A 45,002-nucleotide genomic window follows, 5' to 3' on the forward strand; every position below is an offset into this window, starting at 1 on the left:
GGCTTCCGTTCCCTGCATGAGGGCCTGATGGGCGGCGAGTTCGCCCGGAGTCCCGGGTGACCCGTGCACCTCGATATAATCCGGGCTTGCGACAAGCTTTCCATGGATCGGCCCGACACGCTTCGCGATCAGGTTGGAGTCCTGAAGGTAGGCGCCCCGGATCGCGCAATCGAAACCCTCTGCGATGAGATCGACGAAGCGATCGCTATAGGAAGCATGGATGTGAAGCTTCGGGTGCAGACGCGCCATTTCCGCAAGCACGGGGGCGAAGTGGGTCGCTCCGAACGTAAGCGGCATGGCAACCCTCAGGCTGCCGCGCAGCTCACCGGTGGGGAGGATCGTTTCCCGGGCCGTATCGATCTCGGCGCTGGCTCTGGCCGCGTGATCTCTGAACGTGATTCCTGCTTCTGTGAGCGCGGCTCCGCGGGTCGTTCGTGCAAGAAGCTGGACGCCAAGCTCCGCTTCAACCCGAAAGAGCCGCCGGCTGACAATCGACTTGGAGACGCCGAGCCGGCGCGCCGCCGCCGATACGCCCCCGGCATCGGCCACTGCGACGAATGTCTGTAGATCTTCGATATCCAATTCAGCGTTCCTCATTTCGCGACACAGCTTACCGAACTACGGCACTACCGCATCGGGATGGGGAACGGCAAATTGCGGCCGGCAAGCGTCGCCCGCTGGCGCATGTCTCACGCAAACCCAATGTCGCACAAAGCGGCAGCAAAGGACGCAATAATGACCTTTCGCAACGGCCTTGATTCGCTTCTTCGGCCCGAAGACTCGGTCCTCGTTCTGATCGATCATCAGCCTTACCAGCTCGCGAACCTGAACAGCCACGACCCGCATATGGTGGTCAACAATTCGACGGCTCTGGCGAAGGCCGCCAAGGCGTTCGGCGTGCCCACCATCCTGACCAGTGTGATCGCTGACCGGGGCGGCGTCATCTTCCCCCAGATCACCGATGTCTTCCCCGGTCAGGAAGTGATCGACCGGACGTTCATCAATACCTGGGAGGACCAGAAGGTTGTGGATGCGGTGAAGGCGACGGGCCGCAAGCAGCTGATCATCGCGGGCCTGTGGACCGAGATTTGCGTGGCAATGCCGACGATCCAGGCGCTCGGCGAAGGCTGGGATGTGACGGTTGTCACCGATGCGTCCGGCGGCACTTCGGTCGAGGCACACGAGGTCGCCATCCAGCGCATGATCGCGGCCGGCGCGAACATGATGACCTGGCTGGCGGTGGCTTCGGAATGGCAGCGCGACTGGGCTCGCACAGAGCATGCCGCCGAGCTTTCGGAGGTGCTTGTGCAGCATGCCGCTGGCAGCGGCATTGCCTTTCTCTGGGAGCAGCAACTGCTCAAAACGCCCGTGCCGAGCAAAGGCTGATCCGGGCCGGGATGGCGAGTTTCGATACAAATCCAGAGCGATCCGTATGTAGAGCCTCGCCAACCTCACCTCAGAGGAAAGCCTTGTGATGTCAGCGATGAATATTATCGCCGCAGCCGGAGGTCTCTTCGGCACCTTAAAGAAAGGCCCCCTTGCTGATGCGTCTAATCGTTCCCCCAAGAGTGATGACGCAGTGAGAGAACCATGAAAGCAGCCATCTATGATCACCCCGGCCCGCCGGCTGTCCTTCACTACGCGGATGTGCCCGATCCGGTTTGCCCAAACGATGGCGTCCTGATCCGTGTCGAGGCTGCCGCCATCGAGGGCGGCGACCTGATCAATCGCGCGTCCACGCCTCCACCCCATCCAGCCTTCGTCGTCGGCTATGCCGCCGCTGGCGAAATCATCGCGGTCGGAGAGAAGGTGAAGAACCGTCATGTGGGCCAGAAGGTGACGAGCTTCGATCTCGCCGGGTCGCATGCGGAGTTGCGTGCCGTCGCCGTCAGCCGGACATGGCCCGTGCCGGCAGGACTCGACATCGCCGCTGCCGCAGCTCTGCCCATCGCATTCGGGACCGCTCATCACTGTCTCTTCGCTCGGGGCGGTTTGAAGCGTGGCGAAACTGTCCTCATCCAGGCGGGCGCCGGCGGCGTCGGGCTCGCCGCCATCCAGCTTGCGCATCGGGCAGGCGCAACTGTGCTTGCAACGGTCTCCGGGGCGAAGAGGGCCGAACGCCTTGTCGATCTTGGCCTCGATCATGCGATCGATCATCGCTCGGCCAACGTCGCCGATACGGTCATGCGTCTGACAGAAGGCCGTGGCGCGGATCTCGTCGTGGACCCGGTCGGAACCACCCTGCAAGGTTCCCTGGCGGCGCTCCGGCCCGAGGGGCGTTTGATAGTCGTGGGCAACGCCGGTGGCTCGCAGCTCAATATTGATCTGTGGTCAGCGCTACAGGCGAACCAATCGCTTTTCGGTGTCTTCATGGGAACGCAACTGGAAAAGCCGGATGTCTACCGCACGGTCTCCAGCATGCTGGAGCTGGCGGCAACTGGGGATCTCAAGGTGATCGTGGACAGGACGTTTCCCCTTGCGGCCGCCTCTGAAGCCCACGCCTATGCCGAAGGCCATTCCATCCTCGGGCGCGTTGTAATCGTCTCGGCCAGGCAATGAGCACGTAGGTCGGGTGAGCCATCGTCGCGCCCTCCGAGGGCCAGGGCCGCAGCATAAAATGCATCACCCTGCTTCTGTCGGGCGCGGCAAAGGCTACAGCGCGGCGGAACTCACCCGAATGCATGGATTCAAACGCAAAACGCCATCGGGGCCGTAAGGCCCAGATGACGAGCGACTTATGACAGAATTGGTTGCCTCCATCCGACCGCGGCTCCCGATGCGTTAGCGTTGTCACAGCAGCCGGCAAAGACCGCCGTCACTCGGCAGAGGCAGTCGCTACCTTCTGGCATCGAGCTGATCGATGGCATGCACATTTCCGGCCGAAGGGCCTTGGGGATCGAAACTCGAGGACAGCCAGGTGTCGACGATGGCCTTGGCCAGTTCCGGACCGACGACCCGCGCACCCATGGTGATGATCTGGGCATTGTTCGACTTGGCGGCGCGTTCGGCCGAATAGGTATCATGCGTGAGGGCCGCGCGGATGCCCGGCACCTTGTTGGCGGAGATGCATACGCCGATGCCGGTGCCGCAGAACAGGATGGCGCGATCATGCTTGTGGTCGAGGACATCCTGGCCGACCTTGGCGGCGAGATCGGCATAGAAGCCCGACTGGCTGAGGTCGGTGATCTCCAGGTCCGGGCGATTGGCCAGATGCGCGGCGATGACGTCGAGCAGGGGCTTGCCCGCACTGTCGGCTCCGAGTGCGATTTTCATGGCGGTTTTCCTTCCTTGCATAAGGGGATGGGAGCGCATCAGGGCCGTGCCGACAGGGCTCGGGCCGAGCGATCGAGGATATCGAGATAGCCCTCGGCCTGCCAGGCGGAGCGGCCGATGAAGAGGCCGTCGATATGGGGTTGGCCGATAAGGTCGGCGGCATTGCCCGGGTTGACGCTGCCGCCATAGAGAACCGCAGGGGCCGTACCGAGACGCCCGGCCGCAACCTGCTTGATCAGGGCCTGCTGGCCATCGGCATAGTCGGCGCTGGCTGGAATACCGTTCTCGCCGATGGCCCAGACCGGCTCATAGGCGAAGATGATTTCCACGCCGGGCTTGCCGCTGCCAAGCTGCGAGAGCGCCCCCTCGACCTGGGCCGCCAGTACCTCTTCGGCCCTGCCGCTCTCGCGTTCCGCCAGGGTCTCGCCGACGCAGATCAGCGGTATGAGGCCATGGCCTATGGCCGCCGCCGTCTTGAGGCCGACGGTGCGATCCGTCTCACCGAAATGCTCCCGCCGCTCGCTATGCCCGAGTTCGACCAGGTCGAGGCCACAATCGCGCAGCATTCGCGGCGAGATTTCGCCGGTCCAGGCTCCCGCGTCGGCCCAGTGCATGTTCTGCGCGCCGACCTTCACCCGCGTCGCGGCCAGCGCCTGCTTGACCTCGCGCACCAGGGTGAAGGGCGGGATGACGAAGGGTTGCAAGCGATCATCGACCGAAGCCAGCGCTTGGGCCAGGGCGTTCGCAAAGGCCAGGCCCTCCTCCAGGGTCTTGTTCATCTTCCAGCTGGTGCCGACCCAATAACGTGTCATTTTCCGTGTATCTCCGTGCCGACCGCTGCCGACCGGCTTGCAAATTCGTGTGTTTGAAGCGGGCCTAGCCGAGCAGCGCCCGCGCAGTGGCCTCGTCGGTGATCAGGCCTCGGAGACGGCCGCTGAGCAGCACGGCCCGGACGGCCTCGGTCTTGTTCGCCCCGCCTGCGATGCCGACGATGTGATCGTCGGCGCGTCCGTTCAACGCCACGCCCAGGGTTCGCGAGGTCAACGAGTTCTCGAGCACGCGCCCCTGGGCATCGAAGAAGTAGCCGAGCATTTCGCCCACGCCGCCCTCGGCCTTGATCTCCCGGATTTCCTGCGGATGCATCATGCCGGACGAGACAAGCTGGGCGTCGGCATCGACCGAACCGATGCCCACCACCTTCAGCCCCGCGCCATTGGCCATGGCGAGCACCTCGCCGATGCCGCGCTGGGCGAGCAGGACTGCCTTGTCCTCGGCGGAATTGGCGAAGAACGGCACCGGCATCACATAGGCCTGCGCACCGGTCTTCTCGGCGATGGAGTGCATGACGTCGTGCGGGTTGACGGCATAATCGCGGGTGAGCACGCCGAGCAGCGAGACGAAGCGCATCTGGCCGGCCGCGATGCGCGACATATGCGCGACGGCAGACGTCAGGGTCCGCCCATGGCTCAGGCCGATGGTGCGATGGTCGCCGCGCTCGATCTCGCGCCGCAGGAAGCCCGCTCCGGCCTGGCCGAGCGCGCGCAGCGGGATGCCATCCTCGCCGAGATCGGGAGCGACCTCGCAATGATCGAGATGGAAGCGCCGGCAGAGCTCTTCTTCCAGCTCGACGCATTCGATGATGTCGCCGTCGATGGAGACCTTGACCACGCCGCTCGCCACCGCTCGCGCGATGAGGCGGTGGGTCTTCACCGAGGGCAGGCCGAGCCGCTTGGCCACGGCCGCCTGGGTGAGGCCGCCGACATAATGCAGCCAGGCCGCGCGACGGGCGAGAGACTCCTCCAGCTCGTTCTCCGTGACGGCGCGTCCCATCCCGCCTCCCCGTCCCCGTTCCGCGTCAGACATGAAGATCCTCCACACCTGTCTCGATGAAAGGCGCCCAGAAGGCGATGCTTTCGGCAATCTGGGGCACCACCTGGCGGTCGTTGGGCTCGCGCTCCTTGAAGCTCAGCTCCAGGCAGATCTCGTTGTCTGCAGCCCCGCCCTCGGCAAGGGCCGCCAGCAGCGGTTCGGGCTGGATCCGGCCCTTGGCATTGAACTCGGCCGTGAAGGGGCGATGGCCGCCCTTGTCCATCAGGCTCTGCTTGATGTGGATGATCGGAGAAACCTTCGGCACGGCCCGGGCCCAGGCATAGGGGTCGTAGTCGTCGGGATTGGAGGAGGTGACGTCGCCGTGATCAATATCGGCCATCATCCACATCGGCACGGCCATGTCGGCGGCCGTCAGCCGCCGCTGCAGCGACAGGCAGGCCTCGATGGTCTCGCCAAACTCGCGGCCGATGCTCATCGGCTCCCAGAAGACAGAGGTGAGACCGGCAGCCTTGGCATGCTCCGCGACCTGCGCCCAGCACTCGATGGCGATCTGGACCAACTCGTCGCGGCGGGCCGTGTCGTCATAATCGGCATAGGTGAAGATGGCGAACTGCGTGCCGACCGACGTGCCGCCGAGATCGCCGATGATGTCGGCGAAGGTCTTGAACCAGTCGACATAATAGCGCCGCACATCTGGATCGGGATGTCCAAAATGATTGAGCCGGCCATAGGGCCCGGTCATGCCACTGGTCACGCGTACGCCGGTGCGGGCCAGGGCGCTGCCCATCTCGCGGACCAGGCGCCTTATGGTGGGCGCGGGCCAGCTCGGATTGATGAATTCATGGGTGAGCTGGAGGTCGCGCAGCCTGAGACCGCGCGCCACCGTGTCGATCAGATCGTCGGGATCGGCGAAACGGTTCACCAGCGGATTGGTATTGAGGGACAGCGTCAGAGGCATCGGATCCTCAGGCGGAAACGTTGGAAAAACGGGTCGGCGTAGCCTCGCCTGCGGTCGGCATCTCCTGCTCGAACCAGGCGATGAAAGCCGCCTTTTCGGCATCACTCAGGTGGAGATAGTGCTTGGTCCGGCGCACCAGCACGTCCTCGGCGCTGCGGGCCCATTCATGACCGGCGAGATAGCGCGCCTCGGCCTCGAAGAGGCAGCCGCCGAAATGACGGCCGAGATCGGCAATGCTGCTTGCCGAGCCAACGACCTGCCGGGTGCGTGCCCCATAGGCATGGCCATAATGCTGGAGCAGCCGGTTGGGCATCCAGGAATAGGCGATGCGCAGGCTCTCGACGAAGCTCACATAATCGGCATTCTCGATCTCGCCGCCCGGCAGCTTGGCCTCGCGCGTCCAGTCACCGCCCATTTTGGGGAAGAACCTGCCGAGCCTGTGCATCGCGCGCTCGGAAAGCTCACGGAAGGTGGTGATCTTGCCGCCGAAGACGTTGAGCAGCGGCACCCCGCCCGTCTCATCGAGATCGAAGACGTAATCGCGCGTGACGGCGGATGGATTGCCCTTGCCGTCATCGAAGAGCGGCCGGACGCCCGAAAAGGCGTGCAGCACGTCCTGTCGGCGCAGCTTCTGCTTGAAGTAGCGGTTCACCGCTGTGATCAGGTAGTCGATTTCCGTCTCGTCGGCAGCGACGTCCTCGGCGGCGCCCTGATAGGCTATATCCGTGGTACCGATCAGCGCCATGTCCCCTTCATAAGGATTGATGAAGATCACGCGCTTGTCGTGGTTCTGCACCAGATAGGCCTGCTGCCCCTCCCAGAATTTCGGCACGATGATGTGGCTGCCCTTGACCAGGCGCACATTGCGTGTGGAGTTGGAGCCTGCCACCTGTGCGATGACATCGGAAACCCAGGGCCCCGCCGCGTTGGCGATGCAGCGCGCTCGGTGCGTGCGGGTTTCGCCTGTGGTCTCGTCACGAGTCGTGACGGTCCAGGCCCCCTCCTCCCGCCGCGCCGAGACGGCCGCCGTACGGGTGAGGATCGTGGCGCCCTTTTCCGCGGCTCCGAGCGCGTTGAGCGCGACGAGCCGCGCATCATCGACCCAGCAGTCCGAATATTCGAAGCCCTTGGCATATTGATCGAGGATCGGCGCACCGACCGGATCGCGCCGCAGATCCAGCACGCGCGTGCCGGGAAGCTTCTTGCGGCCACCGAGATGATCGTAGAGGAACAGGCCGAGGCGCACCAGCCAGGCAGGCCTGTCCTGCGGGCTGTGCGGCAGCACGAACCGCATCGGCCAGATGATGTGGCAGGCCGAGTTCAAGAGGACTTCACGCTCGATCAGCGCCTCGCGAACCAGACGAAACTCGTAATATTCCAGATAGCGCAGGCCGCCATGCACCAGCTTGCCCGAGCGCGAGGACGTGCCCTGGGCCAGATCGTCCTTTTCCACCAGCGTGACGGACAGGCCGCGGCCTGCCGCATCGCGGGCGATGCCGGCACCATTGATGCCGCCGCCGATCACCAGAAGGTCAATCGTCGGGAGGTCGATCATCTCACTCATACTGCAAGGCTCCTTCCCGCGCCCGGTGCTGCGCTTGCCCCACCGGCATCGTGCCGGGCGGCCGCAAGTGCATTCCAGGCCGGGGTCAATTCGAGGCGCGTGGCCCTGAAGGCGGGGAACAATTGATCGTAAAGGCTCGCCAGGGTCGGATCGGGCGGTTCTGGCGCCCCCAAGAGAGGTGTCACCCACTGGGCGACGCAGGCATCCATGTCCTTGAAGGCGCCGACGGCAACCGCCGCCATCATCGCCGCGCCGGCAGCCCCCGCCTCCTCGCGCGAGGAAACGCGCAGCGGAGCGTTGATCGCCGCTGACAGCACGGCGCGCAAGGCGCGCGAGCGCACCGCGCCACCGGCCAGGCGCAGTTCGGCCGGTAGATCGCCCATGGCGGCATAGCAATCGCGCATGGCCAGGCCGAGCCCTTCGACGACGGCGCGCACCAGGTCTGCATAGCGATGGCCGGCGGACAGGCCGATGAAGCCGGCCCGCGCATCGGCATCGACGAAGGGACCACGCTCCCCGGCATCGGAAATATAGGGATGGTAGATCAGCGATCCCGGGCGGCTGTCGGCCAGCCAGCCGTCGATACGCCTCACCAGGTCCTGATGCGCCACCTTCTGGCCCATCTGCGCCAGAATGTCGGCCGCGATCGTCAACACCCAGTCGATGTTGAGCGTGGCCGCCATGTTGGTCTGGACCTGGGTGACGACACCGGGCACGGGCAGGGCAATGACATAGCCGGTACCCTCCGCATTGAGATGAACGTCCGCCGCTCTCTTGGCCCGCATATGGACGCCGGTCGAGCCGATGGTCGAACAGGCCGCATCGCCCGAACCGCCATAGACACCCGCCCCCAGAGCGGCCATGACCATGTCGACATAGCCCAGGCTCACCGGCGTGCCCGCCAGCAATCCCGTCTGCTCCGCCGCGCGCTTCGTAAGGGCGTGGGTGACCTGGCTGCCGTCGAGGATTTCGGGCAACAAGCTGCGCCGATGCGTCAGGCCGAGGGCCTCCACGACCCCATCGTCATAGCGGCGGGTGCGGAAATTACCGAAGGTGAAGCTGGCTTCCGACGGATCCGTGGCGCGCACGTCTGTCAGGTTCAGATAGAGCCAGTCCTTGCAATGCAGCGCCACCTCGGCCCTGTCGAGCAGATCCGGATTGTGGCTGTCCATATGGGCCATTTGCGAGCCCTGCTGGCAGGTATTGAGGCCCGTGCCGGTGGCCTCGAAACGAGCCCTGTTCAGCGGGGAGACTGCCAGGCTGCGCACCGTGGGCGCAGCCCGCGCATCCAGCCACAGCCAGGCATCGGCCACCGGCGCGTTGTCCGCACCGACCAGCCAGGTGCCATCGCCCTGGGCCGTGACGGCGAGCGCCGCGGTGCGGGCGGCCAGATTCTCGATTTTGTCGGCCAATCCGCGCAGCGCCGCGACACAATCGGCCCAGGTCGCCTCCAGCGACTGGGTCGCCGAGCCGTCATCCCCGCGCAGGTAACGATTGGGTACGGAGGCGGCGCCGACCTGGCGGCCGCCGAAATCGAAAGCGACGGCCTTGATCACCGAGGTCCCGGCATCCACCCCGATCAGCAAATCAGCGGACATCGCAACATCTTTCGCGAACTGACGGGTCGACACTTCCGCGCATGATCCATCTCCCTGACAGAGCCAGGCCTCCGACACGCGCCGGCGATTTTCACCGTCCGCATCGATCTCCGATCACTGTGATTTTCATATATCACAAAGATATCATACGTCACGTAATTTATTGCCAACATAACATATTATTTCAGATAACCGAACCCATAGCCGGAAAGAGAAGGCCCATCGCAAAAGCCTCGGGCGCCTACCGACGCCTCCGCTTGGAATGCACTGAAAAACCGTCATCTCTTTCGTTTTTCAATCGCCAATTCTTAGTTATATAATTGATTTATATATATAAATTGTCATACCCTCGTCTTTTGAGCATAACGACTCACTCTATGAAAAATGCAGCAGCGGGCCACGCCAACGCCCCGCAGGCCGCCCTGCTTCGCCGGAGAGATTGCCGCGGGATAATATCCTTCTCGGAAAACTTTTCTGCCAAATCAACGAGTCAAGAATATAACTCTGTTGACGTTTTATGAAACACAGATATAACATATCTCAATGATCAGCGAGAGAGCCGTCCGGCCCGTGAGAGCGGGCCGCATCAGCGGCAGAATGGGAGGAGCCATGCTGCGCATTCCGCGCGCCGGGCCAGCGTTTGCGGCGCAAGCCGGGGCGAGCCTCGGCCAGACATTCCCTCACGCCGCGCTGGTCGAACACCGCAAGAATGTGGGGCCCGGTCATGAGCAATAGTCATGGTGCATCCGTGAGGGCGTCGGGCGCCGGCGGGCGTGTCCGGCTGGTGGTGCCGGCGCTTGCTCTTCTCGTCATTGCAGGAATCGCGTTCGATACCCGGATCGTGCAGATCGGCTCCAAGGACGATGTGCGCCAGGCGGCCTTTTCGCCCGACAGCTATGGCATCGAGCATTTTCCGCAGATCAAGGCGGCCATCGAGCAGCGCGCCGTCGAGGCCAAGACCCTCGCGCCGGAGGTCCTGGCCGACAAGGCGGCGGCCGCCACGAAATATGGCACGGCAGCCTCCACCGGCTCGATCATTCCCATCCGCCTCACCGGCATCGCCGGCGAGCAGAAGGCGGGCATCTACAAGCTCACGGTGGACGGACTGCCGGCATCCATCGGGGTGCGCGTGCAGACCGGCCCCGCCATCAACGGTACCGATCTTCGCGATGCGCCTGGCGACATCGCTTTCGGCCAGTTCAAGAACCAGATCGAGTATCAGAACGCCGGTTCGGCCATCAATCGCGAGATGAAGAAGCAGGTACTCACCGGCATCGACACCGCCAATCTCACCGGCAAGACCCTGGAGATCGTTGGTGCCTTCCGGCTGGTGAACCCGGAAAACTGGCTGATCACGCCCGTGGCGGTGACGGTGAAATGAGCGGCGAGCCCTCTCCTTCCGGCGCTCAGATGCCCGGGGTCGTGCTGGCCGCGCGCCACGTGGCCAAGTCCTACGGCAATGTCCATGCCCTGAAAGGCGTGAACTTCGACATTCATCGCGGCCAGGTCACAACCCTGTTCGGCGAGAACGGCGCCGGCAAATCGACCCTGATGAAAATCCTGTCGGGCATCGTGACGCCGACATCGGGCGAGATCCTCCTCGACGGCCGGCCCGTGGTGTTCTCCTCGGCATCGGACGCCCGCGACCAGGGCATCTCGATCATCCACCAGGAGCTCTCCCTCGCGCCCAATTTGTCGGTACGCGACAACATCTTCATGGGACGCGAGATCATGGGCCTCACCGGCGTCGACTTCGCTCGGGAGGAAGCAGAGACGCGCGCCTTGATGGCCGAGCTCGAAGAAGACATCGATCCCCTCACCCCGGTCGGCGAATTGCGGCTCGGGCAGCAGCAGATCGTCGAGATCGCGCGCGCCCTCTCGGTTCGCAGCCGCATCCTGATCATGGACGAGCCGACCTCGGCCCTGTCGGCGACGGAAGTGGCGGTGCTGTTCAAGGTCATCGGCGATCTCACCAGCCGGGGCGTCTCGATCGTCTACATCTCCCACCATCTCGAAGAGGCGCTCGAAATCACCAATCACGCCGTCGTCCTGCGCGACGGCACCATGACGGCCTACGCCCCGCGCGCCGAGATCGACCTCAAATGGATCGTCCGCAACATGGTGGGCGAGAACTATGATCTCGGCTCGCCGCCGGAGGGCTACGCCTTCGGCGCCACCGCGCTTTCGGTGCGCGACCTCACGGTGCCGGATCCCGCCAGCGGCGGCTACAACGTGGTCGACAAGCTGTCGCTGGACGTCAAGGCCGGCGAGATCGTCTGCATCTACGGCCTGATGGGCGCCGGCAGGACCGAATTGCTGGAGACCCTGGCCGGACGCCTCAAGGCCTCATCAGGCCAGATCCTGCTGGAGGATGACGAGATCTCGGGCCTGACCATCGCCCGGCGCATCAAGGCCGGCCTGGCCCTGGTTCCCGAGGACCGGCAGCGCGATGGCCTGGTGCAGACCATGAGCGTGGGCCAGAACCTGTCCCTGGCGTCGATCGCCGACTTCACGCGCGGCTTGTTCACTTCTCTGAAGATCGAGCAGCAGCTGATCGAAGACACCATCCGCAAGGTCACGGTCAAGACGGCCGGAGGCGGAGCGCCCATCGGCTCCCTGTCCGGCGGCAACCAGCAGAAGGTGGTGATCGGCAAGATGCTGGCCACCAACCCCAAGGTGATCCTGCTCGACGAGCCGAGCCGCGGCATCGACATCGGCGCCAAGGCCGAAGTGTTCCGGTTGCTGGCCGAGGGCGCACGCCGGGGCCTCGCTGTCGTCTACTCCACGTCCGAAGTCGGCGAATGCCTCTCCGTCGCGCATCGCATCATCGTCATGCGCAAGGGCCGCATCGTCGCCGAATTCGGCGCAACCGCAAGCAAGGACGAGATCATGGCCGCCTCGGGCGAAGCCGTGGTCCATTAGGCTGGAGGCCTGCCCATGTCGCACACCGCTGCAAGTACGAGCGCCAAGGGGCAGAGATCGGGCCCCGGCCTCGGCCGGCTGCTCCTCGAAGGACGCGCCTTCTTCGCGCTGATCCTCATCGTCGCAGTCTTTTCGTTCTTGTCGCCGAATTATTTCACGCTCGGCAATTTCCTGACGATGGCTTCTCATGTCGCCATCTACGGCATCCTGGCGCTCGGCATGCTCCTGGTGATCCTCAACGGCGGCATCGATCTTTCGGTGGGCTCGGTACTGGCCCTGTCCGGCTGCGTCGCCGGCTTCCTGATGGGGGGCGTGACCCTGCAAGTGGCCGGCGTCATCCTCTACCCGCCGGTCTGGGCCATCGTGATCCTGACCCTGGTGGCCGGCGGGCTGGTCGGAGCCTTGAACGGCGTGCTCATCGCCTGGTTCCGCGTGCCTGCCTTCGTGGCGACGCTGGGCGTGATGTATGTCGCCCGCGGCGTGGCGCTGCTGATGACCAACGGCCTCACCTACAACAATCTCTCCGGCCATGCTGATCTCGGCAACACCGGCTTCGAGTGGCTCGGCTTCAATCGCCTGTTCGGCGTGCCGATCTCGGTGCTGATCCTGGCGGCGCTCGCCATCGTCACGGCTCTGGTGCTCGGTCGTTCCGCCTTCGGCCGCTGGCTCTATGCCTCGGGCGGCAATGCCCGCGCCGCCGAATTGTCGGGCGTGCCGGTCAAGCGCGTGCAGATCACCGTCTATACCGTCTCCGGCATCCTGTCGGCGATCGCAGGGCTGGTTCTGTCCTCGCAGCTGACCTCGGCCGGCCCGACGGCGGGCACCACCTATGAACTGACGGCCATCGCGGCCGTGGTGATCGGCGGCGCGGCGCTCACCGGCGGCCGCGGCACGGTGCAGGGCACGATGCTCGGCGCCTTCGTCATCGGCTTCCTGTCGGACGGGCTGGTGATCATCGGCGTGTCCTCCTACTGGCAGACCGTCTTCACCGGCACAGTGATCGTGCTCGCCGTCCTGCTCAACTCGATCCAGTACAAGGCCCGCGGCCGGCAAGGCTGAGGGCCCGCACAGAAACCTTCCCATTTCGGCAACAAATAACAGATCTGCAGTGGGATCGTTGCCGTCTTGCGACGGCAGACAACTTCACCAATCAAGGGAGATGCCCCATGTTCAAAAAAGGCATGCGTTTGCTGGTCGCGGCCGCCGCCGTGACCCCATTGCTGATCGGCTCGGCCTCGGCCGCCGGCCTGATCTCGATCATCGTCACCGATCCGGCCAATCCATATTGGTACACGGAAGGCGAAGTCGCCAAGAAGACCGCCGAGCAGCTCGGCTACACCGCCTCGGTTTCGGCCCATAAGGGCGACACCAACACCGAGAGCACGCTGGTCGACACCGCCATCACCAACAAATCCGCCGCCATCATTCTCGACCCGGCCAATGCCGATGGATCGGTCGGAGCGGTGAAGAAGGCCGTCGATGCAGGCATTCCGGTGTTCCTCGTCAATGCCGAGATCAACAAGGAAGGCCTCGCCAAGGCGCAGCTCGTCTCCAACAACGCGCAGGGCGCCGCCGTCGGTGCCGAGCAATGGGTGAATTCGGTCGCCAAGACGGGCAAATATGTCGAGCTGTTCGGCAACCCCGCCGACAACAACGCCGCCACCCGCTCCAACGGCTACGAAACCGTACTGACGCAATATCCCGACCTGACCAAGGCCGCCAAGGAAGTGGCCAACTGGGATCGCGCCCAGGGCTACCAGAAGATGCAGTCCATGCTGCAGGCCCATCCTGACATCACCGGCGTGATCTCCGGCAATGACGAGATGGCGCTCGGCGCCATCGCGGCGCTGAAGGAGGCCGGCAAGCTCAGCAAGGTCAAGGTCGGCGGCTTCGACGGCTCGCCCGATGCGGTTGCCGCCATCAAGGCCGGCGAGCTGCAATATACCGTGCTGCAGCCGGTTGCGGTCTTCTCCAAGGAAGCGGTGGTCCAGGCCGACACCTTCATCAAAACAGGCAAGACCGGCGCAGCGACCGAAAAGCAGCTCTTCGACTGCGTCCTGATCACCAAGGACAATGTCGACAAGTATGTGTCGGCCTTTACGCTCGCCAAATAATGACGAAGCCGGGATGGCCGTTGGCTATCCCGGCTTTCTTATGGGTCGGTGGCGCGTCCTTCCACAGCGGTGATTGCTGCAGGCAGGCATATTCCAGCACTTCGGGATATCCTGCTAGCGCTCAACCCGGAAACAGACCGACATGACATCGACGAGAGCCACGCAGGAAGACACGCTGGAACAGATCATCGCCGATCAGGTGCCGAGCGACAGCCGCCATGCCCGCCAGCTTGCCCGCCGCCAGCTCATCATGCAGGCGGTGATGGCTGAGGGTACTATGCGCATCGAGGAACTGGCCGAGCGCTTCGCCATCAGCCTGATGACCGTGCACCGCGACCTCGACGAACTGATCAATCGCGGCCTGCTGCGCAAGTCGAGGGGCATCGTCTCGGCGACACCCACCAGCTTGGTTGAGTCAAGCGATGTCTATCGTTCCATGCGCGAGGCCGTGGAAAAGCGCGCCATCGCCCAGGTGGCGGCCCAATTCCTGGAAGCCGGCCAGGCCGTCTTCTTCGACGATTCCACCACCGTGCTGCAGATGGCCCCCCATATCGCAGCCCGCGTGCCGCTGACGGCGATCACCAACTCGATCCCGCTGATGAACGAGTTGAAGGAGATGAGCGACGTGACGCTGCTCGGCCTCGGGGGGCGCTATTACAATTGGTGCAACGCCTTCATGGGCCCGGCCACGACGGCCGAGATCCGCCGGCTGCGCGCCGACTGCGTCTTCCTGTCGATGTCGGCCATCACCGATGACATGGTGTTCCACCAATCCGCGGAGATGGTCGAGACCAAGCGGGCCATGTTCGACAGTGCGGCCAAGCGGATCCTGCTTGCCGACCACACCAAGTTCCAGCGTCGCGCCCTGCACGCCATGGGCACTCTGAGCGAGTTCGATGCCATCATCGTCGACGACGGCATGGCCCCGCTTCAGGTCGAATTGCTGCGCTCGCGCGGCATCAACATCGTGATCGCGCCGATCAAGCAGCGCTCACCCCACCCCGCGTGACGCGACGAGGCGTTTCGTCTCCGTCGGACATCGCGATTTCTGCAATATCCTTTCGAGACGGAGTGCCTGCCAATGCCCACCCTCATCGGAATCGACAACGGGCTGACGGTGACCAAGACGGCCGTCTTCGATGAAAAAGGCGTGCTGCTCGCCGTGGCCCGCCGGCGCATTCCCCAGATCATTCCCCATCCACACCATGTCGAACGCGACATGGTGGGCCTGTGGCGGGCAACGGCCGAGGCCATCGCCGAGGCACTCGAAAAAGCCGGGCGTCCTGCCAGCGATGTCGCGGCGGTTGCCGCGACCGCCCATGGCGACGGCCTCTACCTTCTCGACGCGGAGCATCGTCCGCTCGGCCATGGCATTCTCTCGCTCGACAGCCGCGCGGCCGCCATCGTCGCCGAGTGGGACGGGGATGGCACCTCCGCCACCGCCCTCGCCCGCACCGGCCAGGTCGCGCATGCCTCGGCCCCCTCGGCACTGCTGGCCTGGATCAAGCGCCACGAACCCGAGCGCTTTGCCAGGATCGCCCATGTCCTGGCCTGCAAGGACTGGCTGCGCTTTTGCCTGACCGGAACGCTTGGCACGGATCTCACCGAGGCCAGCACATCGTTCACGGCGATGGAAAGCCAGGTCTATGAACCTGACATCCTGCCGATCTTCGGCCTCGAGGGCCTTGCCGGTGCCCTTCCCGCCGTTACCCGGCCCGATGAGATCATCGGCACGGTTTCGCAGGCCGCGGCCTCCGCGACCGGCCTGACGGCCGGAACCCCGGTGGTGGCCGGCGTGCATGACGTCGTCGCCTCCGCCCTCGGCATTGGAGGCCACCGCGAAGGCACCGTGGCGATCGTGGCGGGGACCTATTCCATCAACGAGACGATCGCCAGCACGCCGAAGACCGATATACGCTGGTTCTGCCGCAACGGCATCAAGCCGGGCGAATGGAACCATATGAGCATATCGCCGGCATCCGCCGCCAATTACGACTGGTTCCTGGATACGCTCTGCGCCGTCGAGCGACGCAGCGCGGAGGAGACAGGCGGCTCCATCCACGCCGCCATCGGCACCGAAATCGAGGCGGCACTCGCGCGGCCCTCCACCGTGCTCTTTCACCCCTATCTCTACGGTTCTCCCCATGGCGCGACCGCCAGCGCCGGCTTTCTCGGGCTGCGTGGCTGGCATGATCGCGGTGACATGCTGCGCGCCGTCATCGAAGGCATCGCCTTCAACCACCGGCTGCATGTCGACGCCCTGCGGGAAGGCTTTTCCCCCGGCACCATCAGCCTGACGGGCGGCATATCGAGGAAGCCGCTCTACGCCCAGATCTTCGCCGACGCTCTCGGCCTGCCCGTCACCGTGAACGAGACCGAGGAGGCCGCCGCCTGGGGCGCTGCCTTGTGCGCCGGCGCCGGAGCCGGCCTCTACGCATCGCCGACGGACGATCCCCGCGATCTCGCAGCTCTCGCCCGGCATTACCAGCCAGATCCCACGCGCAGCCGGCAGTTGCAGGAGCGTTATGCCCTGCATTGCGACATCGCCACGCAGCTTGCACCTCTCTGGCCGCGCATCGAGGCCCTCGCCTCGCAAGCAGCGTAGAGCAAAGTGCGATTCCGTTGAAACGCACTTTGCTCTAACTCTTTGTTTTGACGCGGTTTCTTAATCGAAAAGTCTATCAACTTTTCTAGAAAATGCTCTGGCGCGCCCCCATCGGTATTTGACATGACCAAAGACATTGACGTTCTCATCCTCGGCGCCGGTATCAATGGAGCCGGCCTGTTTCGCGATCTCTGCGAGCAGGGCCTGACCTGCCTGATCGCCGACAAGGCCGATTTCGGCTCGGGCACCAGCGCCGCCCCGTCGCGGCTGATCCATGGCGGCATCAAATATCTGGAGACCGGGGAATTGCGCCTCGTCGCCCAGTCGACGCTGGAACGCAATCTCCTGCTGCGCAATGCGCCGCATCTGGTCGAGCCCCTGCCGACCGTGATCCCGATCTTCTCGTGGCTGCAGGGTATTCCGGCGGCGCTGCGTACATTGTTCGGCTCGACCACGGCTCCCCGCAACCGCGGCGCGGTGCTGATCAAGATCGGCCTGGCGCTCTACGATTTCTATGGCTCCCGCCACCGCGTCATGCCCCGGCATGCCTTGTGGTCCCGCCGGCGCACGCTGAGCGAAATCGCGCCGATGACGCCGAAGATCGTCGCCGCCGGCACCTATTACGACGCCAAGGTCACCTGCCCGGAGCGGCTGGTGCTGGAGTTGCTGCAGGATGGCACGGCAGCCAATCCAGCCTCAGAGGCCCTGAACTATACCAACATGATCTCGGCCGAGAACGACCTCATAGGCCTGCGCACACCGGATGGCGGGGAGCGAACCGTTCGCCCACGGATCGTCGTCAATGCGGCCGGCCCTTGGATCGATCACGTCAACCAGGCTCTCGGTTCACCCACCCGGCTGATCGGCGGCACCAAGGGCTCCCATATCCTGCTCGACCATCCCGAGTTGATCGCGGCGCTCAAGGGACGGATGATCTATTTCGAGGCCAATGACGGACGTATCTGCCTGGTCTACGACTATCTCGGCCGAGCACTGGTCGGCTCGACCGACATTCGCGCTGACGATCCCGACACGGTTTGCTGCGACGACGAAGAGATCGACTATTTCCTCAAGAGCCTGCGCGATCTGTTGCCCGGCCTTGCCTTTTCGCGTGACCAGATCGTCTACGCCTATTCCGGCATCCGCCCCCTGCCCGCCTCGGGCAGTACGGCCGCCGGGCTGATCAGCCGCGACCATTCGGCCCCCGTGCTCGAACCCGCCGATGATCGTCCCTACCCGGTCATCTCGTTGGTGGGCGGCAAATGGACGACCTTTCGCGGCTTTGCCGAAGAGGTCTGCGATCTCGTCTTGGGGCGTCTTGGCCATAATCGCCGCCTGAATACGCGGGCCCTTCCGATCGGCGGCGGACGCGACTATCCGACGGAACCAGCCGCACGTGCCAATTGGATCGAGCACACAGCAAAGGCGACGGGTGCATCCGCCATGCGCACCACCGAGTTGCTCGGGCGTTATGGCACGACGGCACGAGCAATCCTCGCCCATGAGGGCCCGCAGGCACAGCGCCTGACGGACACCAACAGCTATTCTCTAAGCGAAATCGACTGGATTGCGCGCTACGAAAAAGTCGTTGAACTCGAGGACATCGTGATGCGGCGTAGCACGCTCGCCATCACGGGCCGTCTGAGCGAACGTGATCTGGCAGCGATTGCGGACATTGCAGCTGAAGCACTTGGATGGAGCGCAGAGCGACGGAATGTACAATTCGCCAAAACGCGAGATCTTCTTGCAGCGCGCCATCGCATCCAATGGGAAAAATCGCATCCTTGAACGAGGCGTCGATCGGCTCCCGGGGAGAGTGGCAATCGCATCGTCATAGTCGAGCGCTTCCTCGTTCTCGGGGCCGCGGCTGCGCGGATGGCCAACCCGTTTATGACTGTGTGGTTCACGCCTCCGAAGGACGGAGACAACTTGCAGGAGGCTTTCGCAGGAAAGAACCCGTCAGATAGCGGCAGATCCTCCGCCCATGAGCGCTAACTTTGGGTGGTGGCACCAGTTTGGAGGGTCGATCTCCAGATCGACCATCTTGGAAATGTCGAGCGAGTTAGAGGACAAAGGTGGTCGATCTCGCTCCATCAATTGATGGAGCTGTCGAGATCGACCCTCTACGCTACCCGCGCCTCCGGCCGCAAAGTTAGCGCCATGGATCCTCCGCCTGCGCCCGCAGGCCTACTCCGCGATCCTGGTCAAATAAGATGCGATCGACTGCGGTGCCGGGATCACCGCGACAATCTTCATCTGCGCGATATTGCGGTTCTTCGCTTCTTCGAGGTGAGCATCGAACATCGCAGCCGCGGCGTCGATGGCGCCGCGCGTCAGCAATTCGACGATCAGGCGATATTCGGCAATGGCGATACGATCACGCGGCAGGCCTAATTGGCGCAACAGGCGCTCCGAGGCCACGACCGGCAACAGATTGTCCCGTATCAGGTCACGCAGCCTTTCGTTCGGGGTGGCCATCACGCAGGTCTCGACCAGCTTCGTCTCCAGATCCTCCCACTCGACCAGGTCGGCATCCGATTCGGTTCTTTCGGCCTCGGACAAACTGTCGAGAAGGGCCGTCAATCTCGCACGATCGATGCGCGGCGCCGCCGACACCAGGGCAGGAGGCTCGAGGATGCGCCGCAAGGCAAAGCGGTCCTTGATCGATTTTGCCGTGAGCGGGCCGGCGATCCAATGGGAGCTCTGGTTCTTATGCACCAGTCCCCTTTCCTGCAGGCGCCCGAGCACGTCGCGCACCACGGTGCGGCTGACATGGAAGTGATCCGCCAGCTCGATCTCGATGATGCGATATTGCCCGAATACGACACAGGCCGCGACATCCGCCTCGATGGAATCGTAGATGCGTTCCCAGGTCGACCGGCTTTGCAACGCCTCGTCGATGGCCTCGGGTACCACCAGGCCCAGGGTCTTGATATCGGTGCGCACCGGCGCGATGCGCCGTCCCGGCGCCCCGACGAGATAGCCGCGCCCATCGAAGCGATGGATGAGCTGCTCTGCCTCCAGGCGCAGCAGCGCCCTCTGAACCGGGGCACGCGACGTCTGAAAGATCTCGGCGATCGGCCCCTCGAGCAGGACCAGCCCCCGTGGCAGCAGCCCGTCGGCGATATTGGTACGCAAGACGTCTTCGACAATTTCGTAGCGCCGCTGGGCGGTCTGGCGAGGCTTGGACAATGGCATGCCGTAAACGGACCTCCTTGCGGGCGTCATCGCAGACCGCCGCTCGAACTGCCCGTGTCTAACGCGTTTGACACAACCTGTCCTATATTCGGATAAATGATCTTTGAATACCATAGTGCAATTTTTCTTAGGGAGAGTCCATTTTCATCAATTTCAAGCGAAATTTATCGCAAATTCCACCCCCTGGGCACTTCCGCCCTCCTCCAGCTTCCGCTCCTCCCTTGCCATCCACCATCTTTGCTAAACGAAACATGCGCTGTCGAAAGACGCAAAAAACTCGCTTAAATAGCCAATTCCCTAAAGAATTACGCAAACTTCGGCCATCTCTCGTCAAGGATCCAAATTCCGGATCCGCTCGTAATTTAAGCACCCGATGCACAAAAAAGATTGTTGCATACAAAAATCGATTGAACTAAGATCCAAGCACTCATTGCCGAAGAAGCAATGCAGAGGCGAACTGAATTAAGAAATCTGATTGATATTATGTTGGGCGCAGACGTATTGCGACCAATTAATATTTATCACCTTAAATTATGCTGCTGATGATTCATGCTATTCTCAGGAATGGCAAGGTATTGGTGTGGCCTAATATGTCCTGGGAGGCTCGTTTGGCAGATGTACTTCGTCTCTCCGGCGTCAGGAAGTCGTATGGCGACCTGCAAGCGCTGGACGGTATCGACCTCGCCATTCCCGACAATACCTATGTATCGCTTCTGGGGCCTAGCGGTTCGGGCAAGACGACACTCCTGCGCGTGATCGCCGGTTTCGAAGACCCTGACCAGGGCAGCGTTGCCCTCGGTGGCCGCCCCGTCGACAATGTCCAGGCCCATCGGCGTGGCATCGGCTTCGTCTTCCAGAACTTCGCCCTGTTCCCTCATCTTTCCGTTGCCGGGAACATCGCCTACGGCCTTGAAAACCGCGAAGTCGCCGTACTGACCGATCGCGCCGCCATTCGCCGCAAGGTCGGGGAGATGATCGAACTGGTCGGCCTGGCCGGCCTGGAGGATCGCGGCGTTGCCCAGATCTCAGGCGGTCAGCGCCAACGCGTGGCATTGGCGCGCACGCTCGTGACCGAACCGCGCCTGGTGCTGCTCGACGAGCCGCTGGGCGCCCTCGATGCCAATCTGCGGGCCCGGATGCGGGCGGAGCTCAGGAGCATCCGCGAGCGCCTCGGCGTCACCTTCCTGCATGTCACCGGCAGTGAATCCGAAGCGCTGGCGATGGGCGACATCGTATTGGTGCTCGACCGCGGCCGTATCGCCCAGTCGGCGGATGCCGACACGATCTATAACCGCCCGGCCGCGCCTTCGGTCGCGCGTTTCCTCAATTGCTACAATCTGTTCGAAGGGGCGATCTCAGGCGAGGACTTTGTCGGGCCGGCGGGCAGCTTCCCGATTGAGGGAAGCACGCGCCTCGCAGGCGGGAAAACCGCCTATGCCGTCCGCTATGACCGCATTCAGGTGCGCCCGACATCGTCGGCCCTGGCGAGCGACGAAGTGGGCGTCGAGGCTGCCTTCATCGCCAGCGAGTATAGCGGCGCGGCCGTGAACTCCTTCTTCGCACTCGATAGCGGCCAGGTGGTGGAGGTGGAGACCCATCTCAGCCATCGCCCCCACGCCGACTACGCGCCGCAGGAACGCTACGGCCTCGTCTGGAAGCGCGACCTTGCGCTCCTCTTTGCGTGAGCAACGCCCATGTCCCTTGCTGACCCTCGACCCGGAACGGAGATCGACTGGATGACGACGCCTCCCGGCAGCGAAGCGGCGGCGCCGCAGGCTGCATCGCCGCGCAGGTCCCGCAACAAGACAATGTGGCTGCTGGCTCCAGGCGTCGTGTGGATGGTGCTCTTCCTGCTCGTCCCCATCCTGATGATGGTCTATGTCTCGTTCTGGACGCAGACCACCTTCAAGATCGAGCCCATCCTCACTACCAAGAGCTGGGCCACCTTCTTCACGAGCGACACCTATCTCCAGGCCCTCTGGACCACGATCCGCATCTGGCTGACGGTACTGGTCGCGACCCTGGTGGTCGGCTACCCCACGGCCCTGTTCGTGGGCCTGTTCGTGCGCAACAAGGCGCTGCAGACGGCGCTCCTAGTGCTGTGTGTCATCCCGTTCTGGACTTCGTTCCTGATCCGCGTCCTTGCCTGGCGCCCGATGCTGGGCAAGGAGGGCGCCATCAACCTGATCCTGCTCAAGGCCGGCATCATCACGCAGCCGATCGAGGCCCTGCTCTTCTCCGACCTGTCGGTGGTGATCGGCATGACGCAGATCTACTGCGTCTTCATGGTCGGCCCGATCGCCTTCATGCTCGGCCGGATCGACCCGAACGTGATCGAGGCGGCGCGCGATCTCGGCGCCGGCTTCTGGCGCATCTTCCGCACCATCATCCTGCCTCTGTCCATGCCCGGCGTGGTCGTCGGCTCGATCTTCGTCTCGGTGATGGTGCTGGGCGAATTCGCCACCTCCGCGGCCCTGTCGGGACGCAAGGTCAACCTCCTCGGCAACATCATCGTCACCCAGGTCGGTTCACTCAAATGGGCCTTTGCCGCCGTGGTCGGCGTGATCCTGACGATCGTCATGGGAGCCGTGGTCGCCGCCCTGCTGCGCGTCGTCGATCTCAGGAAGGAGCTCTGAGCCATGCAGGCACGCGGCGTCAAACCGGTCCTGGCCATCTATACGGCCCTGTTCCTCTTGTTTCTCTATGGCCCCTTCGTCGTGCTGGCGATCCTGTCCTTCCAGACCGGACCGGAAGGCGGGCCGCAATTCCCGATCATCGAATGGTCGACCTACTGGTACCGGCATCTCTTCGGCCTGACACCGCCCTCCCGCATCGCCCCGCTGCCGATCGAAGAGAGCCTGGGACGTTCGATCGTCCTTGCCATCATGACGATGGTGGTCTCGACCGTCCTGGGCGTGACATCCGCACAGGCCTTCCGCAAGAAGTTCCGAGGCTCGGGCATCGCCTTCTATCTGATCGTCCTTGGCATGATGGTGCCCGGCGTGCTGGTCGGCCTCGGTATGGCGCTGGTGGCGAACGTCCTCGGCATCGACCGGCACTGGTGGGGCACGGCCTTCGTCCTCCATGTCGTCTACACCTATCCGTTCGCCTTCCTCGTCATGCTGGCGATCTTCAACCGCTTCGACCAGAGCGTCGAGGAAGCCTCCTGGTCCCTTGGCGTCTCGCCGATCCGCACATTCCGGAAGGTGACGTTCCCGTTGATCTTCCCAGGCGTCCTGTCGGCGATGCTGTTCGCCTTCACCCTTTCCTATGACGAGTTCTCACGCACGCTCTTCGCGTCGGGGCGCGACCTCACTTTGCCGCTGGCGATCTACGGCACGTTCTCGGTCGAGATCCATCCCAATGTCTTCGCCTTCGGCGTGCTGACCACCCTGTTCTCGTTCGCCCTGCTCGCGGTCTACGCGATCCTGATGGGCCTGTCCGTCCGGCGCGGCCGGCGCATCGCCATCCAGGAGGACGCATGATGCCCAGCCAGAAAACCGCCATCGTCACGGGTGCGGGCTCGGGCATCGGCAGGGCCATCGCCGAACGTCTCGCGGCGGACGGCTATGGCGTGCTCGTCAACGATCTGGCGCTGGATCGCGCGCAGGCCATCGCCGAGGCCATCCAGGCGGTTGGCGGGAGGGCGGTCGCCGCAGCCGGCGATGTTTCCAGCGAGGCTGATGTCGCGACCATCGCCACGGCGGCCAAAACGCATCTCGGCCCGGTGGACCTGCTCGTCAACAATGCCGGCCACGTCCATCAATGCCTGTTCGAACAGCTCGAACCCGGTGATTTCGATCGCATGTTTGCCGTGCATGTGCGCGGCACCTTCCTGATGATACGGGCCGTGTTGCCGGCGATGCTGGAGACGGGATCGGGCATCATCATCAATGTCGCATCCCAGCTCGGCCAGATCGGCGGGATCGAACTCGCCCACTATTCCGGTGCCAAGGCCGCCGTGATCGGCATGACCAAATCGCTTGCCCGCGAAGTGTCGAGCCGCGGCGTGCGGGTCAATGCCGTCGCACCGGGGCCGATCAACACGCCGCTGGTGAGAGCGCTCTCGGATGACTGGAAGGAGCGCAAGGCCAGGGAGTTGCCGCTCGGCCGCTTCGGCGAACCGGAAGAGGTGGCAGCCACCGTCGCCTTCCTCGCCTCCCCGGCCGCCAGCCTCTTCGTCGGCCAGACGCTCGGGCCCAATTCCGGCGACGTGATGTTGTGAACGAGCAGAGGGAGAAGACAGCACCATGACGAAGGCACGCATCGTCCTGATCACCGGCGGAGGCATCGGCATCGGCTGCGCCAGCGCAAAGGCCTTCGCCGCGCTCGGCGACCATGTGGTGGTCACCGACATTCTGGAAGCGGAAGGCAAGGCTGTCGTCGAGGAGATCAAGGCCGCCGGCGGCTCGGCCGAATTCGCGCCGCTCGACGTTCGTTCCACCGACAAGGCCGACGCCCTCGTCGCCGATGTGGAGGCTCGTCACGGCGGCATCGATGTCGTCGTCGCCAATGCCGGTATCGCCCACCGCGTGCCGCTCGCCAGGCTCGATGACGACAAATGGGACCTGACCTTCGATATCGACCTCAAGGGCATCTTCCGCGTGGCGCGGGCAGCGCTGCCCGGCATGCGCGCCCGCAGATCCGGCGCCATCGTCGCGCTCTCCTCGATCATGGGCGTCGCCTATGGCTGGGACGAGCATGTGCATTACTCCTCGGCCAAGGCCGGTGTCGTCGGCCTGGTGCGGGGCCTCGCCGTCGAGGTCGCCCGCGACGGAGTGCGGGTCAATGGCGTGGCACCCGGGTACATCCGCACCGCCCAGCTCCTCTCCAAGGAGCATTCCCTCGGTCCCGAGGGCGCGGAGATCGCCGGCGCCTTCATTCCCATGGGCCGCATCGGCGAGCCCGAAGAGATCGCCGACGTGATCGTTTTCCTAGCCTCTTCCAGCGCTCGCTACCTCACGGGCCAGACGCTGGTGGTCGATGGCGGCCTGCTGGTGGGTCGCTACTGAAACAAAAGCAAATAACCAGAACCGGAGAAGGAACGATGTCTGACCGAAGCGAGATGACGCGCCGCTCTTTGTTGAAGCGATCCGCGGGAATGATGGCCCTGGCACTGGGCGGCGGCACGCCGTTCCTCTCCTCCCGGGCCGCCTGGGCGCAAGGTACTGGCCTGGCGAGCGAGAGCCTGCGCACGATCGGCCTGTCCGTGACGGTGCAGGAACGCATCCTGGCCGAGTTCAAGGCCGCCTCCGGCGTGGGCACGACCTCGGGCACGGCCGCGACCTTCCCCGATGCCCAGACCAAGATCTTGTCGGGTTCGAAGGACTATGATTGCTGGGAAGTGATCGCCGAACGCCTGCCATCGGTGGTGATGACCAACAATGTCGCGCCGATCGCCGCCTCGTCGCTGAAGAACTGGGCCAATATCCGCGATACTTTCACCAAGCCGAGCGACAAATGGGATCCCAAGGCCCAGATCACCGGCCAGATCTGGCAGGACGATGCCCATAGCCAGCTCTGGATGGTGCCGGCCGTCTATAATTACGACTCCATCGGCTATAATCCGGACGTCCTGTCGGATGAGGAGGCCAACACCTGGGAGGCGATCTTCGATCCCAAATGGAAGGGCAAGTCCGGCCTCAACACCGACCCCCTGATCGCCTTCGGGCAGGCCGTGATGGCCATGAACTCGCTGGGCCTGTCGGCCGTCAAGAATCCCGGCAATCCCTCGGAAGCCGAGATCGACGAGGCTGCGAAATTCCTGGTTTCGAAGAAGAAGGATGGGCAGTTCCGTGCGCTCTGGGGTGATTTCGGCGAGCTCGTCAATCTCCTCGCTTCCGGCGAGATGGTGGTGTGCGACGCCTGGCAGCCGGCCGTGATGGCGGTCAAGGCCCAGGGCAAGGCCTGCAAATATGCCCGCCCGAAGGAAGGCTATCGCGCCTGGGCGATCGGCCCCTCGCTCATCGCCGGTTCCACCAACAAGGAAGCCGTTGCCGCCTATGCCGATTACTGGCTTTCGGGAAAGCCCGGCATCACCGTTTCCGAACAGGGCTATTACTCGCCGACGACCAACATCAAGAGCGAGATGGCACCGGAAAAATACGCCTTCTGGTACGAAGGCAAGCCCTGGGTCGGCGCAGCCGAGCGCGGCATCAAGGAAGGTGACCTGCGCGACGGCGGCAGCCTGGCAGAACGGGCCGCCAACGTCGCCTATTGGCACCAATGGCCGGATGCCTATGACCATCTCATTCAGAAATGGGACGAGTTCCTGAACGCCTGATCACGATCCGGGCGGAAAGCGCGCCTTTCCGCCCGCCTCCCCTGCCATTCCCGCGGAGCACGAAGCGATGATCCACGATCTCGAACTCATCAAGGTCGGCAAGGTCTATGACAACGGCACGCCCGCCGTCGCCGGTTTCGACCTGGCCGTCGCCAAGGGAGAGTTCATCGCCTTTCTGGGGCCTTCCGGCTGCGGCAAGACGACAACCTTGCGCATGATCGCCGGCTTCGAATCCATCTCGTCCGGCAACATGCTGATCAGGGGAACGCGCATCAACGACGTGCCGCCAGAACGGCGCCCGACATCGATGATCTTCCAGAACTACGCGCTCTTCCCCCATATGACCGTACGCCGCAATATCGGCTATGGCCTCGAGGTCAAGGGACTGGCGAAAGCCGAGCGCGACGCGAAGGTCGATCGCATCCTGGACACGCTCGGCCTCGAGGATGCCGCCGACAAGCGTCCCGACAAGCTCTCCGGCGGCCAACGCCAGCGTATCGCTTTGGCGCGCGGCCTCGTCGTCGAACCCGATATCCTCCTGTTGGACGAACCGCTGGGCGCGCTCGATGCCAATCTGCGCAAGGCGATTCAGAACGAATTGAAGCTCCTGCAGAAAAGGCTGGGCGTCACCTTCGTTTTCGTCACGCATGCCCAATCCGAGGCCTTGGCTCTTTCCGATCGCATCGTGGTGATGAACCAGGGACGCGTCGAACAGATCAGCCCGCCGCACCAACTCTATACAAGGCCGAACACACCCTTCGTGGCGCAGTTCATCGGCCGCAACACCATTCTCGACGGCTCCATTGGCGGTGTCGAGGACGGGCGCGTGGTGGTCGATACCCCGCTTGGAATCCTGCGCGGCACGGCGAACGGCAGGCTGGCCAATGGCAGTGCCGCCAAGATCGTCGTCCCGGCCGAAGCCATAGAAGTTCGTTCGGCCTCGGATGGGCGCGTCACCGAGATGGGCAATACCATCGCCGCGACCGTCCGTCGCCTCGATGTCGTCGGGCACATCTCGCATCTGTCCGTCGAGCTTCCGGGAGGCCGGGCGATCTCCCTGGAAGCGCATGTCGAAAAATACCCGCCGGGCCTCTTCGCTCCCGGCGGTGAAGTCGTGCTGGCCTGGAATGCCGCCGAGGCGACCGTCATTCCAGCCGCCTGACAGACCATTCTTTCAAGAAAACATCGATTTCAACATGAAATGAGGAGACCTCACCCATGGCAAAGGAAATACTCTGCGGCTTCGGCGTCGACGTCGATGCGGTCGCCGGCTGGCTCGGTTCCTATGGCGGCGAGGATTCGCCGGACGACATCTCGCGCGGCCTTTTCGCCGGCGAGGTCGGCTCGCCCCGCCTGGTCAAGCTGTTCGAACGCTTCGGCATCAAGACGACCTGGTTCATTCCAGGCCACTCGATCGAGACCTTTCCCGAGCAGATGCAGGCCGTTGCCGACGCCGGCCATGAAATCGGCATCCATGGCTACACCCATGAAAACCCGATCGCGATGACGCGCGAACAGGAGATCGAGATTCTCGACAAATGCATCGATCTCGTCACCAAGCTCTCCGGCAAGCGTCCCACCGGCTATGTGGCACCGTGGTGGGAATTTTCCAACGTCACCAATGAGTTGCTGCTCGAGCGCGGCATCAAATACGACCATTCGCTCATGCACAACGACTTCACGCCCTATTATGTGCGCGTCGGCGATTCCTGGACCAAGATCGATTATTCCGGCAAGCCGAAGGACTGGATGGTGCCGCTGAAGCGGGGGCATGAAACCGACCTGATCGAAATCCCGGCTTCCTGGTATCTCGACGATCTGCCCCCGATGATGTTCATCAAGAAGGCGCCCAACAGTCACGGCTTCGTCAACCCGCACGATATCGAGCAGCTCTGGCGCGACCAGTTCGACTGGGTCTATCGCGAGATGGATTATGCCGTCTTCCCGATCACCATCCATCCCGACGTCTCGGGCCGCCCGCAGGTCCTGATGATGCTGGAGCGCCTCTATGCGCATATGGCCAAGCATCCCGGCGTCAAGTTCGTCACCATGAACGAAATGGCCGACGATTTCGCCCGCCGCTTCCCGCGCAAGAAGTGACGAGGGAGGCCGGGTCCCCTATCGTGGGCCCGGCCATCCATGCTGTCGGGAAAGGGCGACAGCCCTTTCAAGTCGAAAAAATGCGCCGCAACGGGGAAGATCTGCATGTGTTCGCTCTGCGGCATTCTGGGTGGCAATGAGCACTGGGCCGATGCGGTGGCCCGGCCGGGCGTCTTCACGCGCAATGGCGACAGAATCGATCGCCGCCGTGAGCGCATGAACCGCGTGCGCATTGCCTGCCAGGTTCTGGAACCCTTCGGCATGACCCTCTCCGATTGGCAGGGCGCTTCCTTCCTGCTGTCGACGAAAACCGGCAAGACCGAGATCATCGACGATCTCGGCCATCTGTGGCCCGCGGCCGAAAGGCTGGCCCGGCGCGCCTGCGATCCGCTCTCCCTGCCGGTGATCGAGGCCATGGAGAAGCGCCATGGCGGATGACGTCCCGGCCTTCACCCCGGTCCACCTCCTCACCGGCTTCCTCGGTTCGGGCAAGACGACGTTGTTGCGGCGGCTGCTGGCGGACCCGGCCATGGCGCGCACGGCCGTGCTGATCAACGAATTCGGTGAAATCGGGCTCGACCACCATCTACTCGAACCCATCGACGAGACCATGGTGCTGCTGCCGTCGGGGTGCTTATGCTGCACGATACGCGGCGAACTGGCCCAGGCGATCCGCGATATCCATGCCAAGCGGGCGCGTGGCGACATTCCACCCTTCGACCGGCTGGTGATTGAAAGCACCGGCCTGGCCGATCCCTTCCCGATCCTGTCGACCATCAAGGCAGATCCCGTCCTGCGGCATCATTTCCGGCCGGGCACGGTGATTGCAACGGTGGATGCAGTGAACGGCCAGTTCCAGCTCGAGAACCATGTTGAGTCGACACGCCAGGCCGCGATCGCCGACCGGCTCGTGCTCACCAAGACCGATATCGTCGACGAAGTGACAATTGCCCGGCTCCTCGATCGACTTCGGCGCTTCAATCCGGATGCACCGATCCTGCGGTCGGCCGAGCGGGATTTCGACGCCCCGGCTCTGTTCAGTCAAAATGACTTCGCTGCTGCAGGCCAACCGGAGCGCTCGACCCGCGAATGGTTCCGCCAGACCTTTCAAAGCGACGATCCGCTCACCCCCGAAACAACCAGCCAGCCCGGGCACGAACATGGTTCAGGCGACCGTACGCGGCATGGCGAGCGTATCCGCTCCTTCGTGGTCACGGTCGATGAACCGCTCGACTGGACGGCCTTCGGCATCTGGCTGACCATGCTCCTCAACCGGCATGGCGATCGCATCCTGCGGGTGAAGGGCATGCTCAACCTTGCGGGCGAGAGTGCCCCGGTGGCAATCCACGGGGTGCAGCATCTGGTGCATACACCCGTGCATATGCAGGCCTGGCCCGATGGCGATCGACGCTCGCGCATCGTTTTCATCGTGGATGACCTCGATTCCAGCTTGATCCGGCGCTCCCTGGCAGCCTTCAACAGATTGGCGGCTCCAGTGTCGCAACAATCATGATCAAGCGATTTCGAATGCCATTGTCTCAGCTCCGTTATCCGAGCTCCCCATGAAGGGGGCAGCATCGGAAGAAAAGTTCTCGGCACCCGCCTTGCATCTCACGGAACGGCCGACCCTGCGGGTATTGGGAACCGAGATTTCGCATCTGGAGGAACTGCGCCTCAGGGCAGAAGCCGATCTGGGGATCAATGTCGTCTTCGATACCCAGGACTTCATCACCACCCAGCACAAGGCGGCGGCAGAGCCGGGCAGCTATGATGTCTATGACCAGTGTTTCCACAACCTCGACATCGTCTGGTATTGGCGCGCCATCCAACCCATCGATCTCACGCGCATCCCGCTCTGGGGCGAAATCACCGACCTGACCAAGACAGGTCGGCTCGATCCAGGGGCCCGCGTCGGTTTCGGCGATGCCCCCGTGACCAAACTCTTCGTCCAGCCCAACCGTGCCTTGGGCCCGACGCCGTCGCGCTGGCTTTCGATGCTGCCGACCACCCATAATTTCGATTCCTTCGCTTTCCGACCAGATCTCGCCAATGGCGATGCCGAGCAGATCGTCTCCTGGGGTGCCCTGCTCGACGAGCACTGGCATGGCAAGGCAGCTCTGGTCGATGAGCCGGCGATCGGTGTTTTCGACGCGGCTCTCGCCGCCCAATCGCTGGGATTGATGAGCTTCGAGGATATCGGCAACATGTCGACCGAGGAGATCGACACTCTGCTGGGCATCCTGATCGAACGGCGCAAGGCCGGCTTTTTCGCCGGTTTCTGGAAGACCGCGGCGGAAGCCGCCGGCCTGATGCGCGATGGCGGTGTCGTCATCCAGAGCATGTGGTCCCCCGGCATCACCGCCCTGCGCCATTGCAACGTGCCGGTGATGGAGGCCGTGCCCCGCGAAGGCTATCGAGCCTGGCACGGCGGCCTGTGCCTTTCGAGCAACCTATCGGGGCGCATGCTCGACGTCGCCTATGACTATCTGAACTGGTGGCTGTCCGGCTGGCCAGGCGCGGTGATGGCACGCCAGGGCTATTACATGTCCATCCCCGCCCGCGTTCGGGCTTATCTGACACCAGACGAGTGGGCCTACTGGTATGAGGGCCTGCCGACACAGACTGAGTTGCCCGGTCCGGACGGAACCATCACCATCCAGGCCGGATCCGCGCGCGTTGGTGGATCCTACCGGCAGCGCGCCAATTCGATCGCCGTTTGGAACACGACGATGGACGAGCACAATTATCTGGTGCGGCGGTGGTCGCGATTGGTAACCGCCAATTAGTGTCCGCTGTCATGCATAGAAAAACGTCTCGATCAGATCGAATTAACTGCGATGACTCTGTCGTAAAGGTGGCCGGATCCCAATGACTGGTCCGGTTTGAAGTTAGTGCAGGGTCTGTTTGATCCGCGCCCATTTGGGGGCACCACCGGAGTTCTGCAACGAGATCGGGGTCTTATGGCCTATCGCACCGTGCGGCCGAACCTCATTGTAGTATCTGAGCCAATCTTCCATCTTTTCGGCAGCATCTGCAAGCGACAGGAACCAATGCGTGTTCAGGCACTCGGTGCGGAACTTCCCATCGAAAGCCTCTATAAAGGCGTTGTCCGTGGGCTTGCCGAGCCGCGAGAAGTCCAGCGTGACGCCCTTGGCATAGGCCCAGAGATCCAAATCTCGCGAGACGAATTCCGAGCCCTGATCAACCCTTATCGTCTTGGGATAACCTACCTTGGCACAGACGCGCTCCTGTGTGGTGACCACGTTTTCTCCCCGGTAGCTGAACCTGGGGTCGACCACCGGCGAGAAACGCGAGAAGGTATCAACGACGGTCAGAATGCGGATTTTCTTGCCGGTCGCCAATTGATCATGGACGAAGTCCATCGCCCAGACATCGTTCGGGCGCGCGGTCGTCGCGAAGCTTCGCCTTGACCCTGCGCTTGGATGTCTTGTTCCTGAGCTGCAGCCCCAACTCATTGTAAATCTATGGTTCTCTTGATGTTGATGCTCCAGCCCTCGCGCTGGAGCATGACATGGACACGCCTGTAACCATACCGGACCCGTGTCTGGCAGAACTCCTTGATCCGGGCTGCGATGCCGGCCTGGTCGGGTTTGCGTGACCGGTAGTGATAGGTCGAGCGATCGAACTCCAGAGCACCGCAAGCTCTGCGGATCGAGACGCTCCACTCCCATACATATCACGCTCACGAGCTTGCGCTTCCGACCAGGCCTTAGAATTTTCGCTGACGCGTCCTTCGGTTCGGCGGAAGATTGGCGAGGCTTTGATCAAGCGCGAAATCCCGGATTTCCGCGAGCGTATCTTTTACATCTCGGGGCCGCGCGAGATGGTTGTCGGTTTCCAGGACGCTCTAAGACAGCTTGGAATCGCCAGGTCTCGCATCAGGGTCGATTTCTTTCCCGGCTTTACTTGACGAAACGCGCGTCACCCACCGAAACAGCCGACGCCTATGAATAAAAGCGTATCTGCGGTGTTTATGGACGTCCTTGATATTTGAGAGGAAGCGGCCCGAAAAAAACGGACCACTCCACGGAGGAGTCATTCGATGAAGACCTTACTCGCTCTCGCCACATCTTTGCTAATGTTGTCTCTGCCATTGGCCCCAGAGGCGAGCGCCGCAACGACGCTGACGGCCAGAAACGGTATGACGATATACGTCTTTGACAAGGACACCGGTGGCAAGCCGTCGTGCTATGGCGGCTGCGCGGCAAAGTGGCCTCCATATGTCGCCAAGGCTGGCGAGAAAATGGGCGAAGGCTGGGCAGCCGTAAAGCGGACGGATGGTTCACTGCAATGGAGCTATGACGGCAAACCAGTCTATTTCTACGCGCCAGACAAGAAGAAGGGCGACAAGACCGGCGACGGCATCGGCGGTGTCTGGCACGTTATCAGCGAATAGCTGATCCAGCGAGGCAGATTAGCCGACTTTTCCCCACGCCGTAACGGAGCCGAATTGGCCCCAACTGCGTGAATTCCGTTCGTAATCTCAAATCCAAGACCGAAAAAGACGATCGTGCCTTTTTTCAAGCAGCCAAAATATCAAGCTGCAAGAAGCCTAGAGGCGGAAGAGGGCAAGATTTCAGGTACCCAAGTGGAAGGCCCGAGCATTATCTACAGGGTCGCTTGTCGAGCCTCACGGCGCTTGCTGAGAAAGGCCCTTCCACCTGGCATCCGATAGGCAACCTTCGCCGCTTTTCGCCCGGATCCTTACGCGCAAAGTTTTGCTCCCGCCATGGTCAAACGCGCGCTCTATTTGCTGGACGCTTCCGTCGGGGTTAGCCGCCAGCCCTCATTGTTGCCCCATACCGAGCAGGATGCCGGATTGTCGGAATCCCGCGCCAACAGGAATTGCTGCAATTTGGTTCGAGATTCTGGAGCGGGAAGACCAGGTAACCGGTCAGTCCGGCTTTAGCCGTGTGCCGCTGCTCCCATCGAAAAGATGCAGGGCATCCCCCTCGCCCCTTACGGAAACCCTATCCCCCACTTTCACGGCGCTGTGCCGCGGAAATTCGACCGTAATCATCCGGTCACTGCCATGATCGAGATAACCGAAAGTCTGTCCGCCGAGACGTTCGACCATGGTTAATTCGCCGGTGAACCAGGCTTGGGAAGCATCGCAGGGTGAAAGGTCTTCCGCCCTAATGCCGAGGATGACGGACGTTCCGGGAGCTAGCGACAGCCATGGCAGGACAATTTTGGCGCTACCGACCGAGAGCTCGCCATCACCATTCAGCTGCAGCTCCACGGTATTCATGGTCGGACTGCCGATAAAGCGCGCGACAAACAGACTTGCCGGATGGTGATAAAGTTCGAGCGGAGGGCCGACCTGTTCCATGCGGCCCGCATTCATCACCACGATACGGTCGGCCAGGGTCATCGCCTCGACCTGGTCATGCGTGACATAGACCGTGGTTGCCTGGATGCGACGGTGGAGCTTTGCGATCTCAAGGCGCATCTCCACCCGCAAGCCAGCGTCGAGATTTGAAAGCGGTTCGTCAAACAGGAAAGCCTGAGGATCGCGAACGATGGCCCGCCCCATGGCGACACGCTGACGTTGCCCTCCCGACAATTGCCCCGGTCGACGCTCCAACAAGGGTGCCAGTTTCAGGGTTTCAGCGGCCTGTCTCACGCGCTGGTCGATCATTTGCGGGTTCTGGTCGCGCATGCGCAGCCCAAATCCCATGTTCTCGGCGACCGTCATATGCGGATAGAGCGCGTAATCCTGGAATACCATGGCGATGTTGCGCTCTGCGGGCGTAAGCGCATTCACCACCCTGTCCCCGATGCGCATCTCTCCACCGGTGATCTCTTCGAGCCCGGCGACCATGCGCAGCAAGGTGGATTTGCCGCAACCCGAAGGACCGACCAGTACGAGGAATTCGCCTTCGGCGATATCGAGGTCGACACCATGGATCACCGTATGGGTGCCGTAAGATTTGCGAATATCCCTGAGGCCAATGCCCGCCATTGCGTTTTCCCCCGATACTGCCTGCGACAAGCGAGGCCATTCCAGCTCTTGACCTGATTATCAATATCAATAATGATAATTGCAAGAGGTATGCGAACACTCTCAAGATGGCGCCAGCACAAGGGGGAGACATGAGCGAGCGGCCAGCATCTCGGCGTTTCGACCCGGCATTGCGCGCCAAGGGCGGCCGGCCGGGCCCTGTCGCCCGCTCGGCGATCGCCTTCGACGCCCTCAAGCACGACATCATGCTCGGCGAACTCGCTCCCGGCGAACCCCTGGTGGAACTGGAACTTGCCGCCCGTTTCGGCTGCAGCCAGGGCACGGTGCGGGAGGCCCTGCTGCAGCTTCAGGAGGAAGGGCTGGTGCACCGGCGCGGCCATCGCGGCACGCAGGTCTCAGACTGCACGGCGGACGAAGCCGTCGAGATGTTCCGCGTCCGCAAGCAGATCGAATGTGCCGGCGTGCTGCGCGCCTTGCGCAACCCCAGCCGCGGCCTGCTTTCCGATCTGAAGGCACTGGTCGAGGCCATGGAGGAGGCCGCGCGGGAGGATGACGAGATGGGGCTCGCCGCCTTCGACCGCGACTTCCACCGCCGTCTATTCCACGATGCAGACCTGCCCGCCCTGGATCCGATCCTGCATCGCTGCCTGATCCACAACCATCGCTTCAAGATTTCGCGCACGCAAGGCCAGCGCGATCTCGTGCTCACGGCCCAGCGTCATCGGCCGCTGGTAGGCGCAATCGAGGCCGGCAACAGCGCCGCGGCCGTGACCTCTCTCGAGCATCATATCGCGACCATCGTCGATTTCGGGCCCAACGTTTTTCCTGGAGCGGGGCAATGAATGCCCCAATCCCTGATACGGCGGTCGAACAGCTGCCCGGCCAGCTCGATCCGGAACTGGCACGCCTCCTGGCCGCCATTGACGATGAAATCGGCCCGCAGCCGGATACGACGCTGCTGCCGCCGGCAGAGGGTCGGGCCCTTGCCGCGCAACTCAACCAGCGTTGGAACCGCGACCTGCCGGCAATGGCCTTTACGGGCGACTTCGTCGTTCCTGCGGATCCGACATTCTCGTCAGCCGATTGCCGCGTCAAGGTGCTTATCCCACCGGAGGCGGGAGCCGGTGCACTGATCTTCGTCCATGGCGGCGGCTTTGCCTTCTGCAGCCCGCAGACCCATGAGCGTTGCGCCCGGGTTCTTGCCATCGAGACCGGCCTGCCCGTTCTCCTGCCCGATTACCGCCTGGCCCCGGAACATCCCTTCCCGGCGGGGCTGCACGACGTGATCGCCTGTATCGGCCGCGTTTTCGATCACACCGTTGCACTCGGCATCCGTCCAGGTCCGCTGCTGCTGGCGGGCGACTCGGCCGGCGCCAATCTGGCGCTCGCCGCCATGCTTCATCGCCAGGCCGACGGACGCAGCCTGCCCGACGGTGCCCTGCTCTTCTACGGCGTCTACGACGCTGATTTCGAGACACCCTCCTATCGACGTTTTGCCGACGGTCCTGGCCTGACCACGGCGCGGATGCAGCGCTATTGGAACTGGTATCTGCCCGCCCCGAAGGCACGCCAGACGGTGCTCGCCTCGCCCCTTCATGCCAGTGACGAGGCATTACGTGGTCTGCCGCCCCTCTTCCTTCTGGCCGCGGAGATCGATCCGCTCTTGTCCGACACGCTCAACCTGGCGGCGCGCCTGCGATCGGTGGGGCGGCAGGCCGACATACACATCGTCAAGGGTGTGACGCACGGATTTTTGCAGATGAGCGCCGGGCTGAGCGCGGCCCGCAACGCCCTCAAGACCGCGGCCCAAGCGGCAAAGTCAATGATCAAGCCGGCGTGAACCGGCACCAAAAACACATTCTTCGGGAGGAAATGATGAGGACAGGACTGAAGAAAATGCTGAAGGCGCTCGGTGTCGCCTGTGCCCTGAGCGCCAGCATGATGCTCGGGGCGGCCAAGGCGCAGACCGTGCGCTTCTGGTATCATTTCGATAATCCGGCCAACCCGATGGATGACCTCATCAAGAAATTCGAGGCGGCCAATCCCGGCATCAAGGTCGAAGCCGAAAACGTGCCGTGGAACTCCTATTACGACAATCTCTACACGGCGATCGTCGGCGGCAATGCGCCCGACGCCGCCATGGTGAAGCTGTTCGCCCAGCCCCGCCTCGTCGAGATGGGAGCCCTGGAGCCGATCGGCGAACGCATCGATGCCTGGCCCGGCAAGGCGGACCTGCTCGACAATCTCCTCAATCTCAACAAGGGACCGGACGGCAAGCAATATTACCTGCCGATCCAATATGTCGTTCTCTATCTTTATTATCGCACGGACCTGTTCAAAGCTGCCGGGCTCGAGCCGCCCAAAACCTGCGACGAGTTCCGCGAGGACGCCAAGAAGCTCACCAAGGCGCCGGACACCTATGGCTTCGGCCTGCGCGGCGGCAAGGGCGGCTGGGATCAGTGGGGCACCTTCGTCTTTTCCAAGGGCGCCAAGCTCGAGCCGGGCGGCCTGACCACGCCGGAGGCGATTGCCGCCAACAAATGGCTGGTCGACATGTTCCGGGAAGACAAGTCGATTCCGCCCTCTGCGCCGAATGACGGCTTCCAGGAAATCATTGCGGCCTTCAAGGCCGGAAAGACCGCGATGACCATCCACCATGTCGGCTCGTCCAACGACCTCGTCAAAGCCTTGGGCGACAAGGTTTCGGCGGTCCCCGCTCCAGCCTGCAACGGCAAGCAGTGGACCTCCTATGGCGATGAATCGCTGGCGCTCTTCTCTTCCTCGCAGGTGAAGGACGCTGCCTGGAAATGGATCTCCTTCCTGGCGGAGGGACAGAACAATGTCGAGTTCAACAAGGCCACGGGCCAGATGACGGTGACCAAGTCGGGTTCGGCCAACTGGACCCTGCACCAGCGGCGCTTCGTGGATGTCACCGTGCAGTCGCTGCCCTTCGCCTCGGTGCTGCCGCAGACGCCAGCCACGACCGAATTCGTCAACACGGCCTGGCAGACCAACATGCAGCAGGCCCTGACGGGCGCGGCGACGCCCGAGCAGATGATGCAGCAATTGCAGACGCTGTTTGCAAACTAGGCAAGGTGCCGGACTTTCTGTCCATCGTGCAGAAGGTCCTCTTTTTCTCCCACTACGACGCCGAGCCATGTCGCTGCATTCATCCACCTCCCAGCTCGATCGGGAATTCGCGGTCCGCCTGCGGGCGCGTCTAATGCCTTATGCCCTGTTGGCGCCGGCTCTGCTGGTGGTGTTCGTCGTCGTCTTTGTCCCGATGATCGAGGCCATCTACACGAGCCTGTTCGATCTCGTGCTGTGGAAGCCCAATGCCGCCAGATTCGTCGGCTTCGGTAACTACATCAAACTGTTTGCCGACCCTGTGTTCTGGACCGCACTCTGGCACACCGTGGTCTGGATCGGCCTCACGGTACCGCTGCAGATGGGGCTCGGCCTGATGACCGCCCTGCTGCTCAATCGAGATTTTCCATGGCGGGGTCTGGCCCGCGCGATGATCATCATCCCCTGGGCGCTGCCGAGCGTCGTCATCGCCTTGATGTGGCGCTGGATCTACGACCCCAACACCGGCGTGCTCAACGACATGCTGCTCAGCGTGCACCTGATCCAGAGTGCGGTACCCTGGCTCGCCGATCCCAATGTCGCGCTCTACGCCGTGATCGCCACGCTCACCTGGCAGGGCTTCCCCTTCTTTGCCGTGATGATCCTCGCCGGCCTGCAGGGCATTCCACGCAGCCAGTACGAGGCTGCATCCATCGACGGTGCCACGCCCTGGCGTCAGTTCGTCAACGTCACCCTGCCCGGCATTGCACCGGTCCTGGCGACGGCCGGGCTCCTTCGCGTGATCTGGGTCGCCAATTCCATGGACGTCATCTTCGTGATGACGGGCGGCGGTCCGGGCTACGCGACGCACACGCTCCCCCTCTATGCTTTCATCAAGGCGCGCCAGAACCTCGATTTCGGATATGGCACGGCGATCGCGGTGACCTTCACCGTCCTGCTCGGCGCCTTCGTCGCCATCTACATCATCCGCACCATGAAGGAGGTCGAACGATGAACAAGCCGTCGACCCTTCGGCGCATTCTCACGACCGACCTGCCGGTGGCGGCGATCGTGCTCTTCGCGCTCGGGCCTTTCGCCTGGATGATCCTGACCTCGCTCACACCGTCCGAGCGCATCGCGGCGAGCGGGGTTTCGCTCTCGCCCATCGGCTGGAGCTTCGACAATTACATCCGCCTGTTCGAGCAGACCTCCTTCCTCGGCAATATGGGCCACAGCCTGATCATCGCACTCGGCACGGTGGTCGTCGGCCTCGGCGTCTCGGTCACCGCCGCCTATGCCTTCTCGCGCTTCCGTTTCCTCGGCCGCCGGGCGATCATGCTGCAATTCCTGCTGGTGAACATGTTCCCGGTGGTGCTGCTGATCCTGCCGCTTTTCGTGCTGATGCGCCGGCTCGGCCTGCTCGACACCCATCTCAGCCTGATCCTGGCCAACGCGACCGTCGCCATTCCCTTCGCGGTGTGGATGCTGACGAGCTATGTGGCAGCCATACCCAGAAGTCTCGACGAGGCGGCGATGATCGACGGCTGCTCGCGCCTGGCGGCGCTGCGCCGGGTGATATTGCCGCTTGCCATGCCAGGCATCATCTCCACCGGCATCTATATCTTCATCACCGCCTGGAACGAGTACCTCTATGCGCTCACTTTGGGCGGCAAGAATGTGCGCACGGTGACCGTGGCGATCCAGACGCTGATCGGCGAATACCAGATCGAATGGGGGCTGCTCGCTGCCGGCGGCGTGGTCGGTGCCCTGCCTGCGACGCTGCTCTTCCTCATCGTGCAGAAACGCCTGGTCGGCGGCCTGACCCAAGGAGCGGTGAAGGGATGATGAAGCCAACGCCGCGCCTGCCCTCTGCAAACCGTGAAATGATACAATGAATCCTATCGGCCTGATATCGATGCAATATGCCCGGCCCTTTGCTGCCGAGCATTTTCCCCTCTTCACTCGCATGAAGGAACTCGGCTACGACTTCGTCGAGCTCCTGGTGCCCGAGCCCGGGGAAATGGACCTGGCGGCGGCGCGCGCAGCGCTGGCCGATGCAGGCCTCGGGGTGGTGTTGGCGGCTCGCGTCAATCTGCAGCGCAACCTATCTTCGGAAGATGCGGCCAGCCACCGAGCCGGCATCGATTATTTGAAATATGCCGCCGACTGCGCGGCAGAACTCGGCGCGACAGTGGTGGGTGGCCCCCTGACGGGCAATCCACTCGTCTTTGCCGGCCGTGCCCCCCAGCCGGTCTCCGAGACCGAGCGCCTCGCCCGCAGGCAGCGTTGTGTCGTCGGCCTGAGGGAAGCAGGCGATCATGCCGCACGCCTTGGCGTTACCCTCGCCGTCGAGCCCCTGAACCGTTTCGAAAGCGACGTGCTGTGCACCACGCAGCAGGCAATGGAATTACTCCATGCCATCGACCATGTCGCTGTGCGGTTGATGCTCGACACGTTCCACATGCATATGGAGGAAGCCTCCATCTCGGAAGCCATTCGCCTTGCCGGATCTCTTCTCGTGCATTTCCAGGCCAATGAGAACCATCGCGGGTTTCCGGGAACGGGCGCCACGGACTGGGTCGACGTCTGCCGCGCCCTTCACGACATCGACTATAGCGGCCCCATCTCACTCGAACCCTTCCGGCGCAACGATGATCGTTTCGGCGTGCCCCTGGCACAATGGCGCGCGCCACATGAGGACGAGAGCGAACGCCTCGCCGCCTCAGCCTCCTTCATCCGCTCCCATATCTCGCTGACGGAATTTCGCAGATGACCTTGAATATCGGCTGGATCGGCTGTGGCGTGCACGCCACCCAGATGCTGTTGCCCCAGCTCGCACGCCACGACGTCAAAATCGCAGCCCTTTGCGACATCGACGGCAAGCGCCTGGCCGATGCCGGCCGCCAATTCGGCGTTTCGACGCTCCTCACCGACGCAACGGAGTTGATCCGCACGCCCGGCATCGATGCCGTCGGCATGGCCGTCGGCCCCGACCAGCACCTTTCCTTCGGCAAGGCTGCGCTGGAATACGGACTGCCCGTTTTCATGGAAAAGCCTCCCTCAGGCTCGGCCGAGGGGGCTCGCCTATTGCGTCAAGCATCCGAAAAGGCTGGCAAGCCCCTGCTTGTTGGCTTCATGAAACGCTATTCAGTGGGGAACAAGATTGCACATAACATCTTGAAATCCGGCCGTTTCGGCCCCATTCTTGGTCTCACCGGCTACTACATGACGGCGCCCGGCTATTTCGCCGGCAGCGTCGATTACACCGGCTTTTTCCTGCATCATTGTGTGCATTACATGGATCTAGTCTCCCACCTCGTCTCGCCCGTCAGCGCCCTGACAGCACGCAAGGTGGAGAAGACGCCGGGTCGGGTACTGTTCCACATTGCTCTGGACTTCGATTGCGGCGCCATCGGCACCGTAGCAATGGGCACGATCCAGTCCCGGGGCACGCCAGTCGAGCGGATCGATGTCATGGGAGATCATCAACGTTTGGAGATCGAAGATGTGGTGGAGGTGCGTTGGCACCGAGATCCCCCTTTCAAGGCAGCCGATGCAGCGGCAACCCTCACCGACACCCAGGACAGTTTGACCTGGAAACCCAATTTCACTGCAGCCGCCAACGAGGATTTCAAGGGATACCATGCCCTCCTTGCTGACGTTGTCCCAGGGCTCAAGGGGGAAAACACGCCTGCTCCGACCATCCACGACGGCGTTGTTGCCATGGAACGGCTGGAAGCTCTCCGCAAAGCCCTCGATCTTTGACATCGAGAACAGACCTGGAATGCAATCCTTGGAGGCTTCGTCCTGCGGCGGTGCGGATGCGGACAACTTCGAGCCAGGCGCTCATCGCCGCTCTCGCTCAAGAAAATATCAATGCATCTGCGGAAATTGCAGTCTTGCCCGTCCCCAGCAGGACGATGGCGACGATTTCCGGCCCACAATTGCGCATCCTGTTCCGGAAGGCTTAATGCCAGAAAGTGTGGCTAAGTCGTGGCTGTCTGGTAGGTGATCGATCCTGGCAGGTCCTCGCCAATCTCTTGTCGTAGCTTTGGCTTCTTGGCCAGCCGACAACCGAACTCGATAACGAAGGAATCCAACTTCTCGCCAAGTTTTGCGCGAGTGGCTTACGCAGTAGACTCCGGCAAAGCCGGTGTTGTGCCCGGCCAGAAGCGCATGAAAATTGCGGGCGACTCGACTGCGATTCCAAGATCGCGCCTAAACCGCACTCTGTGATGATCGAGCCGGTCGAGCCGTTGGGTGATCGCCGCCCCTTGCCACGAGTGAGCGTTATTGACCACGCAGCAAAGCACGCTCGGCGAGCCTGCTCATGACGAGCCAGGTTCTGCGTACCGGCGCGGGGCCATTTGATTCATGTCAAAGCAGCTGTGACCGCATGGCCTATAAGTGAAGATTGCGCCGTCGCTGTGCACTGCGACCCTTTAATTGACCCAGCACTCCGACAACTGATTCATTCTGAATGTGGAGTGGCTTCATTGAAAAATAAAAAAGACAAATTCGCACGAAATGACCAGCCAAAAAATACTGACATGTGTGTTGCTTCGACAACATATTACAAGCAGCGCTTGGATATTTCTCACGAAATACAGAGCGACGACATAGAGGAAACCCGCGAAGAAACGGTCAGCATTAAAATTGCTGATGTGGCACCGTGCAAGCGAACGAGAGCCCAAAAGACTTCCCTACGAACGCGACCGGTCGGGAGAAGGCGCTTATCCCGACCGTCCTCCTAGGGTGCCTTGTTGCGCACTTGCAACAAGCAAAAAAGCGGGAAATGGGGCGTTGGCGGAGGTCAAGGCATTCCCGCCACGGAGCGTCGATCCCTCGCGATCCGCAACCTGATTTAGATCAATATGCCCGTATCGATATTCTGGCAAATGAGAAGCAGCGGCGGGCTTATGCGTTGTGGCACGTTGCCAACTCGCCCGGCCCCTCCAGGGAACCAGGCTTTCTGAGAGCCGAGCCGATCCGGGCCGGCCTGCCGGCTGGCCCGGTCATTCCAATCCTGGGCGGACGATCATGAAACAATTCATTTTTGCGCCCTGCCAATTCCCAGAATGTCGAGGCCATCGACCAAACGATCCGCCTGTTGTCGGAGAACCTGAACCGGGCACGCAAGCCGGATGAAAAACGCGTCGTGGAGGCGGTGTTTGCCGCTTTGCGGGCCGCCAAGGGCGCACGCCAGCACCTGAACTTGTTGCCGGCATGCACGGGAGGGCATGACGTGGCTGAATACAATGTCATCCTTAAGGACGCTGATGGCGGCGATACTGCCAGTGACCTGATCGAGGGCCTTCCCGCTGTGAAGAAGCGCGCTCGGCGCCTGTTCAGCAACGAATTTGCCCAATTTCTCGGAGCCACGCACGAGTGCATTTGATTGTGTCGTTCGCTATGTCGACTTGATCTGTAAGGGCTATCGAAGCGCTGAGTGCTGGCGCGAAATGGCAAGACAGCCCCCCCAAGGCCACTTAGATGGGGCAAATCGAAAACTAAGGGGCGATCTCGTTGGACGGAAGAATTCATCGGTCTGCTTTAGACCATCTGCCGTTTTTTATCACCGCACCTGGCGAAACCGACGTCCTGTTCAGCGGGATGGTCGTCGTCATGCTGGTGTTAATCCTCGTCATTGGCAACCTCTACTTCCAGCTCCATGCCCTTCCCGAACGGATGGCGCACAGAACCAACTTAGTCCAAATGGAAGTTGTTGCCGTTCTGGTTTTGATTTCTCTTTTCACGCACAACCATTTTTTCTGGATCGCCGGCTTGTTGCTGGCTCTCATCCGTATTCCCGACTTCTCTACCCCGCTCGCATCCATCGCGGGTTCTCTTGCAAAGATCGCCGAACAACACGGCGAACATCAGGAAAATCCAACCCCTGTTCGTGATCCATTAAGCGGCGTCACCCCGAACCGCCCAGCCGAATTGCCCCTTCGCTCAGCATCTGACCTGAATCCTAATCACGACGAGCATGACCCTGCGCCCGAAGGAGTGCCTAACGCACCTCCGTTGAACAAAGGAAACTAAACGGTGTTTGAGCTATTGCTGTGCTCGATGTTGACGATTCTTCCCGATTATCTAGTTCGCCGCTATGTCCAAAACAAGCGTATTGGTCGTGACATTACTCTCTATTCTGTATGGTATGAATTGCGATGGGGAATCAGCGCCTGTGTGATTCTGACGGTATCGTTAATCACACTGATCTTCTACTTCCACCCTTCGACCAAGTACGCCACCACCATTTACCGCACCGTCTCGATTCTACCGGAAGGAAACGGAAGAGTAGCGAAGGTGTTTGTCAACACCAATGAAAAGGTCCTGGCCGGAGATCCGCTGTTTCAGCTCGATGACTCAGATCAGAAAGCCGCTGTGGAGGCTGCCAAGCGCAGGATCGCTGAAATCGATGCTCAGATAATTGTAACTTCGACCAAACTAGGAGCTGCAGACGGGACAATTCAGCAGGCGCAAGGAGCTTATCAGCAAGCTTTTGACGAATTGAAGACAAAGCAGGAGCTCATGCGACGCAATGCCGATGTAGTCGCCGTACGAGAAATTGAACGCCTGCAGGTTTCCGTTGAGGGCTTAAGGGGGGCAGCCGATGCCGCCAAAGCGAATAAGCAGACCCTCCAAGCACAGATATCCACGCTTCTGCCAGCGCAAAAGGCCAGTAGCGAGGCAGCCCTGGCGCAGGCACAGGTTGAGTTGGACAAGAAACTCGTGCGCGCTGGCATCGCAGGCACTCTGCAGCAATTCACGTTACGACCGGGTGACGTGGTAACAACGTTTCGACCGGCAGGTATTCTGGTGCCGGCCGGAGCAGGACGGACCGCGCTCGTAGCTGGGTTTGATCAGATCGAGGCTCAAGTACTGAAGGTCGGCATGATCGCCGAAGCGACCTGTATAGGTAAACCCTTCACTATTATTCCAATGGAAGTAACCTTGGTTCAAGATGTCGTCGCTACCGGACAGTTTCGTCCCACAGACCAGTTGATCGACGTCCAGAAGGTAGGACCGCCGGGATCCATCACTGCTTATCTGGAACCGCTTTATGCCGAGCAATTAGAAGACGTACCGCCCGGTGGCAGCTGCATAGCCAATGTCTATACCAACAATCATGACGCGTTAGCCGCGCAAGACATCAGCCCGGGACGCTGGCTCTTTCTCCATATCGTTGACACAGTCGGTCTGGTACACGCCATGATCCTACGGATCCAAGCCATGCTTCTGCCCGTACAAACCTTGGTTGTGAGCGGTGGGCATTAACAACAAAGGACCGGCAGAGGCGTATTGCGGCAATGCAGTCGTCGCCTTGCGAACGTCTAGGAAAGAGCCGTTCGGTATTAAGACATCGGATTTACGATCGGCTCGAAGAGAGACTTCAGGGGAGATTCATCGTCTCCATTGGCAAAATGACGTTGCGGCAGGGCCGGAGTTCTTTTGTGATTCGAGTGCAACGGTGACATGGTAGCCGGCCGGACAGATCGGGT

General features: G+C 62.3%; 40 protein-coding genes and 1 pseudogene. 31 read left to right on the forward strand and 10 right to left on the reverse strand.

Annotation, left to right across the window (positions count from 1 at the left end):
- Positions 1 to 582: LysR family transcriptional regulator (locus AB4037_RS32485; RefSeq protein ID WP_441774347.1), on the reverse strand; the 582-nt coding region annotated here is incomplete at its 3' end.
- Between the two features lie 153 nt (positions 583 to 735).
- Between AB4037_RS32485 and AB4037_RS32490 the strand changes: the two genes are divergently transcribed.
- A complete protein-coding gene (locus AB4037_RS32490) occupies positions 736 to 1,386 on the forward strand; it encodes a hydrolase (protein ID WP_434961147.1) in 651 nt (216 codons plus the stop codon).
- Between the two features lie 204 nt (positions 1,387 to 1,590).
- Entirely contained in the window at positions 1,591 to 2,559 is a 969-nt protein-coding gene (locus AB4037_RS32495) for a quinone oxidoreductase family protein (RefSeq protein ID WP_441774348.1), read from the forward strand.
- A gap of 276 nt (positions 2,560 to 2,835) precedes the next feature.
- On the opposite strand, the gene derI is transcribed toward AB4037_RS32495, so the two are convergent.
- From derI to AB4037_RS32525, 6 genes are all read right to left on the reverse strand, one after another.
- The gene (derI, locus tag AB4037_RS32500) at positions 2,836 to 3,273 is read right to left on the reverse strand and encodes a D-erythrulose-4-phosphate isomerase (protein ID WP_434961149.1); all 438 of its coding nucleotides are present in this window, start codon (positions 3,271 to 3,273) and stop codon (positions 2,836 to 2,838) included.
- Between the two features lie 38 nt (positions 3,274 to 3,311).
- Positions 3,312 to 4,085, reverse strand: coding sequence for a triose-phosphate isomerase (locus AB4037_RS32505; protein ID WP_441774349.1), 774 nt, complete (start codon positions 4,083 to 4,085; stop codon positions 3,312 to 3,314).
- A gap of 64 nt (positions 4,086 to 4,149) precedes the next feature.
- On the reverse strand, positions 4,150 to 5,136 hold the full coding sequence (locus tag AB4037_RS32510) for a sugar-binding transcriptional regulator (RefSeq protein ID WP_441774350.1): 987 nt from the start codon (positions 5,134 to 5,136) through the stop codon (positions 4,150 to 4,152).
- On the reverse strand, positions 5,129 to 6,061 hold the full coding sequence (locus AB4037_RS32515; RefSeq protein ID WP_434961152.1) for a sugar phosphate isomerase/epimerase family protein: 933 nt from the start codon (positions 6,059 to 6,061) through the stop codon (positions 5,129 to 5,131). The genes AB4037_RS32510 and AB4037_RS32515 overlap by 8 nt, the downstream gene beginning before the upstream one ends.
- Before the next feature lie 7 nt (positions 6,062 to 6,068).
- Positions 6,069 to 7,616 carry a glycerol-3-phosphate dehydrogenase gene (locus AB4037_RS32520; RefSeq protein WP_441774373.1) on the reverse strand — a complete coding sequence of 516 codons (1,548 nt, stop codon included), beginning with the start codon at positions 7,614 to 7,616 and terminating at the stop codon, positions 6,069 to 6,071.
- Between the two features lie 5 nt (positions 7,617 to 7,621).
- A complete protein-coding gene (locus tag AB4037_RS32525) occupies positions 7,622 to 9,223 on the reverse strand; it encodes an FGGY-family carbohydrate kinase (RefSeq protein ID WP_441774351.1) in 1,602 nt (533 codons plus the stop codon).
- Between the two features lie 724 nt (positions 9,224 to 9,947).
- Here AB4037_RS32525 and AB4037_RS32530 point away from each other — a divergent pair.
- The 7 genes from AB4037_RS32530 (at position 9,948) to AB4037_RS32560 (ending at position 18,652) form a co-directional block, all read left to right on the forward strand.
- Positions 9,948 to 10,604, forward strand: a complete 657-nt coding sequence (locus AB4037_RS32530; RefSeq protein WP_434961154.1) for a DUF2291 family protein — start codon at positions 9,948 to 9,950, stop codon at positions 10,602 to 10,604.
- On the forward strand, positions 10,601 to 12,145 hold the full coding sequence (locus AB4037_RS32535) for a sugar ABC transporter ATP-binding protein (protein WP_441774352.1): 1,545 nt from the start codon (positions 10,601 to 10,603) through the stop codon (positions 12,143 to 12,145). The genes AB4037_RS32530 and AB4037_RS32535 overlap by 4 nt, the downstream gene beginning before the upstream one ends.
- A 15-nt stretch (positions 12,146 to 12,160) precedes the next feature.
- Positions 12,161 to 13,204 (forward strand): ABC transporter permease, encoded by a 1,044-nt coding sequence (locus AB4037_RS32540; protein WP_434961156.1) that lies wholly within the window; start codon positions 12,161 to 12,163, stop codon positions 13,202 to 13,204.
- A 107-nt stretch (positions 13,205 to 13,311) separates the two neighbouring features.
- Positions 13,312 to 14,259 (forward strand): D-ribose ABC transporter substrate-binding protein, encoded by a 948-nt coding sequence (locus tag AB4037_RS32545; RefSeq protein ID WP_434961157.1) that lies wholly within the window; start codon positions 13,312 to 13,314, stop codon positions 14,257 to 14,259.
- Between the two features lie 142 nt (positions 14,260 to 14,401).
- On the forward strand, positions 14,402 to 15,268 hold the full coding sequence (locus AB4037_RS32550; protein WP_434961158.1) for a DeoR/GlpR family DNA-binding transcription regulator: 867 nt from the start codon (positions 14,402 to 14,404) through the stop codon (positions 15,266 to 15,268).
- A gap of 72 nt (positions 15,269 to 15,340) precedes the next feature.
- A complete protein-coding gene (locus AB4037_RS32555) occupies positions 15,341 to 16,864 on the forward strand; it encodes an FGGY-family carbohydrate kinase (protein ID WP_441774353.1) in 1,524 nt (507 codons plus the stop codon).
- 123 nt (positions 16,865 to 16,987) lie between these two features.
- On the forward strand, positions 16,988 to 18,652 hold the full coding sequence (locus AB4037_RS32560) for a glycerol-3-phosphate dehydrogenase/oxidase (protein WP_441774354.1): 1,665 nt from the start codon (positions 16,988 to 16,990) through the stop codon (positions 18,650 to 18,652).
- A gap of 399 nt (positions 18,653 to 19,051) precedes the next feature.
- On the opposite strand, the gene AB4037_RS32565 is transcribed toward AB4037_RS32560, so the two are convergent.
- A complete protein-coding gene (locus tag AB4037_RS32565; RefSeq protein WP_434961161.1) occupies positions 19,052 to 20,062 on the reverse strand; it encodes a GntR family transcriptional regulator in 1,011 nt (336 codons plus the stop codon).
- 608 nt (positions 20,063 to 20,670) lie between these two features.
- On the opposite strand from AB4037_RS32565, the gene AB4037_RS32570 reads away from it, so the two are divergent.
- The 11 genes from AB4037_RS32570 to AB4037_RS32620 all read left to right on the forward strand — a co-directional run bounded on the left by AB4037_RS32570 (position 20,671) and on the right by AB4037_RS32620 (position 31,231).
- Positions 20,671 to 21,747, forward strand: coding sequence for an ABC transporter ATP-binding protein (locus tag AB4037_RS32570; protein WP_441774355.1), 1,077 nt, complete (start codon positions 20,671 to 20,673; stop codon positions 21,745 to 21,747).
- Between the two features lie 51 nt (positions 21,748 to 21,798).
- Positions 21,799 to 22,698, forward strand: a complete 900-nt coding sequence (locus AB4037_RS32575; protein WP_441774356.1) for an ABC transporter permease — start codon at positions 21,799 to 21,801, stop codon at positions 22,696 to 22,698.
- 3 nt (positions 22,699 to 22,701) lie between these two features.
- The gene (locus tag AB4037_RS32580) at positions 22,702 to 23,547 is read left to right on the forward strand and encodes an ABC transporter permease (RefSeq protein ID WP_441774357.1); all 846 of its coding nucleotides are present in this window, start codon (positions 22,702 to 22,704) and stop codon (positions 23,545 to 23,547) included.
- A complete protein-coding gene (locus AB4037_RS32585; RefSeq protein WP_434961165.1) occupies positions 23,544 to 24,287 on the forward strand; it encodes an SDR family NAD(P)-dependent oxidoreductase in 744 nt (247 codons plus the stop codon). The genes AB4037_RS32580 and AB4037_RS32585 overlap by 4 nt, the downstream gene beginning before the upstream one ends.
- Positions 24,288 to 24,312: 25 nt before the next feature.
- The gene (locus tag AB4037_RS32590) at positions 24,313 to 25,074 is read left to right on the forward strand and encodes an SDR family NAD(P)-dependent oxidoreductase (RefSeq protein ID WP_441774358.1); all 762 of its coding nucleotides are present in this window, start codon (positions 24,313 to 24,315) and stop codon (positions 25,072 to 25,074) included.
- Between the two features lie 35 nt (positions 25,075 to 25,109).
- On the forward strand, positions 25,110 to 26,345 hold the full coding sequence (locus AB4037_RS32595; RefSeq protein ID WP_441774359.1) for an ABC transporter substrate-binding protein: 1,236 nt from the start codon (positions 25,110 to 25,112) through the stop codon (positions 26,343 to 26,345).
- A gap of 67 nt (positions 26,346 to 26,412) precedes the next feature.
- Positions 26,413 to 27,507 carry an ABC transporter ATP-binding protein gene (locus AB4037_RS32600; RefSeq protein WP_441774360.1) on the forward strand — a complete coding sequence of 365 codons (1,095 nt, stop codon included), beginning with the start codon at positions 26,413 to 26,415 and terminating at the stop codon, positions 27,505 to 27,507.
- Positions 27,508 to 27,563: 56 nt separating this feature from the next.
- A complete protein-coding gene (locus tag AB4037_RS32605) occupies positions 27,564 to 28,445 on the forward strand; it encodes a polysaccharide deacetylase family protein (RefSeq protein WP_105865590.1) in 882 nt (293 codons plus the stop codon).
- Positions 28,446 to 28,550: 105 nt separating this feature from the next.
- Complete coding sequence (locus tag AB4037_RS32610) at positions 28,551 to 28,883, forward strand: hypothetical protein (protein ID WP_441774361.1); 333 nt, start codon at positions 28,551 to 28,553, stop codon at positions 28,881 to 28,883.
- Positions 28,873 to 29,958, forward strand: coding sequence for a CobW family GTP-binding protein (locus AB4037_RS32615; RefSeq protein WP_441774362.1), 1,086 nt, complete (start codon positions 28,873 to 28,875; stop codon positions 29,956 to 29,958). The genes AB4037_RS32610 and AB4037_RS32615 overlap by 11 nt, the downstream gene beginning before the upstream one ends.
- Positions 29,959 to 30,007: 49 nt before the next feature.
- On the forward strand, positions 30,008 to 31,231 hold the full coding sequence (locus tag AB4037_RS32620; RefSeq protein ID WP_441774363.1) for an ABC transporter substrate-binding protein: 1,224 nt from the start codon (positions 30,008 to 30,010) through the stop codon (positions 31,229 to 31,231).
- A gap of 102 nt (positions 31,232 to 31,333) precedes the next feature.
- On the opposite strand, the pseudogene AB4037_RS32625 reads toward AB4037_RS32620, so the two are convergent.
- A pseudogene (locus AB4037_RS32625) lies at positions 31,334 to 32,185 on the reverse strand (IS3 family transposase); the annotation flags it as partial.
- 323 nt (positions 32,186 to 32,508) lie between these two features.
- Between AB4037_RS32625 and AB4037_RS32630 the strand changes: the two are divergent.
- Positions 32,509 to 32,862, forward strand: coding sequence for a COG4315 family predicted lipoprotein (locus AB4037_RS32630; protein WP_434961172.1), 354 nt, complete (start codon positions 32,509 to 32,511; stop codon positions 32,860 to 32,862).
- A gap of 498 nt (positions 32,863 to 33,360) precedes the next feature.
- Here the strand turns inward: AB4037_RS32630 and AB4037_RS32635 are convergent, their stop codons facing one another.
- Positions 33,361 to 34,431 (reverse strand): ABC transporter ATP-binding protein, encoded by a 1,071-nt coding sequence (locus AB4037_RS32635; RefSeq protein WP_441774364.1) that lies wholly within the window; start codon positions 34,429 to 34,431, stop codon positions 33,361 to 33,363.
- Between the two features lie 131 nt (positions 34,432 to 34,562).
- Here AB4037_RS32635 and AB4037_RS32640 point away from each other — a divergent pair, with 131 nt between their 5' ends.
- The 10 genes from AB4037_RS32640 (at position 34,563) to AB4037_RS32685 (ending at position 44,778) form a co-directional block, all read left to right on the forward strand.
- Positions 34,563 to 35,273, forward strand: a complete 711-nt coding sequence (locus AB4037_RS32640; RefSeq protein WP_441774365.1) for a GntR family transcriptional regulator — start codon at positions 34,563 to 34,565, stop codon at positions 35,271 to 35,273.
- Positions 35,270 to 36,271, forward strand: a complete 1,002-nt coding sequence (locus AB4037_RS32645) for an alpha/beta hydrolase (RefSeq protein ID WP_441774366.1) — start codon at positions 35,270 to 35,272, stop codon at positions 36,269 to 36,271. The genes AB4037_RS32640 and AB4037_RS32645 overlap by 4 nt, the downstream gene beginning before the upstream one ends.
- 35 nt (positions 36,272 to 36,306) lie before the next feature.
- On the forward strand, positions 36,307 to 37,521 hold the full coding sequence (locus AB4037_RS32650; protein WP_441774367.1) for an ABC transporter substrate-binding protein: 1,215 nt from the start codon (positions 36,307 to 36,309) through the stop codon (positions 37,519 to 37,521).
- Between the two features lie 67 nt (positions 37,522 to 37,588).
- Positions 37,589 to 38,512, forward strand: coding sequence for a carbohydrate ABC transporter permease (locus tag AB4037_RS32655; protein WP_441774368.1), 924 nt, complete (start codon positions 37,589 to 37,591; stop codon positions 38,510 to 38,512).
- Entirely contained in the window at positions 38,509 to 39,342 is an 834-nt protein-coding gene (locus AB4037_RS32660) for a carbohydrate ABC transporter permease (protein ID WP_441774369.1), read from the forward strand. The genes AB4037_RS32655 and AB4037_RS32660 overlap by 4 nt, the downstream gene beginning before the upstream one ends.
- 46 nt (positions 39,343 to 39,388) lie before the next feature.
- A complete protein-coding gene (locus AB4037_RS32665; protein ID WP_434961179.1) occupies positions 39,389 to 40,270 on the forward strand; it encodes a sugar phosphate isomerase/epimerase family protein in 882 nt (293 codons plus the stop codon).
- Positions 40,267 to 41,262 (forward strand): Gfo/Idh/MocA family protein, encoded by a 996-nt coding sequence (locus AB4037_RS32670; RefSeq protein ID WP_441774370.1) that lies wholly within the window; start codon positions 40,267 to 40,269, stop codon positions 41,260 to 41,262. Before AB4037_RS32665 ends, AB4037_RS32670 begins: the two co-directional genes overlap by 4 nt.
- Positions 41,263 to 42,607: 1,345 nt before the next feature.
- Positions 42,608 to 42,895 carry a hypothetical protein gene (locus tag AB4037_RS32675; RefSeq protein ID WP_441774371.1) on the forward strand — a complete coding sequence of 96 codons (288 nt, stop codon included), beginning with the start codon at positions 42,608 to 42,610 and terminating at the stop codon, positions 42,893 to 42,895.
- 128 nt (positions 42,896 to 43,023) lie between these two features.
- A complete protein-coding gene (locus tag AB4037_RS32680) occupies positions 43,024 to 43,542 on the forward strand; it encodes a hypothetical protein (protein ID WP_441774372.1) in 519 nt (172 codons plus the stop codon).
- Positions 43,543 to 43,569: 27 nt separating this feature from the next.
- Positions 43,570 to 44,778, forward strand: a complete 1,209-nt coding sequence (locus tag AB4037_RS32685) for an HlyD family secretion protein (protein ID WP_441774374.1) — start codon at positions 43,570 to 43,572, stop codon at positions 44,776 to 44,778.
- Positions 44,779 to 45,002 lie beyond the last annotated feature (224 nt).

Source organism: Labrys sp. KB_33_2, assembly GCF_052114505.1.
In the GTDB taxonomy this organism is placed as follows: domain Bacteria; phylum Pseudomonadota; class Alphaproteobacteria; order Rhizobiales; family Labraceae; genus Labrys.

Excerpts from the sequence above, each read along its gene's own strand:
- AB4037_RS32490 (WP_434961147.1), top strand. The coding sequence starts at position 736 with ATGACCTTTCGCAACGGCCTTGATTCGCTTCTTCGGCCCGAAGACTCG.
- AB4037_RS32495 (WP_441774348.1), top strand. The coding sequence starts at position 1,591 with ATGAAAGCAGCCATCTATGATCACCCCGGCCCGCCGGCTGTCCTTCAC.
- derI (WP_434961149.1), bottom strand. The coding sequence starts at position 3,273 with ATGAAAATCGCACTCGGAGCCGACAGTGCGGGCAAGCCCCTGCTCGAC.
- AB4037_RS32505 (WP_441774349.1), bottom strand. The coding sequence starts at position 4,085 with ATGACACGTTATTGGGTCGGCACCAGCTGGAAGATGAACAAGACCCTG.
- AB4037_RS32510 (WP_441774350.1), bottom strand. The coding sequence starts at position 5,136 with ATGTCTGACGCGGAACGGGGACGGGGAGGCGGGATGGGACGCGCCGTC.
- AB4037_RS32515 (WP_434961152.1), bottom strand. The coding sequence starts at position 6,061 with ATGCCTCTGACGCTGTCCCTCAATACCAATCCGCTGGTGAACCGTTTC.
- AB4037_RS32520 (WP_441774373.1), bottom strand. The coding sequence starts at position 7,616 with ATGATCGACCTCCCGACGATTGACCTTCTGGTGATCGGCGGCGGCATC.
- AB4037_RS32525 (WP_441774351.1), bottom strand. The coding sequence starts at position 9,223 with ATGTCCGCTGATTTGCTGATCGGGGTGGATGCCGGGACCTCGGTGATC.
- AB4037_RS32530 (WP_434961154.1), top strand. The coding sequence starts at position 9,948 with ATGAGCAATAGTCATGGTGCATCCGTGAGGGCGTCGGGCGCCGGCGGG.
- AB4037_RS32535 (WP_441774352.1), top strand. The coding sequence starts at position 10,601 with ATGAGCGGCGAGCCCTCTCCTTCCGGCGCTCAGATGCCCGGGGTCGTG.
- AB4037_RS32540 (WP_434961156.1), top strand. The coding sequence starts at position 12,161 with ATGTCGCACACCGCTGCAAGTACGAGCGCCAAGGGGCAGAGATCGGGC.
- AB4037_RS32545 (WP_434961157.1), top strand. The coding sequence starts at position 13,312 with ATGTTCAAAAAAGGCATGCGTTTGCTGGTCGCGGCCGCCGCCGTGACC.
- AB4037_RS32550 (WP_434961158.1), top strand. The coding sequence starts at position 14,402 with ATGACATCGACGAGAGCCACGCAGGAAGACACGCTGGAACAGATCATC.
- AB4037_RS32555 (WP_441774353.1), top strand. The coding sequence starts at position 15,341 with ATGCCCACCCTCATCGGAATCGACAACGGGCTGACGGTGACCAAGACG.
- AB4037_RS32560 (WP_441774354.1), top strand. The coding sequence starts at position 16,988 with ATGACCAAAGACATTGACGTTCTCATCCTCGGCGCCGGTATCAATGGA.
- AB4037_RS32565 (WP_434961161.1), bottom strand. The coding sequence starts at position 20,062 with ATGCCATTGTCCAAGCCTCGCCAGACCGCCCAGCGGCGCTACGAAATT.
- AB4037_RS32575 (WP_441774356.1), top strand. The coding sequence starts at position 21,799 with ATGACGACGCCTCCCGGCAGCGAAGCGGCGGCGCCGCAGGCTGCATCG.
- AB4037_RS32580 (WP_441774357.1), top strand. The coding sequence starts at position 22,702 with ATGCAGGCACGCGGCGTCAAACCGGTCCTGGCCATCTATACGGCCCTG.
- AB4037_RS32585 (WP_434961165.1), top strand. The coding sequence starts at position 23,544 with ATGATGCCCAGCCAGAAAACCGCCATCGTCACGGGTGCGGGCTCGGGC.
- AB4037_RS32590 (WP_441774358.1), top strand. The coding sequence starts at position 24,313 with ATGACGAAGGCACGCATCGTCCTGATCACCGGCGGAGGCATCGGCATC.
- AB4037_RS32595 (WP_441774359.1), top strand. The coding sequence starts at position 25,110 with ATGTCTGACCGAAGCGAGATGACGCGCCGCTCTTTGTTGAAGCGATCC.
- AB4037_RS32600 (WP_441774360.1), top strand. The coding sequence starts at position 26,413 with ATGATCCACGATCTCGAACTCATCAAGGTCGGCAAGGTCTATGACAAC.
- AB4037_RS32605 (WP_105865590.1), top strand. The coding sequence starts at position 27,564 with ATGGCAAAGGAAATACTCTGCGGCTTCGGCGTCGACGTCGATGCGGTC.
- AB4037_RS32610 (WP_441774361.1), top strand. The coding sequence starts at position 28,551 with ATGTGTTCGCTCTGCGGCATTCTGGGTGGCAATGAGCACTGGGCCGAT.
- AB4037_RS32615 (WP_441774362.1), top strand. The coding sequence starts at position 28,873 with ATGGCGGATGACGTCCCGGCCTTCACCCCGGTCCACCTCCTCACCGGC.
- AB4037_RS32620 (WP_441774363.1), top strand. The coding sequence starts at position 30,008 with ATGAAGGGGGCAGCATCGGAAGAAAAGTTCTCGGCACCCGCCTTGCAT.
- AB4037_RS32630 (WP_434961172.1), top strand. The coding sequence starts at position 32,509 with ATGAAGACCTTACTCGCTCTCGCCACATCTTTGCTAATGTTGTCTCTG.
- AB4037_RS32635 (WP_441774364.1), bottom strand. The coding sequence starts at position 34,431 with ATGGCGGGCATTGGCCTCAGGGATATTCGCAAATCTTACGGCACCCAT.
- AB4037_RS32640 (WP_441774365.1), top strand. The coding sequence starts at position 34,563 with ATGAGCGAGCGGCCAGCATCTCGGCGTTTCGACCCGGCATTGCGCGCC.
- AB4037_RS32645 (WP_441774366.1), top strand. The coding sequence starts at position 35,270 with ATGAATGCCCCAATCCCTGATACGGCGGTCGAACAGCTGCCCGGCCAG.
- AB4037_RS32650 (WP_441774367.1), top strand. The coding sequence starts at position 36,307 with ATGAGGACAGGACTGAAGAAAATGCTGAAGGCGCTCGGTGTCGCCTGT.
- AB4037_RS32655 (WP_441774368.1), top strand. The coding sequence starts at position 37,589 with ATGTCGCTGCATTCATCCACCTCCCAGCTCGATCGGGAATTCGCGGTC.
- AB4037_RS32660 (WP_441774369.1), top strand. The coding sequence starts at position 38,509 with ATGAACAAGCCGTCGACCCTTCGGCGCATTCTCACGACCGACCTGCCG.
- AB4037_RS32665 (WP_434961179.1), top strand. The coding sequence starts at position 39,389 with ATGAATCCTATCGGCCTGATATCGATGCAATATGCCCGGCCCTTTGCT.
- AB4037_RS32670 (WP_441774370.1), top strand. The coding sequence starts at position 40,267 with ATGACCTTGAATATCGGCTGGATCGGCTGTGGCGTGCACGCCACCCAG.
- AB4037_RS32685 (WP_441774374.1), top strand. The coding sequence starts at position 43,570 with ATGTTGACGATTCTTCCCGATTATCTAGTTCGCCGCTATGTCCAAAAC.